This window comes from uncultured Sphaerochaeta sp., assembly GCF_963676625.2.
GTDB lineage: Bacteria > Spirochaetota > Spirochaetia > Sphaerochaetales > Sphaerochaetaceae > Sphaerochaeta.
This window is the reverse complement of the sequence record NZ_CAXXYB010000008.1, coordinates 634175-688397: the sequence shown is the minus strand read 5'-3', so window position 1 is coordinate 688397 and position 54223 is coordinate 634175. Positions and strand designations below refer to the sequence as shown.

The following is a 54223-nucleotide window of genomic DNA, read 5'->3' as shown; positions in this document are numbered from 1 at the left end:
GATATCTGGAAGAACACCAATGGCGAAGGCAGGCATCTGGCCATGTATTGACGCTGAGACGCGAAGGTGCGGGGAGCAAACAGGTTTAGATACCCTGGTAGTCCGCACAGTAAACGATGTACACCAGGTGGCGGGGGGTTGACCCTCGGTACCGAAGCTAACGCATTAAGTGTACCGCCTGGGGAGTATGCTCGCAAGGGTGAAACTCAAAGGAATTGACGGGGGCCCGCACAAGCGGTGGAGCATGTGGTTTAATTCGATGGTACGCGAGAAACCTTACCAGGGCTTGACATATACCGGAATATGCCTGAAAGGGCATAGCTGCTTGCAGCCGGTATACAGGTGCTGCATGGCTGTCGTCAGCTCGTGCTGTGAAGTGTTGGGTTAAGTCCCGCAACGAGCGCAACCCCTGCTGCCTGTTACCACCACGTAAAGGTGGGGACTCAGGCGGAACTGCCGGTGACAAACCGGAGGAAGGTGGGGACGACGTCAAGTCATCATGGCCCTTATGCCCTGGGCCACACACGTGCTACAATGGCCGGTACAGAGCGCAGCGAGGCCGTGAGGCGGAGCGAATCGCTTAAAGCCGGTCCCAGTACGGATTGGAGTCTGCAACTCGACTCCATGAAGTTGGAATCGCTAGTAATCGCGCATCAGCATGGCGCGGTGAATACGTTCCCGGGCCTTGTACACACCGCCCGTCACACCATCCGAGTCGGGGGTACCCGAAGTCGCCAGCCCAACCCGCAAGGGGGGGCGGTTCCGAAGGTACGCCTGGTGAGGGGGGTGAAGTCGTAACAAGGTAGCCGTACCGGAAGGTGCGGCTGGATCACCTCCTTTCTGACAAGAAAGGCAGGCCCGAGGCTCTCACAGCCCCGGACCGCAATCCAAGGCCGTTGGCCAGCAGGTGAGAGTCCTGCGAACAAGACGCCCCCCAGGGGCGCCGCCGTCGAAGATCTTCTCTTCCTTCCCCCGCCCTTTTTTATTCGGGGGCATAGCTCAGCTGGCTAGAGCATCGGCTTTGCAAGCCGAGGGTCAGGGGTTCGAATCCCCTTGCCTCCAGAGCATTGGTGATTATTGACAGGACAAGCGTAGGGATTGGAAGAATGATATGGTCAAGTGAAATTAGGGTCCACGGAGGATGCCTAGGAGCTGCCAGGCGAGGAAGGACGCGATAAGCTGCGAAAAGCCGCGGGGAGGGGCCAATACCCTTTGATCCGCGGGTATCCGAATGGGGTAACCCGAATGTCCTGATGACATTCGCGGGCACGTGAACAAAATAGCGTGTCCGCGGTATACGCTGGGGAGTGAACCATCTAAGTACCAGCGGGAGTAGAAATCAAACGAGATTCCCCCAGTAGCGGCGAGCGAACGGGGAGGAGCCCAAACCGCGTGCCTTCGGGTGCGCGGGGTTGTAGGGGCGTGGCGGGGGCTTGCCCCGTGCAGTCAAAAACCGGAAGGGTAGCGGAACGGTCCTGGGAAGGCCGGCCAGAGCGGGTGAAAGCCCCGTACGCGAAACCCTTTCGGCTGCATGGCCACGCAACCTGAGTACGGCGGGACACGAGAAATCCTGCCGGAATCTGGGGGGACCACCCTCCAAGGCTAAATACTCGGCAGCTACCGATAGCGCATAGTACCGTGAGGGAAAGGTGAAAAGGACCCCGGGAGGGGAGTGAAAGAGAACCTGAAACCGTGGACCTACAAGCGGTCAAAGCCCGAAGGGGTGATGGCGTGCCTTTTGTAGAATGAGCCTGCGAGTTACCGTATGCGGCAAGGTTAAGGGATAGAAGTCCCGGAGCCGCAGGGAAACCGAGTCTGAACAGGGCGTTCAGTCGCGTGCGGTAGACCCGAAGCCAAGTGATCTAGCCATGGCCAGGCTGAAGCAGGAGTGAAATCCTGTGGAGGGCCGAACCTAAATCCGCTGAAAAGGGTTGGGATGAGCTGTGGCTCGGAGCGAAAGACTAAACAAACTTGGAAATAGCTGGTACTCTCCGAAATAGCTTTAGGGCTAGCGTTGCACGGACTGTCGCGGAGGTAGAGCACTGGATAGGTGAGGGCCCGTCACTGGGTACCGAGCTTAACCAAACTCCGAATACCGCGATACAATATGCAGCAGTCAGACGGTGACTGATAAGGGCCATCGTCAAGAGGGAAACAGCCCAGACCGCCGGCTAAGGTCCCAAAGGCGTGCCAAGTGGGAAAGGAAGTATGATTGCACAGACAGCCAGGAGGTTGGCTCAGAAGCAGCAACCCCTTCAAAGAGTGCGTAATAGCTCACTGGTCGAGTAGTCATGCGCCGATAATTTAACGGGGCTAAGCACGCCACCGAAGCCGCGGGACAGCACTTGATGCTGTCGGTAGGAGAGCATTCCGTGTACGGAAGAAGCGGGGGCGGAAGCCCCCGTGGACGGGACGGAAGTGAGAATGCAGGCATGAGTAACGAAAAGACGGGTGAGATCCCCGTCCGCCGAAAGCCTAAGGTTTCCAGGGTAAAGGTAATCTACCCAAGGGTTAGTCGGCCCCTAAGGCGAGGGCGAGAGCCGTAGTCGATGGGAAGCTGGTCAACATCCCAGCACCTCCCAGAGTTCCGATTGGGACGACGCATAGGGCGAAACGCAGCAGGGCGACGGTAGTCCCTGCCGGAGCGGCGAGCCGATGAGGCACCCAGGCAAATCCGGGTGCCGAGGCGAGCCGTGAGCGAGACCTGTCTAGGCAGGTCGAAGTGCGCGTAGTCGTCGTGCCGAGAAACAGTCTCTAAGGATAGGCTCTGGGGGCCCGTACTATAAACCGACACAGGTGGGCGAGCTGAGAATGCGCAGGCGCACGGAAGAATTCGCGTTAAGGAACTCGGCAAAATGCATACGTAACTTCGGGATAAGTATGGCCCCCGCAAGGGGGTTGCAGTGAAACGGCCCATGCGACTGTTTACCAAAAACACAGGTCCATGCGAACCAGCAATGGGAAGTATATGGACTGACACCTGCCCGGTGCTGGAAGGTCAAGAGGAGTTGTCAGAGCAATCGAAGCAGCGAATCCAAGCCCCAGTAAACGGCGGCCGTAACTATAACGGTCCTAAGGTAGCGAAATTCCTTGTCGGGTAAGTTCCGACCCGCACGAATGGTGTAACGATATGGGCGCTGTCTCAACGCGAAATCCGGTGAAATTGAAGTCCAGGTGAAGATGCCTGGTACCCGTGGTTAGACGGAAAGACCCCGTGAACCTTTACTTCAACTTGGCATGGAGACTTGGACAGGGATGTGTAGGATAGGTGGGAGGCCGCGAGGCATGGCCGTCAGGCTGTGCGGAGCCGCTGGTGAAATACCACCCTTCCCTTTCCAATTTTCTAACCCGACCCGTTATCCGGGCCGGGGACAGTGCCAGGCGGGAAGTTTGACTGGGGCGGTCGCCTCCCAAAGAGTAACGGAGGCGCGCGACGGTCACCTTAGGATGGTTGGGAATCATCTGGCAAGTGTAAAGGCACAAGGTGGCTTGACTGCGAGGCAAACAAGCCGAGCAGGTACGAAAGTAGGTCTTAGTGATCTGGCGGTAGCGCGTGGAAGCGCCGTCACTTAACGGATAAAAGGTACTCCGGGGATAACAGGCTGATCTTGCCCAAGAGTTCATATCGACGGCAAGGTTTGGCACCTCGATGTCGGCTCATCGCATCCTGGGGCTGGAGCAGGTCCCAAGGGTTTGGCTGTTCGCCAATTAAAGCGGTACGCGAGCTGGGTTCAGAACGTCGTGAGACAGTTCGGTCCCTATCTGCCATGGGCGTTGGATGTCTGAGGGGTTCTGCTTTTAGTACGAGAGGACCGAAGTGGACGAACCTCTGGTGTACCAGTTGTCGTGCCAACGGCATCCGCTGGGTAGCCACGTTCGGAAGGGATAACCGCTGAAAGCATCTAAGCGGGAAGCCCTCCCCAAGATGAGACATCCCCCCCGCACTCGATGCGGGCTGAAGGAAACAGGGAGATGACCTGTTCGATAGGCCGGAGGTGTAAGCGCAGCAATGCGTTCAGCCGACCGGTACTAATCATCCGTGAGGCTTGACCATATCATCGTTCCAGTCCCGAGGCCCAGAGCCAAGGCCGGTCGTCCGAACACAACGAGTTGTTCGGGCTCCCAGGTGTTGGCTGGCCCGGTGGCCATAGCAGAGTGGATATACCCGTTCCCATCCCGAACACGGAAGTCAAGCACTCTCACGCCGATGGTACTACGGTTCGTCCGTGGGAGAGTAGGTAGCCGCCGGGCCTTTTCTTTGCCCTTTCCGTCCCCAACAGGGGATGTGATTGATATAGATCTTTTTTCAGTTTCTTTCGTGGAAGCCAAGTCTGGTCATCCGAACCTATGGTTCGGGTTACAAAGTGTTGGCTGGCCCGGTGACCATAGCAGAGTGGATATACCCGTTCCCATCCCGAACACGGAAGTCAAGCACTCTCACGCCGATGGTACTACGGTTCGTCCGTGGGAGAGTAGGTAGTCGCCGGGCCTTTTCTTTGCCCTTTTATCTCTTTTCGGAGATAGGTTCTATATAGTACAGGAGCGCACCATTGGTGCGCTTTTGTCGTCTTTAGGCAATCTTATTCCTTACCAATATCCTTTGATACCAAGGGGAATCATAGGCTTTCCTGGCTTTTCGCCATTCTGCACTTGTCCAAGCTATTCCTTTTTACTATGATGAATGCAATTAACTTTTGAAAGGAATTTCTATGCAGATAGTATTGAAAGAACTAAAAAGATCCTATGGAACTCTGCATGCGGTCGATGGCATTAGCCTCACCATTCCTTCCAATACGGTTTTTGGAATCATTGGACGAAGCGGAGCAGGGAAATCAACCTTGGTCAGGCTTATCAGCCTGCTTGAATATCCCGATGCAGGTGAAGTCTATTATGATGAAGTACGTGTAGATAATCTTCCCAAGCCAGAGTTGATCCAAAGAAGACGCCGAATAGGCATGATTTTCCAAAATTTCAATCTCTTTTCATCACGTAATGCTGCCGAGAATATTGCCTATCCTATGGAAATTACTGGGATGGACAGTGAGGCTATCCATAATCGGGTGCAAGAACTGCTGGCTTTGGTATCCTTGGAAGGGAAGGAACATGCCCCTATCAGCACGCTTAGTGGTGGTCAGAAACAGAGAGTGGCTATAGCACGGGCACTTGCTTGCAAGCCAGATATCCTGTTTTGTGATGAGGCTACCAGTGCCCTTGATCCCCAGACCACACATTCCATTCTTGCCTTGATCAAGGAAATACAAAAAAAGATGGCATTGACTGTAGTAATGATAACCCATCAAATGGAAGTAGTCAGGGATGCTTGTGACCAGGTTGCCGTCATAACGGATGGAAAAGTGGTGGAACAAGGAAAAGTCACCGATATCTTTGCCCATCCTGCAAGTGAAGTAACAAAAGATTTCCTTACCCATCTCATTGGTGTCGACGAGTCAGAAAAAGAAAATGAGAAAATGGTCCAATGGTCCAAGAAAAAAGGTGCTTATACCCTACGCTTTCGTGGGGATTCCACCGATCAGCCAATACTCAGCAAGATTTCCCGTGATCTGGGCGTAGAGTTCAATATCCGTGCAGGTGGAGTCCAAAAAGTCGGGAATGAGGAAATTGGTACTATGATAGTCGATATAAGTGGTGATGCAGAGACCCAGCAGAAAGCCCTGGATGCCTTACGGTCAGAGAATGTCATCGTAGAGGAGGATCAATTATGAGCAAACTATGGATTCTCGTAAGTCAATCGACATTGCAGACCCTCAGCATGGTTTTCTTTTCGACGGTTTTTTCCTTGTTGCTTGGACTTCCTCTTGGGATACTCCTTTCCATAACCTCAAGTGAAGAGCAGGGAGGGATCATTCCACATCCTGTCTTGAATAATGTCTTGGGCAGAATCGTCAATGTACTGAGATCTTTTCCTTTTATCATTCTCATGATTTTGCTTTTTCCGCTCTCACGTTTATTGATAGGAACCAGTATCGGTACAGCCGCTACTATCGTTCCGTTGTCCATTGCAGCAGCGCCATTTGTAGCTCGAGTGATCGAGTCTGCATTAAAGGAGGTGGATCCGGGGGTCGTTCAGGCCGCCCGTGCTATGGGATCCACAAATTGGCAAATAGTCTGGAAAGTACTGCTTCCTGAAGCCATGCCCTCCTTGGTCAGCGGAGTTACCTTGACCATTATCAACCTTATTGGTTATTCGGCCATGGCCGGGGCCATCGGTGGTGGTGGCTTGGGTGATTTGGCCATCAGGTATGGATATCAGCGTTTCAGGGGTGATGTGATGTTTGTTGCTGTCGTTATTATCCTGGTTCTCGTAGAGATCATCCAGGTAATAGGCAACAAGATCAGCGCCAGACTTTTGGCAAAACGTTAAATTTTTCTCTGTTTCCCTTCCTGTCAGACTCTTGTCCCAGGAAAAGGGGCTTTATATAATCAATTTCAATAGGTGGAGATGTATATGAAAAAAATATCGGCTATTTTACTAGTCCTTCTGTTAAGTATTTCCGTTTCCTTTGCTGCAGGGGCAAAAGAGCAGACCGCATCAAAGATCCTTACCGTCGGGGCAACTCCTGAGCCTCATGCGGCCTTTCTCAATTTGGTGGTGGATGATCTTGCCGCCCAGGGAATTACCCTTAAGATAAAGGAATTCACCGATTATGTTACACCGAATGAGGCTTTGGAATCCGGTGAGCTCGATGCCAACTTTTTCCAGCACATTCCGTATCTTGAATCCTTCAACAAGGAACGTGGTTATCACCTGGCAAGTGCCGGCGGCATCCATGTAGAACCATTTGCCTTGTATTCCAAAAAGTACAAGAGCGTTGCAGAACTTCCTGACGGAGCTACAATTGCCATTCCCAATGATCCTACGAATGAAGGTCGTGCACTCTTGTTGCTGCAAAGCGCAGGTTTGCTAACTCTTGAAGCTTCTGCGGGTCTTGAGGCAACTCCTCTCGATATTGCCAAGAATCCGAAAGGCTTGAAGTTCCATGAAATAGAACCGGCTTCACTTCCCAGGGTACTTCAGGATGTCGATGGTGCCATCATCAATGGTAACTATGCAATCCCGGCAGGATTGATCGCCACTCGTGATGGTTTGTTCGTCGAGGGTGCCGATAGCCCCTATGTAAATGTAGTGGCTGTCAAGGAAGGTAACCAGAATGATCCAAGAGTGGTTGCCCTGGTAAAGGCTCTCAGGGGCCAGAAGGTCAAGGATTATGTTGCTTCGCATTATAAGAATGGTGAAGTTGTCTTGGTAGATAAATAGAACTTTTCCTTGGATCCATATTACCTCTCCGAAAAGTATTTCGGGGAGGTTTATTTTTTTTGAATCAATATACAAAACATAGGCAAAATATGCATAAAATTACAGAAAAACTTGACAAATATTGTATATTTATGTAATATCTATCTACTCAAGAACAATGGAGGAACGTATGGAATCACAGATAAGTCTCAAGGGACGCAGTTTTCTGACCCTCAAGGACTATTCAGGCGATGAGATCTTGTATTTGCTTGACCTTGCAAAGGAATTGAAGGCCAAGAAGAAAAAACTCGACCATTCTCAAAAAGTCGATGGGCAGTTGCTCGAAGGAAAGAACATTGTCCTCATTTTTGACAAAACCTCAACCCGTACCCGTTGTTCTTTTGAAGTTGCCGCTTTTGATGAAGGTGCCCATGTGACCTTTTTGACCAATAGCCAGATGGGTAAGAAAGAATCAATCGAAGATACCGCAAAGGTATTGGGTCGAATGTACGATGGTATTGAATACCGTGGTTTTTCCATGCAACTGGTAAAGGATATTGCATCCTTCAGTGGGGTTCCCGTGTGGAATGGTTTGACTGATGATGATCATCCTACCCAGGTACTTGCTGATTTCCTTACTGCCATGGAACATACCAGAAAGCCTCTGCAAGAGATGAAAATGGCTTATATCGGTGATGGCCGGAAACAACGTTTCCAATGCCCTCATGATCGGGGCTGCCAGGTTGGCATGGATTATTGCATCGGAGCTCCTTTGGAACTCTTTCCCAGTGAGGCCTTGATGGCAGAACTCAAACCCATTGCAAAAGAAAGTGGCAGTGTACTGTCAGTTACGACTGACCCCTATGAGGCCGTCAAGGGTGCCGATATCATTTATACCGATATCTGGGTGTCGATGGGAGAGGAAGATCAGACTGCCAAGCGGATTGCCTTGCTCATAGGACTATCAGGTAACCATGGATCTTTTGAAAGCTTCCGGCAATGAAAAGGTACTGTTTGAGCATTGTCTTCCTTCCTTCCACGATTTGAATACCACAGTGGCAAAGCAAATCAACGAACAATATGGTTTGAAGGAACTTGAGGTCACTGACGAAGTGTTCCGCAGCACTCATTCCGTCGTGTTTGACGAAGCAGAAAACAGGATGCATACGATCAAAGCCATAATGGTTGCGACCATGAGCGATAGCTTGTAGGGTATAAGCCTGTTGATTTTAAGACTCCACCGACGACTTGCTGAAGGCCGTCGGTTTTTTATTCTCGTGGAAGGGACTTGCAGATTGGTTTTACCCTTTTGGGTAAGTTTCGACCGCAAATAACAGTGACCAGCATCTGCATGGATCAAAATGACCCAGTTGTACAGTGATATGGTAAAGGTCAGGCCTCTTTGACCCAAAAAGGACAAACCCATATAAAAATATAGATTTTCAGCGAATGAGGAAATTGTTATTATTCTAATCAATATAATGAATTACATGGTATATAAAACACTCTGAATAAAATTGGCACGCATAATGCATATATATCTACGTAAGCCGAAAGGCCGAGAACCCTATATTACAATGAACACATGGAGGTGTTACTATGAAATATCTTGTAAAGAACGACAACAATTATCCAATGGTTTCAGGTTTCAATTCCTTGTTTGACAACTTTTTGGTGATTGGGGCATTACCAGCTCCAGAGTTCCACCGGTAGACAATTACTGAGAAAGGATGATTCCTATATCCTTGAAGCTGAGCTTCCTGGGTACAAGCAGGAGGATGTGAACGTGCATGTGGAAAAGCATGTCCTTCGTATCAGTTCCTCCAAGCAAACTTGCAAGGAAGAGAAGGAAGGTCGAAAGTCCCTGGTAAAGGAACGCTGTTTCCAAAGCTTCGAGCGCTCGTTCTCGCTTCCAGAGGATGTCAATGAGAAGGTATCGAAGGTGAATTTGCCGATGGTATCTTGAAGGTTACCCTTCCAAAGCAGGAAGTGGAGCAACCTAAGAAAATTGAAAGTGAAAATCAAAAACAACTAACGAAGAGGCAATGCCTCTCTTGTACAGCAACGGGCCTTGCATAGGATGCAGGGCCCTTGTCAGTTTCTTACCATTGATTCAATAATTCAGTGAAGAACTGCACCGCCTTGGAAATGTTTTCTGTACTCATTCGTTCATTTGGTCCATGCATCCTGGCTATTTCGGTTTTATCCATCTGCGCAGGCGTGAAACGGTAGACATTGGAAGAGAGCTCCTGGTATTTTCCTCGCATCGGTGGCTCCAGCATCAAGTAGGACGTTACGATCGCCTCGGGAAAGATTTTCTTGATTGTTTCTTTCACTGTCTCAAAAGCTTCTCCAGAGATAGGTGATTCTTTTGAAGGTTCGTCATAACGGGTAACCTTGATTGCGATATCCTTATCCTTGATTGTCTTCTTGATCCATTCAACCATATTTTTCTCATTGTCCGTAGAGAGCAGTCTTGAATTTACCGTGGCAGTGGTTTCCAAGGCTATTACATTGTTCTTGTCACTTGCCTTGATTACGGTGGGGAACGCTGGTTGTTCTCATTACCGCATTGAGGGTAGGGGCTTTTGAAAATATCCGGGTGAGTAGTGGCTTGGTAAGCCAAAGATTCAAAAGAGGAAAGAGAAAAGAAAGGTGATTCCTTCCCGATGTTCTCGAGCATCTTTTTGACAGGTTGGGTAAAGACTGCCTTATGTCGTTTTGCTTCTATCCTGCTGATTGCCTTGGATATCTTTCCAAGGGATGTTGGGAAGGTTGGTGTCGAGGAATGCCGGCTTCCTTCCTGCAAGAAAGTTCAGTATCCCATATATCCTTTCTCTGCTACTCCCACTACTGCAATGGGACGGGTGACTCCACTGATGTATCGCTCGGCTACAGCCCCTCCCTCATCCAGTACAAGGGAGAAGTGCAATCCCATTTTCCCAAATGGCTGTCGATCAGATTAGCTCCCCTGGTTCCTCCATTTACCTCTTCATCGCATCCAAAAGCTGCATACCAGGTTCTTTTTGGTTTTAGGCCTGATTGCAGCATTTCCTCAAAGGCCTGAAGGATTGCGATAAGTTGCAATTTACAATCAAAACTCCCTCTTCCCCATATAAAGTCTTGAAAGATCGCCGCTAAAGGGATCTCTTTCCCATTCCGAGGGAAGGGGCCGAAACGGACATCCTGATGAGCTGTCAAAAGCGCAGGTTCTCTTTTGTATCGGTCCCTTCAAACCGTAGATTAAATTATGAGGGGACTCAGAAGGAATCTGAAGGGATTCTGAGCAAAGGGGAAAGGCTTCCTGCAAATACGTTGAGAATAGTTCGAATTCCTTCCACTCCACCAGGTTCGTATCGTTGTTGCTGATTGTCTTGAAGGTAATGGCCTTTTGCAGTTTTTCAATGGCCTTTTCGTTTTTTGGGAATCTGTAGGGGAGGCTTTTTGGATATGTTGCTTTCCCGAAGGAAAAGGGTCCTGATAAGTGCAATGGTAATCAATGCAAGAAAAATAGCCAAAAGTATAAGCAAAACCATAATGAATTCCTCTTTGCAAATGTAGTGTTTTTTACAGTATAATGATATATTGTAGCGTAACAATAGTATTTCAATGCTTAGGGAGGGTGATTCTATAGCATGCCCAAGAAAATTGATCATGAGGAACGGAAGGAAAAGATACTGCAGACTGCCTTGAAGGTGTTCGCGCGTGAAGGGTATCGAGATTCCAACCTCTCCCTTATTGCACAGGAATGCGGAATTTCGCGTCCAACAATCTATCAGTATTTCATGGATAAGGAAGAAATCTATTATTATGCTGTGAAATTGGTTACCGGACGAATGTTTTCCAAATTTGCCTTATATGCCTGGGATACTACGGAAAACTATATAGATCGTATCAACTTGATTTGCACTGATATCATGGATTCGGCTTCTGCCCATGAAGGAGAATTGACCTCTTTGGTCGATGTCATGCTCCAAATGAAAAAGGAAGGCCGTGATTTCAACGCAATCGTGCTTAGGCGTACGGCGAAACTGACTATCTTGTTCAAACGATTATTACGTGCAGGAATAAAAGATGGCGATATTCTTCCTTGCGAGATCAACAAGGTCGCTGATCATATTTTGCTTTTGCTGGAATCCTGCTGCTTTCAGGTCGCTTTCCTGGATACCTTTGACATGGCTCTTTCCAAGGAACTGATCAGTAACTATCTTGAATTCTTCAAGACCAACCCAAATGGGAATTCAGTCATTCCCCGTCTATAGCCGGTTGGTTTTTATTTTTGTATATTAACTAGGTACAAGAGAGGGCCCCTTGCAGGGCTCCGTTGCCCTATGTCGTATAACGAGGAGGGAACTAAATGAATCTAGATAAAATGACACTTAAACTGCGTCAGGCAATTCAGGACGCGGACATGATCTCCAATGAAAATGGCAATGCTGAAATTACAACAGAACATGTATTGCTTGCCTTGCTTTCCCAAAAGGAAGGATTGCTTTCACCTTTGTTTGACAAACTGGGAATTCCTTCGAAACAAGTTCAGGCAAAGATACAGGAACTGATTTCCCGTTTGCCCAAGGTCTATGGAACCAATGGGCAGCGTTCACTTTCAGGGCAACCTTGGCAACGAATTTTATGCCGCAGATAAAATTGCTGTGGATTTCAAGGATGAGTATCTCAGTGCCGAGCATTTTTTGCTTGCTGTCCTAGAAGATGGGTTCTGCTGCGGGCAAGGCCCTGACAAGTCTGGGAATAACCAAGGATGGTGTTTTGCAGGCACTGCAATCGATAAGGGGAAATCAAACCATAAACAGCGAAGACCCTGAGAGCAGGTATCAATCACTGGAAAAGTTTTGCAAGGATATCACTGCCCTTGCCAGGCAAGGAAAGCTTGACCCTGTCATTGGCAGGGATGATGAAATTCGGAGAATCATGCAGGTTCTTTCACGAAAAACCAAGAATAATCCCTGTCCTTATAGGTGAACCCGGAGTAGGAAAGACTGCAATAGTGGAAGGGCTTGCCCTACGTATTGCCAGTGGTGATGTCCCTGAGTCTCTCAAGAACAAAAGAATCTTATCCTTGGATGTAGGATCCTTGGTCGCTGGGGCAAAGTTTCAGGGGGTGAATTTGAGGAACGTCTCAAGGCCGTAATCAAGGAAGTGACAAAAGCGGAAGGCCAAGTCATTCTATTTATTGATGAATTGCATACAATTGTCGGAGCAGGCGCAAGCGAAGGTTCCACCGATGCCTCAAATCTGATCAAACCAGCCTTGGCCAGGGGAGAGTTGCATGCGATCGGGGCAACGACATTGGATGAATACCGTAAATACATAGAGCCTGACAAGGCTTTGGAAAGAAGGTTCCAACCTGTATTTACCAAGGAGCCTACGGTAGAGGATACTATTGCGATTCTTCGTGGGTTGAAGGAACGATATGAAGTTCACCATGGAGTCAGGATCAAGGATGAAGCCTTGGTTGCCGCAGCAACCCTAAGCAACCGTTATATTACGAACCGATTCCTTCCTGACAAGGCTATTGACTTGGTCGATGAAGCCGCAAGCCAGCTGAAAATGGAAATAGAGAGTCAGCCGGTTGAACTTGACCAGATTGAGCGGAAGATACTCCAATTGAATATTGAACAACAGGCTCTGGCAAGGGAGACCGACCAGGCAAGTATTTCTCGTCTCCAGAAGATCAAACAGGAATTGGGTGACTTGGGAACCAAACGTGATTCCATGCATTTGCAATGGGATAATGAACGGGAGGCCATTGCCAAACCTCAGGGAAAACAAAGCCCTGCTTGAAAAGCTCAAGGGAGAGGAACAACGCGCAGAACGGGATGGGGATCTAGCCCAAGCTGCCCGGATCAAGCATGGATCAATCCCTGATTTTAATGCGGGATATCCAAAAGCAGAGTGAAAAATTGGCAGAAGTCCAGACTGATGGAAGGCAACTTGTTACGTGAAGAGGTCTCTGAGGATGATATTTCGAGAATAGTCAGTGAATGGACAGGAGTGCCTGTTGCAAAGATGAAAGGAAGTGAGGTGCAGAAATACCTGCATCTGGAGGAAATTCTCTCTCGCCAGGTAGTGGGGCAAGATCATGCCATCAAGGCAGTTGCCAATGCCATCCGCAGAAATAAAGCTGGAATCGGTGATGAACATCGTCCTTTGGGTACCTTCCTCTTTGCAGGGCCGACCGGAGTCGGCAAGACCTTGCTTGCCAAGGTACTTGCAGAATTTCTTTTCGATGACGAGAAGGCTTTGACGAGAATTGATATGAGCGAATATATGGAGAAATTCTCGGTCAGCCGGCTCATTGGAGCGCCTTCCCGGATATGTCGGGTATGACCAAGGGGGACAATTGACGGAGGTCGTGCGCAGACGTCCTTACTCGGTAGTTTTGTTCGATGAAATCGAAAAGGCCCATCCTGATGTTTTCAATATACTTCTGCAACTCCTGGATGAGGGAAGGCTTACCGATGGACAGGGGAGGGTCGTGGATTTCTCCAATACCGTGATCATCCTGACCAGCAATCTTGGAAGTCAGCAACTATTGCAGGCAAAAAGCCATGAGGAAGGCTCTGCAGCTGTATTGTCGATCATTCACGACTCTTTCAAACCTGAATTCATCAATCGACTTGATGAAATCATTGTGTTTGAGAGTTTGGGCAATGAACAGATTCGAAAGATAATTGGATTGCAACTTGACCAATTGGCTTTGCGCTTGTCCAAGAAAGGTTATACGCTGACTTGGGACGAACAGGTGGTTGACGATATCTTCCAGCATGGCTTCGACTCGGATTTTGGTGCACGACCAATCAAACGTTCCATTCAGCGATTGGTGGAGAATCCGCTTTCCATCCAATTGTTGGCCGGGGATTTCCAAGAATCCGATACCATTCGCTTATCGGTTCAATCCGGGAATTTGGTCCGCTTCGCGAGGCTAGTTGCCGCTTTGATGATTTCTTGAAAGTTTGTTATATGGCCTGTAACGTGTCGATGTCGCAAACATATGCCTCGTCGTCTACGCTACAGGTTTTTAATAGGTAGGAGGAAAGCAATTCCTTCATGGTAAACATAGGCGTTTGCTGAAGGATGATATGTTTGAATTTTGGCTTCAACAATACAGGATGCCCGGGTTTTCCCTTAAAGCTGGGGCGTAGGGCCTCAGCCTTTCCAAATCTTTTGATAAGCCACTGGTAATGGTTTTTTTCAATCAAGGGCATATCGGCAAGGGATATGAGGAAAGGTTCACCTTCCTTGAGTACATTTGCCCCGCAGAGGGTCGACGACCCTTGTCCCTGGCTGAAGTCAGGGTTGAAGGCAAGATGCAAGGTATCCCCTTGAAAAGGAGCCAACAAGGCTTCCACCTGTTCATGCTTGAATCCTGTGACGACAATGGTTTCCAATCCCGCATCCAGGGAGGCTCTCACCGCATGTTGTATGATTGTCTCTCCTCTCCAGGAAGGAATAGCTTTTCACCGTTGCTTCTCGATGCAAGCCCTGCTGCAAGCAGTATGTTTTGCATGGGTTTTCCTTGTTTCATTGCGTTTAAGGTATTATACTCCTATCCATTATGTTTGCCACTTATTTCAATTGTCTTGCAGTTATATTGGGATCTCTTTTGGGGTTGTTGCTCAGGGATCGGATCAAACCTGCTTATCAAGAGGTTGTTTTTGCCTCGGCTGGCTTGGTTACCTTGGTCATAGGGGTCTCTATGGCCCTGAAGACGGGTTCGTATTTGATACTGCTTTTTTCCGTTGTCTTGGGAGGGTTTGTCGGGTATGCACTCCATATCGAGGAAGGTCTTCTTGCCTTGGGGGCTTTTGCCCAGAAACGATTGGGGAAAAAAGATGGGAACAATGAGCAGAAGGCCTCGAACTTTGCCTTGGGATTCCTGAATGCCTCCATTCTGTTTTGTTCAGGGGCAATGTCCGTGGTGGGATCAATCCAGGCAGGAACGACAGGTGACTACCAGCTCATTATGGTGAAGTCGGTGATGGACGGGTGTATGGCAATTATTCTCAGTGCTGCCTATGGTCCCGGGGTTATCGCAAGTGCTTTATTCGTTTTGGTATATCAAGGATTTTTTACGCTTACAGGGAGTTTCATTTCACCTATTCTTGGAGAAGGTGGAATAAACGAACTCTCGGCAGTAGGAGGCATATTGCTTCTCATGATTGGGTTTGGTTTGTTGGACATCAAGAAATTCAAGACAGGCAATTTTTGCCGGCAATGATACTGGCTCCTGTTTTTTCCTTGATTTCTCCTTTTCTTGATTCTTTTTTCAAAAGCCTCGGCCTTTGGTAGAGGCTTCAGGATTGCTTGGTCTTTGCCTTGCTGGTCTTTAGATAATCCACAATTGTCTGGACTAGTTCGAGTTGTTCTGTATCCAAGGCCTTTATATTTTGGAGAACTGATTTCATAAGTGGGGATATCCCTTCAGCTACTTCGTCGTCCTCCTCTTCTTCCTGAGAATCCCAATCAAGACCGTACTCCAACATTTTAAGACTGACTCCGGTTAGCTCTGAAATTTTCATAGCAGTGATCATCGGAGGGCGCCTATCATTGTGAATCCAGCTGGATAGTGTACTTCTGTTTACTTCAAGGCTTCTTGCCAATTCGACAACGGAAGGAGATTCCAGAAGGGCCATGACTCTATCCCAAAACTTTTTCATGCTAAAAATATATCAGTTTTTACTGCTGGATGATAGAAATGCGTCAATTCGGGCATAGAAATAATCATTAATTAATAACTGTTGTTCTTGAAAAGGTTTGGGGAGTCTATCCGTGACGAAATATTCGCATTTTTTAAGCATGATGATGATAGTCTGTCATTTTCGGATGGATTCGGCATAACAAAGCCTCTCCTTTAAGAAGAGGCCTTGTTCTTGAGGGGCTGTATCAGTTTCTCTTTGCAGCATCCTCAAGTGCACTTTCACTATCCAAATCCTTCTCGACCGGACAGGGTTTGATATGCCAGATATCCGTAGCATACTCATTGATTGTCCTATCACTGGAGAATTTTCCACTTGAGGCAATATTGAGGATTGCCTTTTGGTTCCATTCGCTTGAATTCCCTTTATAGAGATTCCTTGCCTTTTCATGGGTATCTGCATACATCCTGAGATCGGCAAAATGGAAATACTTATCTCCGTTTTCAAAAAGGCTCTTTTGAAGAGGGTCGAAAATTCCGGGTTCGTTGACGTTGAAATAGCCACTGAGGAATAAATCAACGACTTTTTTAATTTCGGGGTCCTTGCTGACCCAAGAGTAGGGATCATACGTACCCTTGAGTTTTGAAATCTCTTCCTCGGTGTGCCCGAATATATACAGATTCTCGGCCCCTGCTTCTTGTGCGATCTCAATGTTTGCACCATCCATGGTACCGATAGTCAGTGCTCCATTGCACATGAATTTCATGTTTCCTGTTCCTGAAGCCTCGGTTCCTGCCGTGGAGATTTGCTCGGAAAGGTTGGTAGCGGGAATAATTCTCTCTGCCATGGTAACCCGGTAGTTTGGCATAAACTGAACAGTAAGAAGCTTGTTTACCTGAGCGTCCGCATTGACGACCTTGGCCAGGTTATTGATGAACTTAATGATAAGCTTTGCGTTGACATAACCCGGAGCGGCTTTGCCGCCAAACAAGAAAGTCATCGGAGGCATGTCTTTCGTGGCAGTCCCTCCCGCCTTGATATCATTATAGATCAGAATGATATTCAGTGCATTGAGCAATTGACGCTTATATTCATGGATGCGCTTTACCTGGACATCGAACATGGTATCGGGGTCGATGATCAACCCACTATCCTTTTTTAGGAAAGCGGCGGCATCGACCTTGCATTGCCTCTTGATTTTTGCAAAATCTTTCAGAAAGGCTGCATCCTTGGCAAAGGGAGCCAAACGGGAGATCTGGCTATAATCGGTAATCCAACCATCTCCTATTGCTTCAGTTATCTTTGAGGCAAGTGCGGGGTTTGCATCAAGCAACCATCGCCGTTGGGTTATTCCGTTTGTCTTGTTATTGAACTGACCGGGGAAGATCAAATTGAATTGGGGAAACATCTCCGTCTTGAGAAGCTCGGAATGAAGTTGGGCAACTCCGTTGGTACTATGACTTCCGATTATTGCAAGATTTGCCATCCTGACCTGTTTGGGATTCGATTCCTCTATGATGCTGACTTTCGCAAGCATATCGGGGCGGAGCGGGGAAATAGGACACGGCGGATTGTAAAAATCTGTGGTTTATCTCAAATATGATTTGTGTATGGCGGGGCAAGATTTTTTGCAGCATGGGCAGATTCCATTTTTCGAGAGCTTCAGGCATCAAGGTATGGTTGGTATAGCCCATCATCTGGTGCGTAATGCTCCAGGCTTCATCCCAATCAAGGTATTCCTGATCAAGCAAAATTCTCATCATCTCGGGAATGGCCAGAGAAGGATGGGTATCATTCAACTGGATAGCTGCAAATTTTGGGAATTGTGACCAATCAAGGTTCTGACGTTTGAATCGCCTGACAATATCTGCCAAGGAACATGCCACAAAGAAATATTGTTGCTTGAGCCTGAGTTCCTTGCCCATATATAAGGTATCGTTAGGGTAGAGGACTTGGCTGAGATTTTCCGCTGAGATCTTGGACCTCACGGCCTCTGTGTAATCGCCGTCATTGAATTCATGGAAGTTAAACTCTTCCGGGCTTTTTGCAGACCAGAGTCTGAGAGTGTTTACTGTTTTGCAACCATAGCCGATTATCGGAGTGTCGTAGGCAACTCCGGTGACAAGTTCTGAGCCGATCCATTTGAAATTGTCCCGGTCGTGTTCCTTGATGACTTGCACTTCACCACCGAATTGGACGGGATAGACTACGTCTGGGCGATGGATTTCCCAGGGATTGCCGTCTCTCAGCCAATTGTCTGGCTGTTCTGCCTGCCAACCATTCTTGATTTGTTGTCTGAAGATTCCGTAGTTATATCGGATGCCATAACCGTAGGCAGGAATTTCCAAGGTGGCCATGGAATCCAGAAAACAGGCAGCCAAACGCCCAAGTCCACCATTTCCCAAGCCTGCATCGGGTTCCACGTCGGCAAGTTCCTCGAGTGTGTAACCTAGTCCAGAAAGGGCTTCCCTGACTTCCTTCTCGATTCCCAGGTTGATTATATTGTTGGTTGTTGCACGACCCATAAGGAATTCCAAGGAAAGATAATATACTCTCTTTACACCATTTGCCCGCTGTGTCTTACGACTTTTATCCCATTGGTGAATGATCCTGTCCCTGATAGTCATGGCCAAGGCCGTGTATCTTCCTTCCTGTGTGGTATGATATACATCGGCATCTTCGCTATATTTCAGATGTTCTGCAAAATCCTGGGCTATACTTTCTGAAGTGTGTCCGAACCTGGTTTTTAACTCATCCTTCATAAGAAACTCCTTGCGAAAGGTTGTTGTAACAATTGAAACTATATATGATAGCCAATATATGGGCAATAAGCTGAAGGAATCCTGGGAAAGTCGTCAATGTATATTGACAAAAAGGACTGGCTCTGGTAAGTTAGCTTCTGCATGTTACAGGGAACTTGCCTAGGCTAGGACTGTCCATGCACTACTGCCCTTGTAGCTCAGTTGGTAGAGCACCACCATGGTAAGGTGGGGGTCAACGGTTCAAATCCGTTCGAGGGCTCTTTTTTTTTCTAAGTCGCTTAGGGAATGAAGATACGGCGTACCTCGCCGGGGAGCATGTTATGGGTGAAGCAAAAAAGAAAGGTCCAGTAGAGAAAATTGCTCTGCAGTGCACCGAGTGTAAGCAAAAGAACTATACAACCGAGAAAAATCGGCGCAACACGCAAGGAAAGCTTGAATTGATGAAGTATTGTCCGTTCGAACACAAGCATACGTTGCATCGCGAAACGAAGATTAAATAAGTCCGTAAGGGCTGTTTTTATCGAGAAGCAAATAGGCCAGTAGCTCCAATGGTAGAGCGCTGGTCTCCAAAACCGGATGTTGAGGGTTCGAGTCCTTCCTGGCCTGTCTGCTTCTTGATTTTTTCCAAAGGAGACTTTACATGAAGAAGTTAATCAAGTACATCAAAGAATCGCGTTTGGAACTGAAAAAAGTAATTTGGCCTTCACGCGAATCTGTTATCTCTTCCACTAAGGTCGTATTGGTTTCAACTGCTCTTGTAGCCGTTTTCCTTTGGTTGGTTGACTTCATCCTTCTTAAAGGTATATTATTGATTTTCTAGGACGGTGTCATGGCAAAGGGCTGGTACGTAGTACACACATATTCCGGTTACGAACAGAAGATTGAGCGCATCATTAATAAAATGCGAGAGACAGATACAGATTTTAATATGATTTGTACCGATGTCAAAGTTCCGTTCGAAACGGTAGTTGAAGTCAAGGATGGAGTCAAACGCGATGTAAAGCGGAAGATTCTCCCTGGCTATATTCTTGTCGAGCTCGACCTGCCGGAAAACAGTTGGAAAACTTGGTGTTCCCAGATTAAGAGAATTCAAGGAGTCACAGGTTTTGTGACTCCTACCGATGGCATTATGCCGCAAGCCCTTTCATCTGCAGAGGTTAAGGGAATTTTCCAGAAAACTGGTGATCTTCCCGCCGAAAAGGTCTTTAAGCCGAAGCAGACTTTCTCCATTGGTGAGCAAGTTCGCATTATCGAAGGGCCTTTTGATTCTTTTACCGGTGTCATTGAAGAAGTCAATCTCGAGAAAGCTCGCATGAGAGTGAGTGTAGGGATTTTTGGCAGATCAACACCCGTTGAGGTTGAGTTTCTTCAAGTGGAGAAGATTATCTAGCGTTGTCTTTGACGAAGCACGCTGGATTTTGTTTTAGGTTTTTTACATTCGTCGATTTTGTACGTGCATTACTCCCTCAGAAATGGGGTGGGAGCCTGATCGTATGACAGGCGTTATTACCAGCGCGAACCCGGATTATCGGCCAACTCAGGCAGGGTCCTCGCGTTTAAGGAGAGAAACATGGCAAAGAAAAAGGTAACTGCAGTAATTAAGTTGCAGTGTCCTGCACAGAAGGCTACGCCGGCACCACCTATTGGTCCCGCACTTGGCCCTCATGGTGTCAGTGCCCCAAAGTTTGTTCAAGAGTTCAACGAGAAAACCAAAAGTTATGAACCTGGACTGATTCTTCCCGTCATCATTACCGTTTATGCAGACAAGAGCTTCACGTTTATACTGAAGACTCCTCCTGCCTCGGTCCTCATCAAAAAGGCCCTGGGGCTAAAGACTGCAAGCGGCACACCGAACAAAGTCAAGGCTGGCAAGATTACTCAGGCCCAGCTTACCGAAATTGCAACGATTAAATTGGAGGACCTCAATGCAAATGACATTGAGGCAGCTAAGAAGATCATTGCAGGCACAGCCCGCAGTATGGGTGTAGAGGTGGAGCAATAAGATGAAACACGGAAAAAATTATCGAGAAAGTATTAAGAAAGTTGACCGTGAGAAGTTTTATTCCTTTGATGAAGCTTCTGCCCTGGTGAAGGATATGGCATTTGCAAAGTTCGACGAAACTGTTGAGCTTTCTGTAAAGTTGTCCCTCAAGAAAAGCCAGAGTGTTCGTGATACTGTAGTTCTTCCAAATCAGTTTTCCGCTCAGAAGCGTGTCTTGGTTTTCGCCAAAGGTGAAAAAGCCCAGGAAGCTCTTGATGCCGGTGCCGCCTTCGTTGGTGACAATGACTTGATTGAGAAGATTCGCGGTGGTTGGCTGGATTTTGATGTAGCAGTCGCTACTCCTGATATGATGAAGGATGTTGGTCGCTTGGGTCCTATTCTCGGTCGTAAAGGCTTGATGCCGAACCCGAAAACCCAGACGGTTACCTTTGATTTGAAGGGAGCCCTTGCTGAATTGACCAAAGGTCGTGTTGAATTCCGTTCTGACAAGACAAATGTCATTCACCTTCCTATAGGTAAAGTTTCCATGGATTATGCCAAGGTTGCTGAGAATGCCGTAGCTGTTGTCAAGGAAATCGTCCGTAAAAAGCCTGCAGACGCAAAAGCTGACTTTATCGTAAGCGTAGCACTTTCCTCAACGATGGGCCCTGGTGTCCAGGTTTCAGTGAAAGATATGCTGGCTTCGGTATAATAGGAGAAGCAAACCATGGAATATAAGACTCGTATTACACCTGCAAAGGAAGAAGCAGTCAAGGCTCTCAAGGATGAGTTTTCTCAATACTCAGGGTATATCTTTACTGATTACCGTGGCATGACTGTGGAACAGATTACGACATTGCGCAGGACTCTCCTGAAAAAGAATGCTGCCTATCGTGTCGTAAAGAATCGTTTTGCTAAGATTGCTCTTGAGCAACTTGATAATAAGGCTGATGATCAACTCATCGGACCTACTGCAATTGCATTGGTTCGCGGAGATGTGGCCAATTTGGTTGCCAAGGACTTGTTCCAGGCCTCCAAGGATGGTTCGCCTATCCAGATCAAGGGTGCCATGCTTGACGGAAAGTTCTTGAATCCCTCACAGGTTGAGGCTTTCAGCAAGCTTCCTACCAAGCTGGAATTGATTGCTTCCTTGATGGGTACCATGAAGGCTCCTGTCCAGAAGCTCGCAGCTACCTTGCTTGCGTACGTCGAAAAGAATGGTGAACCAGTTGCAGAAGCAGCTGCTCCCGCAGAAGAAAACTAAACACAGTTCTAGTCTTCACTCGTAACCTGCTATGACTGTGCTGAAGATATCATTATATAAGGAGAAGATAATATGGCTACTAAAGAAGAAATTTTGGAATCTATCGCTCAAATGTCCGTCATGGAAGTCGCTGACTTGATTAAAATGATGGAGGAAAAGTTTGGTGTCACGGCTGCTGCCGCTGCTGTTGCCGCAGGTCCTGCTGCCGAAGCTGCCGTTGCTGTTGAAGAACCTACTGAATTCAACGTTATCCTCAAGGCTTGTGATCCTACTAAAAAGATTGCTGCCATTAAGGAAGTCCGTGCAATTACTGGTCTTGGTTTGAAAGAAGCCAAGGATTTGGTAGAAGCTGGTGACAAGGTTGTTAAGGAAGGCGTAAGCAAGGCTGATGCTGCATCCCTCAAGGAAAAGCTCGAAGCTGCAAGTTGCACCGTAGAGATCAAGCCTGTTGAATAGGCTATTGAAAGGGGATCGGCCCTTTTTGGGTCTGTCCCCGATCCTTGTTTTTTGCAAGCGGGCGTAAGCCCGAATGACTGAGCCACCGGATAGACACCGGTGGCCTATTGTGTCTTTCGTTTCCTCCCGTCTAAGGAGGATTCTGTCTGTTTCTCAAATGACTCTGGAGGGTACACGATGGTTGCCAAAGGCAAATCCATAACACGCACGTACATCGGTTCTGATTTCCAAGAAGTCTGTGAACTGCCCAACCTCATCGGGATCCAGCTTGATTCCTATGAGAGATTCCTACAGCTTGAACGTTTCGGGAGAGGTCTCGGACCTGATCCTTCGTTTGGCTTGGAAGAAGTGTTCCAGTCGACGTTTCCGATCGATAGTCCAAACGGTGAGATGCGTCTTGCCTATAAAGGCTATACGATAGACTTTGATAACATCAAATTCTCAGAAACCGAATGTAAGAAAAAGGGCCGCTCCTACAGTGTGCCAATCAAGGTTACCATAAGTCTCGAATTCTCCAATGGTGAGATGAGGGAAAAGGAAATCTTCTTTGGGGATATTCCCCTGATGACCGACCGTGGAACCTTTATCATCAATGGCGCAGAACGCGTTGTTGTTAGCCAGATACACCGTTCCCCCGGTGTTATCTTCTCCAACGAGAAGGGTGTTTATTCCTCAAGAATCATCCCTTATCGTGGATCATGGCTTGAATTTGAAATTGATGATAAAAAACATCTTATTTTTACGAAAATAGACCGAAAGAAGCGAATACTGGGAACATTGTTCCTTCGTGCCATCGGTCTTGATACGCGTGAGAAAATAGTAGAGCAATTCTACAAGGGTGAGACTATCGAACTCGCTGACGACAGCGATTTGAAGTCCAGCTTGGAAAATAGATATATCTACAAGGATGTCTATGCAATGATTGAAGGGGAGAACAAGAAAGTTCTTCGTGCCGGCGATAAACTCCATGCCCACGAAATTGATGAACTGCTTGGTCTGAAGATAACTTCCCTTGAACTCATTAATCTCAAAGGCGAGTCCTCCTTGCATAGCGATATCATTCTCAACTGTTTTGAAATCGAAGATGCAAAATATACTCGTGAGGGTTTTGATGAACCAACCAAGGAAGATGTGCTTAGCCCTATCTTCAGTGTTCTCATGCCTGGTGAAATGATTGCCATCGAACGTGCCGAGAAAGACTTGCCTGATATGTTCTTTTCCAGCCGTCGTTATGACCTCGGTTCGGTTGGCCGTTACAAGTTCAATAAAAAGTTTGGTTCCGGTACGGAAGAGGAAGAAGAGAATGCTTCTACCGATTTGACCGTCCTTACTTCTGGCGATATCGTCAATACAATGGGCTTCCTGATCAAAGTGTTCATTCGTGAAGAGAACGTCGATGATATCGATCACCTGGGAAACAGGCGAGTTCGTTCTGTCGGCGAGCTTTTGCAGAATGCACTCAAGAGCGCTTTTGCTAGAATGGAACGCATTGCCAAGGAAAGAATGAATCTTGAAACCGGTAGCGTAAAGCCACAGGATTTGATTTCGATCAAACCTATTGTTGCTGCCGTGAAAGAGTTCTTTGGAAGTAGCCAGCTCTCCCAGTTCATGGATCAGGTCAATCCTTTGGCGGAACTTACCCATAAAAGGCGTTTGAATGCACTCGGACCTGGTGGTCTTTCCCGTGACCGTGCCGGATTTGAAGTCCGTGATGTTCACTATACGCATTATGGCCGTATCTGCCCGATCGAGACTCCTGAAGGACCGAATATCGGCTTGATTGTATCCTTGGCAAACTATACAAGGGTCAATCAACATGGATTCCTGGAGACTCCCTACAGAAAGGTTGTCAATGGCGTAGTATCCACGCAGTATCGGTTCCTTGATGCCAACGATGAAGAGAAATACTATATTGCCCAGGCTTCTGCCAAACTTGATGCAGATGGTCACTTCCGTGACCAAGAGGTCCCTGTAAGGCGCAGTGGTGACTATTCCACCAAACCTCCGACGGATATAAAGTATATGGACGTTTCTCCGAAACAGGTAATAAGTGTTGCCGCTTCCTTGATTCCTTTCCTTGAACATGACGATGCCAACCGTGCCTTGATGGGTTCGAACATGCAACGTCAGGCAGTTCCCTTGGTTTTCCCGGAAACCCCTCGTGTAGGAACAGGAATGGAAGAAAAGACTGCCTACGACAGTGGTGTCCTTATCAAGGCAAAACGTGCCGGTACAATTGATTATGTTGCCGCCGACAGAGTGATCATCAAGCCAGATGTCTGTGAGATTGAAGGCGAGGTTGATTACTATGAAGTCCAGAAATTCCAACGGACTAACCAGGATACCTGTTTCAACCAGAAACCTTTGGTCTCCTATGGTGAACATGTGGAAGAAGGACAAGTCTTGGTTGATGGTCCTGCAACCCAGGAAGGTCAGCTTGCTCTTGGCAGAAACATTCTGGTTGGATTTGTACCCTGGAATGGATATAACTACGAAGATGCCGTCTTGATCAGTGAGCGTGTGGTACGGGATGATATCTTTACCTCCATCCATATCAAGGAATTTTCTACTGATATCCGTGAGACCAAGCTTGGTCCTGAGAAACTCACCCGCGATATTCCCAATACCAGCGAGAAAATGCTAGAGCAGCTTGATGAAGATGGCATTGTCAGAATCGGTACGATGGTTCGTCCTGGATCGATTCTTGTTGGAAAAGTAACACCCAAGAGTGAGAGCGATACGACTCCTGAATTCAAGTTATTGAACTCGATTTTCGGTGAAAAAGCCAAGGAAGTACGTGATACCTCCCTGAAGGTTCCTCATGGAACTGAAGGTACGGTCATTGATATCCAGAGGCTGAAACGAAGCAATAACGATGAATTGCCCCCAGGTGTAGAAGAGACTGTCAAGGTTCTTATCGCTACCAAGCGTAAGTTGCGTCAGGGTGATAAGATGGCAGGACGTCATGGAAACAAAGGTGTTGTCAGCCGGATTCTTCCTGAGGAAGATATGCCATACATGGAAGATGGCACTCCTCTTGATGTTTGCTTGAATCCTTTGGGCGTTCCTTCCCGAATGAATATTGGTCAGTTGATGGAAACCCAGCTTGGTTGGGCGGCTGTCAAACTTGACGAATGGTACTCGAGCCCTGTTTTCCAGAGTGCATCGATGGATCAGATTGAAGCAAAGATGGTTGAGGCAGGACTTCCCTGGAATTCCAAAACCACATTGTACAGCGGTCAGACAGGTGTTCCTTTTGTCAATCCTGTATTCTGCGGGTATATCTACTATCTTAAGCTTCACCATCTTGTCGATGATAAGATGCATGCTCGTTCCACCGGTCCTTATTCCCTGGTAACCCAACAGCCTCTTGGCGGTAAGGCCCAGTTCGGAGGACAGAGACTCGGAGAAATGGAAGTATGGGCCCTCGAGGCATATGGGGCTGCCAATACCTTGCAGGAATTGCTTACCATCAAGAGTGATGACATGAATGGCCGTGTAAAGATTTATGAGAGCATAGTCAAGGGAGAACCGGCATCTACCGCAGGAATGCCTGAAGCATTCAACGTGTTGGTGCAGGAAATCCGTGGTCTGGCTTTGGATATGGCTGTGTACGATTCCAAGGGCAAGCAGGTTCCTTTGACGGAACGAGATGAAGAGTTGATTGCAAAGCAGTCGAAAGGCTCCCTCAATTAACCAGGAGAAGTACGGATGAAGGAAATTCAGGATTTCGATAGCATTATGATAAAGCTGGCTTCGCCGGAGCAGATCAAGGATTGGTCGTACGGTGAAGTGAAGAAGCCCGAGACGATAAACTACCGCACACTCCGGCCCGAGAGGGATGGTTTGTTTTGCGAGAAGATTTTCGGAACTACCAAGGAATGGGAATGCTATTGCGGAAAGTTTAAATCTATCCGCTATAAGGGTGTAATTTGTGATCGTTGTGGTGTAGAAGTAACAAACACCAAGGTTCGACGTGAACGAATGGGCCATATCACCTTGGCCGCCCCTGTTTCCCATATTTGGTATTACCGTTCAGTTCCCTCCAGGATGAGCATGTTGCTGGATATTTCCCGCAATTCATTGCAAAGCATCCTGTATTATGAGAAATACGTAGTTATCAATGCAGGCGATACCAATCTCAAGATCAAACAACTTCTCAGTGAAGAGGAGTATTGGTTGGCACGTGACCAGTATGGCGATTCATTTGAGGCAGGAATGGGTGCCGAGGCGGTTCGCAAACTTTTGATGAACCTTGACCTTGAGGAACTCTCCCGTGAGCTTCGTGAGCAGATGCGCCAAAAGGAAGACAAGGCAGACAAGCGTTTGCTCAAGAGAATCGAGGTTTGTGAAAACTTCCGTGACAGTGGCAACCGCCCTGAATGGATGATCCTGACCGTGATTCCTGTCATCCCACCTGATTTGCGACCTATGGTTCAGCTTGATGGTGGCCGTTTTGCGACCAGTGACCTCAATGATCTTTATCGTAGGGTTATCAACAGAAACAACCGTCTTGATCGTTTGGTCAAGCTCAATGCCCCTGATATCATCATCCGTAATGAAAAGAGGATGTTGCAGGAAGCTGTTGATGCGTTGTTTGATAATTCCAAGAGAAAGAGAGTTGTCAAGGGAGCCTCAAACAGACCTTTGAAGAGTCTTTCCGATATGCTTAAGGGCAAGCAAGGTCGTTTCAGACAGAATCTGCTTGGTAAGCGTGTTGACTATTCAGGACGTTCAGTAATTGTTGTAGGTCCTGAATTGCGAATGCACCAGTGTGGTCTTCCCTCGAAGATGGCTCTGGAATTGTACAAGCCCTTTATCATGAAGAAGCTCGTACAAGATGGTGTCGTTTACAATATCAAGAAGGCAAAGAGCCTTGTTGAGGAAGAAACTGATGCCGTATGGTCCATTCTTGATGATGTTGTCAAGGAACATCCTGTTTTGCTGAACCGTGCACCTACGTTGCACCGTCTTGGCATTCAGGCCTTTGATCCTGTCCTCGTCGATGGAAAGGCCATTAAGTTGCATCCCCTTGTATGTCATGCCTACAATGCTGACTTTGACGGTGACCAGATGGCTGTCCATGTTCCCTTGACCCATGCTGCCCAGCTTGAGTGCTGGACCTTGATGCTCTCGGTAACCAACCTCTTGGACCCTGCAAACGGCAAGCCGATTGTATATCCTTCACAGGACATGGTTCTTGGAATCAACTATTTGACCAGGGAAATGAAAGGTGCCAAGGGTACCGGTCGTTTCTACGACAATATCGGAGAGTTGGAAATGGCTATTGAAGCCGATGCTCTCTCCTATAATGCCTTGATTCGCTATAGGTTCCCTGATGGAACCAAAGTCGAGACTACTCCTGGGCGTGTAATCTTCAATGCAGTTCTCCCTGAGGGTATTCCTTTCCAGAATGCCTGTCTTGGTGACAAGGAATTGAAGAAACTCATCGGGGAAACCCTCAAGACCAGGGAAAATTCCTTGGCTGTCGAGATGCTCGATTCCATCAAGGATATTGGTTATAAGTATGCTACGATTTTCGGAGCTACCATTGGCTTGTCCGACATGATTGTTCCCGATGCAAAGAAGGGCATGGTCGAAAAGGCCAATGTAGAACAGCAGAAGATCCTTGACCAGTATCGCCAGGGCCATATTACCCAGGAAGAACGATACAACCGAGTCATTGAGGTATGGACGCAGACCAACGATGAGCTCACCGATGAATTGATGAGCGAGTTGCAGAAGAGCCAGAATGGTTTCAACCCCTTGTTCTTGATGGCTGATTCCGGTGCCCGTGGATCGAAGACCCAGATCAGACAGCTTGGTGGTATGCGTGGTTTGATGGCCAAGCCCTCCGGCGATGTCATTGAGTTCCCCATCAAGTCGAACTTCAAGGAAGGTCTTTCCATCATTGAGTTCTTCATTTCCACTAACGGTGCCCGTAAAGGACTTTCCGATACTGCCTTGAAGACTGCAGAGGCCGGTTACTTGACTCGTCGTTTGGTCGATATCAGTCAGGATGTTGTTGTCAATGAGGAAGATTGCCATACCATCAATGGTATTTGGCGTTCTGCAATCAAGGATGGCGATGAAATCGTTGAATCCTTGGCTGATAGAATCGTTGGACGATGCCCTGTTGAAGATGTATTGCATCCCTTCACCCATGAAGTGTTGGTCAAGGCAAATGTTGAGATTACCGAACCTGTTGCCAAGTTGATTGAGGATTCAGGTCTCGAAAAAGTATTGTTGAGGACTGTTCTCACTTGTGAGGCAAAGCATGGTGTCTGCCAGAAATGTTATGGCCGTAACCTTGCAACCAACAGTACCGTCGTCATTGGTGAAGCTGTCGGCATCATTGCCGCTCAGTCAATCGGACAGCCTGGTACCCAGCTTACGATGCGTACGTTCCACGTTGGTGGTACTGCTTCCACGAGTTCCGAGGAAAGTAAGCTGACTTTCAACTATCCAGTTGTTCTCGGCACAATTTCCGGTACCCGGGTAGTTCGCGTTTCCGATGGTCTGGATGTATTTACCCGTAAGGGCCATATTGAATATTTCCGTGTCAATGCCGAGATAACCAAGGACTCCTATGATGAGTTGTTGGTGGAAGACGGTTCTGTCGTAGGAAAGGGAACACCCATCTATAAAAAGGATGGAGCGCCAGTGCTTTCACTGGAGAATGGTTCTGTAAAGTTCCTTGGCGGCCGGATTTTCGTGGTTGGTCACTCAACTACCCAAGTAATCAAGACCGGTTCTGAACTTTTGGCAAAGAGTGGTCAGTATATAGAGGCTCAGACAGCAATAGTTTCGTTTGACCCGTTCAGTGAGCCGGTAATCGCGGAAGAAGGCGGTTATACCAGTTTCGTTGATATCAAGTTAGGCACTACATTGCTTGAAGAGGTGAACGAGGAAACTGGTAACATTGAGAAGAAAATTACCGAGCACAGCCTTGAATCCTTGCAACCTCGTATTGAGATTACTTCGCAGGAGCATGGAAAGGGTGAAACCTTGGCCGTATACCTCCTGCCTGGTGGTTCTTACTTGCAGATTGATGATAATGTAAAGGTAGACAAGGGAAATATTCTTGCAAAACTCCTGAAAGAAGGTGTAAAGACAAAGGATATTACCGGTGGTCTTCCCCGTGTCGGTGAATTGTTCGAGGCCAGAAGGCCCAGGAACAATACCATCCTTGCCCAGGTTTCCGGTGTTGTCAGCTTTGGTCCGATTGTGAAGGGTAAGCGCTCAGTTATTGTACGTGATGCCTATGAACATGAGTACAAGCACATGGTTCCGATGGGTAAGAACCTGTTGGTCCGTGATGGCGATCCTGTTGAGGCCGCTGAGCCCTTGTGTGATGGCTCGATCGATCCGCATGACATTCTGGATATCCTCGGGGAGAACTCCTTGCAGTCCTTCTTGGTAGATGAGGTACAGGAAGTTTACCGAATGCAGGGCGTTGATATCAATGATAAGCATCTTGGTGTTATCGTCAGGCAAATGTTGCGTAAGGTTGAAGTCGTCCATGTCGGTGATACCAATCTTATTCATGGACAGCAGGTTGATAAATTCCGTTTCTTTGAGGAGAATGAACGTGTCATGAATGAAGGTGGAGAACCTGCCGTGGCCCGTCCGTTGTTGCTCGGTATTACCCGTGCTTCGCTAAGTATTGACTCTTTCATCTCGGCTGCTTCCTTCCAGGAGACCACCAAGGTATTGACAAATGCAGCGATAGCTGGTAGTAAAGATGAGTTACGTGGTTTGAAAGAAAACGTAATTATCGGTCATTTGATTCCTGCCGGAACCGGAATGAAGAAATACAGGGATGTAAAACTCAAGGATGAAGAGCTTCTTGTGCTGCAGCAGAAGGTTGATGCAGTGAAAGAATCGAGGCGTCAGGAGATGATTGATGACGATGACTTCGACGTAGAAGATATCGGTGATATGAAATCCGTAGGTGATGCGGTGGATGTGGATGATTCGTTCGATGATTAATGGTTTTTGCGCCTGTTGGCGCAACCATTTCCCATTGGCTTTCATTATATAACACGCCATTGCGTCCATGCTGGGTACGGATTTTAAATAGATGTGCTGTCCGTTGGACGGCACAGGTCCCTGCTTTGTGAGAAGTGGTGGATCAGACAATAAAAAGGGAGTGTGTCGATAAGATGCCTACTATTAATCAGCTGATCAGAAAGGGAAGGAAGACTGTCGCGAACAAGACAAAATCCCCAGCCCTTGGCGGTTGTCCCCAGAAGCGCGGTGTTTGCACTAGGGTCATGACCGTTACTCCAAAGAAGCCTAACTCTGCCCTGAGAAAAGTCGCACGTGTGCGTCTTTCCAATGGAATCGAAGTAACAGCTTACATCCCCGGAATCGGACATAACCTCCAGGAACACTCTGTAGTGTTGCTGCGTGGTGGAAGGGTCAAGGACCTTCCTGGTGTTCGTTATCACATCGTCCGTGGTGCAAAAGATACCTTGGGCGTTGTCGATCGTAAGAGAAGCCGTTCCAAATACGGTGCTAAAAAGCCAAAAGCTTGATAAGGGAGTAAGAAATGTCAAGAAGAACTACTGCTCCCGTCAGGGAAGTATTACCGGACCCGATGTACTCAAGTACCGTGGTCGAAAAATTCATCTGCAGGATGATGGTCGACGGAAAGAAATCCGTCAGTACCAGAATCATTTATCAGGCTATGGCTACTATGGGCGAGAAGACCGGCGAGAAGCCTCTTGATGTATTCCTCAAGGCTCTTGAGAATGTCAAGCCAATGGTTGAGGTAAAGAGTCGTCGTGTTGGTGGTGCTACCTACCAGGTTCCTGTCGAGATTCGCGACAATCGCCGTGAAGCCTTGGCAATGCGCTGGATCATTACTGCTGCCCGTAACCGTAATGGTCATAGCATGAGTGAAAAATTGGGTGCTGAATTTCTTGATGCATATGCCAACACTGGTGCTGCTTTCAAGAAAAAGGAAGATACCCACAGAATGGCAGAGGCCAATAAGGCTTTCAGTCATTACCGTTGGTAAATTTTGTTTATGCATAAATGGCCGGTTATCTGATAAAGATGACCGGTTTTTTCTTTATCTTAATAGAATTATCATCATTCGCTTGACATGAATTCCTATTTTCGCATATATTGCAGAAGGTGTCGCAATAGGTATGCCTATGCGAGGCTATGTAGAGCCAAACCGATTATTGCTGATGCAATGATAAGGTGGTTTCAGGCAGTAGAAAGTTTTTTTAAAACTTGTACTAAGTCGACAAGATGGTATATGCTGTGCTTGCCGACCTCTGGAATCTCTTTTAACATTTGTATCCTCAAAAATTAGTTTGTCTCATTGGAAATGGTAAAGGCTTTGGGGCCTTTATGAGCACATATTAATTTTTTGATTGTGACGATAATAAAGTCACAAGGAGGAAATGATGGCAAAAGAAAAATTTCAGAGGACGAAGCCACACGTTAACGTAGGCACCATCGGCCACGTTGACCATGGTAAGACTACACTTACTGCTGCAATTACCATGCACTGTGCAAAGTTGTTCGGCGACAAAGCTCTTGCTTATGACGCGATCGATAATGCTCCAGAAGAAAAAGCCCGTGGTATCACGATTAACACCAGGCACGTCGAATACCAGTCAACCAATAGGCACTATGCACACGTAGACTGCCCGGGACATGCTGACTACATCAAGAACATGATCACTGGTGCTGCACAGATGGACGGAGCAATTATTGTTGTTGCTGCTACCGACGGTGCAATGGCTCAGACCAAAGAGCACTTGTTGCTCGCTCGCCAGGTTGGTGTTCCTTGTGTTATCGTATTTATCAACAAGTGTGACCAGGTAGATGATCCTGAACTCATCGACCTCGTTGAAGAAGAGATGCGTGACCTCTTGACCGAATATGGTTTTGATGGCGCAAATGCTCCTATCATCCGTGGTTCCGCTTACAATGCAATGACCAATCCTGACGATCCCGAAAGCACAAAGTGCATCGACGAGCTGCTCGACGCAATGGATAACTATATTCCACTTCCAGAGCGCGCTGTCGATTTGCCTTTCTTGATGCCAATCGAAGACATTTTCTCCATCTCCGGTCGTGGTACCGTTGTTACTGGACGTATCGAACGCGGTATTGTCAAGATCAACGATCCAGTATCGATTATCGGAATCAAGGATACCAGAGAATCTGTTTGTACCGGTATCGAAATGTTTAACAAGCTTCTTGACGAAGGTCAGGCTGGTGATAACATTGGTGCTCTTCTTCGTGGTGTTGACAAGAAGGATGTTGTTCGTGGCCAGGTCTTGGCAAAGCCAAAGTCCATCAATCCTCACCAGAAGTTCATTGGTACCGTATATGTACTGAGCAAGGATGAAGGTGGTCGTCACTCACCATTCTTCAGTGGCTATCGCCCACAATTCTATTTCCGTACAACTGATATCACCGGAACAGTAACCTTGCCAGAAGGCAAGCAAATGATTCTGCCTGGTGACCACACTACCATTATCGTAGAGTTGATCCACCCTGTTGCCATGGACAAAGGTCTCCGCTTCGCAATTCGTGAAGGTGGAAGAACCGTTGCTTCTGGTCAGGTTACGGAAATCAGCGAGTAAGTTTGTTGACGAATGTCTTGCCATCATCAATTTTGACGGTGGCAAGGCCAGATTTTTGGAGGAATAATGGCTAAAGAAAGAATCCGAGTTAGGTTGAGAGGCTTTGATATTGAGCTTGTTGAACAAAGCTCAAAAGCAATCGTAGATACTGTTGTTAGGGCTGGTGCTACTGTTTCTGGTCCGGTACCTCTCCCGACCCGTATCAATAAGTACACTGTCCTGAGATCGCCCTTTGTCAATAAGAAGTCCCGAGAACAATTCGAGATGAGAACCCACAAAAGGTTGATTGACATTTTGGATCCTACATCGAAAGTAATGGATGCCCTCATGAAGCTTGAGCTCCCTGCCGGTGTGGATGTAGAGATTAAACAGTAAGAGAGTTGAGGTAAGAGATGTTAGGGCTTATCGGCAAAAAAGTTGGAATGACACAGGTGTTTGATGCGCAAGGCAGGCTCACACCCGTGACGGTTATAAGAATTGAGGGCAATGTTGTTGTCGCAGACCGAACTGAAGAGAAGAATGGCTATAAGGCCGCAGTTCTCGGTTCCGTAGACAAGAAAAAAAGCACTGTCACCAAGCCGTATGCTGGTCAATTCACAGGTGTCTGTGAACCAAAGCAGCATATAATAGAGTTCCGTGACTATGAAAAAGAAGTCACGGTAGGCGAAGTGTTGGGCGTGGATATATTTAAGGATATCACATTTGTTGATGTCACAGGAACTTCTAAAGGTAAAGGTTTCGCCGGTGGTATGAAGCGTCACAACTTCTCTGGTGGACGTGCAACCCACGGTTCGAAGTTTCACCGTGACATCGGCGGTACTGCTATGTCATCTACTCCTGCCCGCACATTCAAGGGTCACCACATGGCTGGCCGAATGGGTACTGAGAAAACGACTATACAGAACCTGAAAGTCGTCAGGGTCGATGAAGAGATGCAGGTCCTTATGGTAAGGGGAGCAATCCCTGGTCCCTCCCAGAGTGTCGTCATCGTCAAGAAAGCGATAAAGAAGTAGGGGCTAGAGATATGGAAACCAAAGTCTTTTCTACCGATGGCAGTGAAGTTAGAACGATACAGTTGAATGACCAAGTCTTTAATAGAGAAGTCAACGACGCAACGATCTACTATGCTGTAAACAATGAGCTTGCAAACCGACGTGTCGGTACTGCATGCACGAAGGGTCGCGCTGAAGTCAACTACAGCAATACCAAACCTTATAAACAAAAAGGTACAGGTAATGCTCGTGCCGGTGACAAGAAGTCCCCGGTATGGGTTGGTGGTGGTACCATTTTCGGGCCTAAGCCGCGTGATTATAGTTATGTCCTTCCCAAGAAGGTGAAGCGTCTTGCAATGAAGAGCCTTCTTTCCCTGGGTGTCCAGGAGGAACGTCTGATCGTTGTTGAGGATTTCACTCCGGAATCCGGCAAAACCAAGGATCTCTCATCCATTATCAAGAACTTTATAACGGACGAGACAAGGACGCTTCTTATTCTTAAGGATGACGATGTAATGATGCGCCGTGCTGCGAAGAACATTCCGTACCTGCACGTCCTTTCCTACAATAGGCTTTCTGCAAAAGAACTCCTGTATGGAAGAAAGGTCTTGGTTCTGGAAACCGCCGCGAAAAATCTTAATGATTTCTACGGCGACAAATAAGGGGACCAGAAATGAGAGCAGACCAAGTTATCATTGAACCCGTCTTGAGTGAGAAATCCAATATCGCTCGGGAAGGTGAAGTAAAGAAATACACGTTTAAGGTTCACAGGGATTGTAATAAGTTCCAGATCATGGCAGCCATCAAAGAGTTGTTCCAGGTCGAACCGACGAAGTGTAATGTAATGATCGTAAAAGGCAAGCCTAAATATTCACGGGGAAAGGGTGGTAACATCCTTGGAAATACCGGTGATTGGAAGAAGGCTGTCGTAACCCTGGCCAAGGGTGATACCATCCAGGCCATCGAAGGCGTATAAGGAGAAGTTGGAAAATGGCTCTTAAATCTTACAAGCCAAATACTCCCGGCCTTCGCCAGAAGACTACTTTGGTCTTCAGCGAGCTGACTGTCAGCAAGCCAGAGAAGTCACTTACAACCGGCATGAGCAAAAATGCTGGACGTGATACCTTTGGGCGCATCAGCGTTCGCCGTAGAGGCGGTGGCCACAAACGTGCTTATCGAACTATCGATTTCAAGCGCGACAAATATGGTATTCCCGGTGTCGTCAAGACTATCGAATACGATCCGAACCGCAGTGCAAACATCGCTTTGGTATTTTATGCCGATGGTGAAAAGCGCTACATGATTGCACCAAAAGGTATGACAGTCGGTACTTCGGTTATTTCCGGACCAACTGCTCCCCTTTCTAGTGGAAATGCCCTTCCTTTGAAGAACGTTCCCCTTGGGCTTATGGTCCATAATGTTGAGCTTACTCTTGGAAGAGGCGGACAGCTTGTTCGTTCTGCAGGTTTAGGTGCAACGGTAGTGGCCAAGGAAGGTGATTATGTCACCCTTCGTCTCCCTTCCGGTGAAATGCGCATGGTGTTCGGCGAGTGCTATGCTACCCTCGGGCAGCTTGGTAATGAAGATCACATGAATGTTAGCCTTGGTAAGGCAGGTGCAAGTCGTCACTTGGGTAGAAGGCCAAAGGTTCGTGGTGTCGCAATGAACCCGATCGATCACCCGCATGGTGGTGGTGAAGGTAAGACTGCAGCTGGACGGAATCCGGTAACTCCATGGGGTAAGCCGACTAAGGGTGGAAAGACCCGTTCCAAGAAGAAGCCTTCCGGTGCATTCATCCTTAAGAAGCGGAAGTAGGAGTAGAAAGTGGCAAGATCAATCAAAAAAGGTCCTTTTATTGAGAAGAAGCTTTATAAAAGGATTCAGGAGTCTCTTAAGACTAATCAGAAGCAGATGATCAAGACTTATTCCCGCTGTTCTACGATCATCCCTGAAATGGTAGGATTCACAATTTCCGTTTATAACGGAAAGACCTGGATTCCAGTGTATGTGACTGAGAACTTGGTTGGGCATAAACTCGGTGAGTTTTCCCCCACCCGTATTTTCCGCGGTCATGCACTTTCCGACAAGAAGGTTGGTTAATCGAGATGGGTAGAGTAATGGAAGAAAAAAAAGGTTATTCAGCAACAGCGAAGTATCTGATGGTTGCTCCTTCAAAGGTTCGTCCTGTAGCTAACCTGGTAAGAAACAAGTCATATGCCCAAGCCGTTGCAATCCTTGAGGCGATGCCCCAGAAGGGGTCTCGTTTAATCCTCAAGGTTCTGCAATCTGCCTGTGCAAATGCACTTGACCAGAACAAGAAGCTCGATGAAGAAAATCTTGTTGTCAAGGAATTGCAGGTTAACGAGGGCCCGAGACTCAAGAGAGTTTGGCCGAGATCCCATGGGAGACGTGATATTCTCCTCAGGAGGATGTCACACATTACCGTCGTTGTTGACGAAAAAGCAAGCGTGAGGGAATAAATGGGCCAGAAAGTAAATCCGATTGGACTCCGCCTTGGAATCAACAAGACTTGGAAGTCCAAATGGTATGTGGATCCGAGGGAGTATGCGGACACACTGCACGAAGATTTGAAGCTGCGAAAAGCTTTACTTGGTTGTCCAGAAGTCCAAGGCGCCGAGATTTCAGATGTTGAATTCATCCGTAAACCTCAGCGTATTACTATCGTGATCACCACCAGTCGCCCCGGTATTATTATCGGTAGCAAGGGTGCCAATGTTGAAAAGCTAGGGGCAAGACTCCAGAAACTTTCCGACAAGAAAGTACAGATCAAGATCAAAGAGATCAAGAAACCAGAGGCTGATGCCCAGCTGATTGCTTCTAACGTTGCCAAACAACTTGTTGCCCGTGGTTCATTCCGCAGAGCAATGAAAATGGCAGTTAGCAAGGCAATGCAGAGTGGAGCCCAAGGTGTAAAGATCAGATGCTCGGGCCGTATCGGTGGTGCTGAAATTGCACGCTCCGAATGGATGAAGGAAGGTCGTGTTCCTCTTCATACTCTCCGTAGCGATATTGATTATGGATTTGTAACAGCGCACACTTCCTTTGGTGCCATTGGTGTCAAAGTATGGGTGTTCAATGGTGAAATCTACGAACATGCAATCAAAGAAGACGCTGGTGGGCTCGTAAGAAAGTCTGCAAAGACCGATGGCGTCGAGGCAAGGAGTTAGTAGGCCATGCTTAGTCCAAAAAGAGTAAAATACAGAAAGAAACAGCGTGGTACCACTGATGGTGTTGCCCACCGTGGTATTACTATTGCATTTGGGGAATTTGCCTTGCTGGCACTTGAACCCAAGTGGATTACAAACCGCCAGATTGAGGCCGCTCGTGTTGCTATGACCCGTCACATTAAGCGTGGTGGTAAGGTATGGATCAGGATTTTCCCTGATATGCCGTATACCAAGAAGCCAGCTGAAACTAGACAAGGTAATGGTAAGGGTGCTCCTGAAGGTTGGGTTGCAGTTGTCAAGACTGGAGCTGTCATGTTTGAGATGGGCGGAGTCACTGAAGAATTGGCTCGTGAAGCCCTTGCGCTTGCAGCGTCAAAGCTTCCGATCAAGACGAAGTTTGTCGTCAGAAGGGATGTGGAGTAAATTATGAAAAATTCATATAAAGATTTGACCCTTGACGAATTGGTTGAGAAGAAAGAGCAGCTCCATAAGGAGTTTCTGGATCTTCGGATGGGAAGAGTTCTTGGGCATGTTGAGAATCCGTTGGCTGTTCGTACAACCAGAAGGAATATCGCTCGCGTGAACACCATCATCCACGAATATGCCCTCGGAATTCGGAAAGCAGCTAACTAAGGGAGTGCGATTAGATGGAAACGAATAAAAAGAGTTTTACTGGACAGGTGGTCAGTGATAAGATGGACAAGACCATTGTCGTCACCATCTCCTCAAGAAGGTTGCACCCCCTGTACAAGAAGTATGTGACTACCACCAAGAAGGTGAAGGCACATGATGAGAAAAACGAGGCCAATATCGGTGACACTGTTCGTGTTGTTGAATGCCGCCACATCAGCAAAGACAAGTGCTGGCGTCTCGTTCAGATTGTCGAGCGTGCTCGGTAAACCAGGAGAGACGTTATGGTACAGATGCAAAGTTATTTGAATGTAGCGGACAATAGTGGAGCCAAAAAGGTCCAGTGTATTAAAGTTCTTGGTGGAAGCCATCGTTATGTTGCCAGTGTTGGTGATATTATCGTGGTAGCCGTAAAGAACGTACTGCCTAATGGCGCCATTAAGAAGGGCGATGTCATGAAAGCCGTCATTGTTCGTACGAGGAAGGAATACCGCAGACCTGACGGTACCTATATCAGGTTCGACGATAACGCGTGCGTTATCATTGATGCCAACAATAACCCGCGCGGTAAGCGTATCTTCGGACCAGTTGCCAGAGAACTCAGAAATGGCTACATGAAGATCGTTTCACTCGCGCCGGAAGTGTTGTAGGAGTGTGCACATGAAGCTTAAGAAGAACGACACCGTGAAGATTCTTGCTGGAAAAGACAAAGGTAAGACCGGCAGGATCGTAAAGGTAGACCTAGAGAAAGAAAGGGTCGTCGTCCAGGGTGCCAACATGGTCAAAAAGACCATGAAGAAGAAAAATCCGCAGGATAAGGGCGGCATCATGGAAATCGAGGCTCCGATCCATGTATCCAATGTTGCATATGTAACCAGTGATGGTTCAGCAACCAGGATCGGGTACAAGTTTGATGAGAGCGGAAAGAAAGTCCGTTTTGCAAAAAAAACCGGGGAAGTGATCTAATGGAAAAGTTCATACCAAATTTCAAGACCAAATATCTTGAGACTGTAGCTCCCGCTCTTTTTGCCGAACGTGGTTACACCTCAAAGATGCAGGTTCCTACAGTTGAGAAGATTGTAGTCAGCGTAGGTGTCGGTGAAGCTATTTCTAACAAGAAACTTCTCGATGCTGCTGTCAAGGAACTTGAACAAATTACAGGTCAGCATGTGTTGAAGACCAAGGCTCGAAAATCCATCGCCAACTTCAAGGTTCGCGAAGGGCAAGAAATCGGTGCTATGGTAACTCTGCGTGGCGACAACATGTGGTTCTTCCTGGAGAGACTGATTAGTATAGCTCTTCCTCGTGTCAAGGATTTCAGAGGCGTTAAGGCTAATGCTTTTGATGGACATGGAAACTACTCCCTTGGTATTACCGAGCAGATTATTTTCCCTGAAATTGACTTCGACAAGATTGAGCGTGTCAGCGGTTTGAATGTCGCCATTGTGACGACTGCGAAGACCGATGAAGAAGGCTTTGCCCTGCTAGAAAAGCTTGGCATGCCCTTCACTAAATAAGGGTGGGAGACATATGGCAAAAAAATCATTGATCGTAAAGGCCAATCGGGAGCCCAAGTTCAGTTCCAGAAAAGTCAACCGTTGCAGAATATGTGGCAGACCCCGTGGCTATATGCGCCAGTTCGATATGTGCAGGATCTGCTTCCGCAAATTGGCAAGTGAAGGCCAGATTCCTGGTGTTACCAAATCCAGTTGGTAGGAGAGAAAAATGGCTGTAAGTGATCCAGTTGCTGATATGCTGACCAAGATTAGGAATGCTAGTCAAGCGAAGCATGAAAAAGTAGATATTTCCACTTCAAAGATGAAACTTCAGATTGTGAAGATTCTCAAAAATGAAGGGTACGTCAAGAACTTCAAGAAAGTAACCAAGGATGGAATTTCTTTCATTCGTGTTTTCCTGAAGTATGATGAGAAGCAGAGTCCAGTACTCCATGGGATTGTACGCGTTTCAACCCCTGGCCGTCGTGTGTATACCGGTTATCGGGATATGCCACGTGTATATAATGGACATGGTGTCGTGGTAGTCTCCACTTCTACCGGTGTAATAACTGGTAAGAAGGCTACAGAAAATAAGATCGGTGGTGAACTGATCTGCACGATTTGGTAAGGTGGTAAAGAATGTCCAGAATTGGAAAATTGCCAATCGCAGTACCCACAGGGGTTAAAGTTTCTGTTGCCGATGGTATTGTCAATGTTGAAGGCCCAAAAGGCAAACTCAACTGTGCTTATCGTCCTGAAGTCATTATTGAACTCAAGGACAATGTAGTGGAAGTGACAAACAGGGACGAATCCAAGGCAAGCAATAGTTTTCATGGGTTGTATCGCCAGTTGGTCAGCAATATGGTCATCGGAGTTTCCAAAGGTTATTCCAAGACCCTTCTGATTAACGGTGTCGGTTATCGTGCCGAGCTCAAGGGAAATTTGCTGACTTTTAACCTGGGATATTCCGTATTGGTCGAATTTGTTCTTCCTAAGGGGATTACTGCTACTTGTGAGAACCCAAACAAGGTTACCATCAGTGGCATCGACAAGCAGCTTGTTGGCCAGACTTGTGCTGAAATCCGATCTCTTCGCGGTCCAGAACCGTATAAGGGCAAGGGCATAAAGTATGAGAATGAAATCATCCGTCGTAAAGCCGGCAAGTCCGCTGCTGCAAAGAAATGATGAGTAGGGAAAAGAGATGAACAGAGTAATCGATAAGAGAAGAAAGCTTATACGTCGTAAGCATCATATTCGTAAGAGTCTCTCCGGTACTGGAAGCAGGCCGAGAATGACTGTTTTCCGAAGCAACTCCCACATGTATATTCAAGTCATTGATGATGTTGCAGGTACAACCTTGGTTGCTGCCAGCAGCCTTGAAGCAGAACTGAAAGGCTTGAAAAATACTGTTGAAGATGCGGCTAAGCTTGGTGAAGTCGTCGGCAAGAGAATGCTCGAGAAGAATATTGACACATGTGTATTCGATCGTAATGGCTATCTCTTCCACGGAATAGTCAAGAGCATCGCAGATGGCGCCCGCAAAGCCGGCGTTAGGTTCTAGGGGGAAACTGTGGAAAGATCTAGAGAAAGGGATAAAGACAAGAACGATGGATACATCGAAAAGCTGATCAAGCTGAATCGTGTTGCTAAGGTAGTCAAGGGCGGTAGGAGATTCTCCTTCTCGGCTTTGGTTGTTGTAGGCGACCAGAAAGGCAAGGTTGGTTATGGTTTTGGAAAAGCCAACGATGTCACCGAAGCTATTCGCAAGGCCGTTGATCGTGCTAAGGTGAATATGATTGTAGTTCCTGTGAAGAAGACTTCCATTCCTCACGAAATTATTGGAAATTACAAGAGCGCAAGTGTCCTCCTTCGCCCTGCAGTACCTGGAACTGGCGTTATTGCCGGTGGTGCTGTTCGTGCTATCTGTGACGCCTGCGGTATAAATGACATCCTGAGCAAGTCCCTCGGTTCCAAGAATTCGATTAACACCGTAAAGGCCGCTTTTGATGCACTCGAGCATCTTTTTGATGCAAAGAGTATGGCAAAGAACAGGGGTAAATCCCTGAGCGAGATGTGGGGTTAATCCGATGGCTGACGCAAAAAAGATCAAAATTACCTTGGTCCGTAGTGTTGCTGGATCCAGGCCTATGCAGCGTAAAACTGTAAAGGCTCTTGGACTTGGCAAGATTGATAGCTCGGTTGTGCAAGACAATAATCCCTCAACGCTTGGGATGGTTCGTGTTGTATCACACCTTGTGAAAGTCGAGGAGATGTAAGATGGGACAGATTCACGCACCGTTTGGTGCCAATACAAAAAAGACTATCGTTGGCCGCGGTGCTTCCTCAAAAGGCCGTACCTGCGGTAGGGGCCATGATGGACAGAACCAGCGTTCCGGTGGTGGTGTTCGTCTTGGTTTTGAAGGTGGCCAGATGCCTCTGTATCGCCGTGTAGCACGCAGGGGTTTTTCTAATGCTAAGTTCAAGCAGGATTATCAGATTGTATCCTTCGATGTTCTGTCCGCCAACTTTGAAGACGGTGATGTGATTACCCTTGACGTTCTTAAGGACGCTGGGTTGGTAAAGGGTTTCGGTGTTCAGGTAAAAATCCTGAGTAACGGTGAGCTTACCAAAAAAGTAATCATTGACGGGTTGCAGGTTTCCGCAAGCGCGATCGAAAAGATCAAAGCTGCGGGTGGCGAAATCAGATAACAAAGAAGGGCTTTATGGCAAACTCCTTAGTTGAGATGTATAGAATGAAGGATCTTCGGAAGAAGATTTTCATAACCTTGGGCCTGCTGATTGTCAGCAGGGTTGGGGCCGTGATTCCTATTCCAGGTGTAGATCCCCAAGTTCTAAAACTGTATTTTCTTTCCCAGAGCAACAGTTCCAGTGTTGGTTTAACCGAATACTTGAACTTTTTCTCTGGTGGTGCTTTTGCGAACTTCTCTCTCTTCATGCTTGGCGTTATGCCGTACATCAGTACTCAGATTATTCTTCAGTTGCTGATGTTAGTAGTACCAGCTCTGAAGAAACTGGCAGAAGATCCGTCTGGACAGAAGAAGATTCAGCAGTACACCAGATATGGTACGATTGTCGTTTGTCTGATTCAGTCATATGTGGTCACGATTTACGCGAATTCTATTCCCGGCGTTTTGACCATGGGGATCGTACCCTTTACACTTATTGCAATGCTTACGGTTACTGCCGGTGCCATGCTATTGGTCTGGCTCGGAAATAAAATCACTCAGTTTGGTGTCGGAAACGGTATTAGCCTTTTGATTTTTGCCGGTATTGTTGCAAGAATTCCCGAAGCGATGGTGACTTTATTCAAGAGTGTCTCAGCAGGTACCTTGAATCCTATCGTCGTTTTGGTTGTTTTTATTATGTTCATTGTAGTCGTCGCTCTCGTTGTATATGAAGAACAAGGTGTTCGTAAAGTTCCCGTGAACTATGCTAAACGCGTTGTAGGCCGAAAGATGTATGGTGCCCAGAGTACTTACATTCCAATAAAGCTCAACCCGTCTAATGTAATCCCGGTTATCTTCGCTTCCGCTTTGCTTTCATTTCCTTTGCAGATTGCGACTACTTTGGGACCACAGGTAAAGTGGCTAGCCACTTTTGCCAATTGGCTTAGTCCTCAGGGTGCCCCCTATCTGATCATCTACGCCCTGTTGATTATAGCGTTTGCTTTTTTCTATACACAGGTGACTATGAATCCGGTCGAGATGGCCAAACAGATTCGAGAGAACGGTGGATCCGTACCAGGCGTACGATCCGAAAAACTTGAAGAGTATCTTACAAAGGTACTTAACAGAGTTGTTCTTCCCGGTGCAATCTTCTTGGCTTTCATTGCTTTGATTCCCACACTGGTACAGAAATTATTTAGCTTTCCTTCATCCGTGGCAATGCTGTTTGGCGGTACGTCGTTGATTATCCTCGTCGGCGTAGACCTTGATACCATGAGGCAGATTGAAGGCGTTATGAAAATGCACCACTATGATGGGTTCAATGTGGGAAGCAAAAAGTCGAAACATATTTAGGCTTTAGGAGCTAGAAACATGAAAGTAAGAGCAAGTGTCAAACCGATTTGTGACAAATGCAAAGTAGTCAGACGGAATGGGGTTGTCCGTATCATTTGTGAGAATCCCAAGCACAAGCAGAGACAGAGGTGACAGGGTTCGGCGGAAGCCTTCCTACTCTATAAGTGAAATTCAGGAGGCCATGAATGGCGAGAATTGCAGGTGTAGATTTGCCGAACAAGGCAGTAAAGATTGCCTTAACGTATATTTACGGAATCGGCAGGGTTTCGGCCGCTGACATTTGTGCAAAGACACAGATCAGCCCCGATATAAGTATCAACACCCTTTCAAACGACGACCTTGCGGTACTTCGTAAGGTTATCGAGGAAGAGTACAAAGTAGAAGGACGTCTTCGCACAGAAGTCGCCCTGAATATCAAGCGCCTTATGGACATTGGCTGTTATCGCGGTCTTCGTCATCGTAAGGGTCTTCCAGTACGTGGGCAGAGGACCAAGACCAACGCTCGTACTCGCAAGGGTAAGAAGAAAACCGTTGCGTCTAAGAAGAAATAAGGAGCAGGTAATAAATGGCTAATACAAAGCGCAAAGTGAAGAAGACGGTATATGAAGGGAATGTCTATATTCAGGCAACCTTCAACAATACCATTGTCACCGTTACCGATCTTAACGGTAATGCTGTTTCCTGGGCCAGCGCAGGCGGACTCGGGTTTCGTGGTGCCAAGAAGTCCACTCCTTATGCAGCACAGACCACGGCAGAGAAAGCAGCTAAAGCAGCTATGGACTCTGGCCTTCAGGAAGTCAATGTATTCGTGAAGGGTCCCGGTGTTGGACGTGAAAGTGCAATTCGTACTTTGGGCGTGCTTGGGTTGAAAGTCCGGTCTATCCGTGACGTTACACCCATTCCGCACAATGGATGCAGACCTCGTAAAAGCAGACGAGTCTGATTAGGAGCTAGAATTATATGGCAAGATATACAGGACCGAAATGCAGATACTGCAGAGCCGAAAGGACTAAATTGTTCCTTAAGGGCGAAAGATGTCATTCCGGCAAATGTCCGATGAATGATCCCAAGGCCACAGGCCTTCCTGGAAAGGACCCAAGGGCCCGTTCCAAGAAACCGACCAACTATGGCATTCAGCTTCGTGAGAAGCAGAAGCTGAAGAGGACGTATTGCATGCTCGAGAAGCAGTTCAAGCTGACTTTCGACGAAGCATCAAGAATCCCCGGAAAGACTGGTGAAAACTTGATTATGTTGCTTGAATGCAGACTTGACAATGTTGTCTATCGTTTGCACTTCGCCAGTAGCAGAAGTGAAGCTGGTCAGTTGGTCAACCATGGGCATATCCAGGTTAATGGTAAAAGAGTAACGATTCCTTCTTACCGCCTCAAGCCCGGCGACATTGTCTCCGTTGGCCCTCGTGGACAGAAGATGCTTACTATTAAAGAAAACCTGAAGGAATATTCCAAATCCGGTGTTTGCCAATGGCTTGCGTTGGATGTGGATGCGATGAAGGGTACCTTCGTAGCTGTTCCTCGGAGAAGTGAAGTCACCGAGCTCGAAAAGATTAACGAACAGTTGGTCGTCGAGTTGTATTCCAGATAAGGAGTAACCATGGCACGCAAAAACCTTCTGAAGGGCTTCAAGAAGCCCAAGGGAATTACCTTTGAACATAGCACAATTGAATCCAATTTTGGGAAATTTATAGCTTATCCGTTTGAGAGAGGCTTTGGTACCACTATTGGCAACACGCTCAGAAGGGTACTTCTCTCATCTATCCAGGGGTATGCCGTCACTGCCGTGAAGTTCACCAGCTTCAATGAAGATGGTGTTCCGCATATGATTTCCAGTGAATTTGAGCAGCTCCCGGGTGTCCGTGAGGATATTGCCGATATTATTGCTGCTTTAAAGAAACTGCAGATCAAGATGCCCGAGGACTCAGAAGGGACTAATCTCCTTATTGAGTGTAAGGGCCCCGGCATTATTACCGGTGCAAACTTCGAGCGTGACCAGGTTGAGATCACCAACAAAGATTTGGTTCTGTTTACGATGATGGATGATGCCAACATTGAAATGGAAGTCCAGATTGACCTTGGAAGGGGCTATGTCCCGTCTGAAATCAACGAGAAATATATCGAGGAAATAGGGACGATCCCTATTGATGCGACTTTCTCACCGGTTACCCGCGTTAAGTATTCGATAGAACCTACCCGTGTTGGATATCGTAGTGATTATGATAAACTGACATTGGAGATTTATACCGATGGGACAATTGCTCCACAGAATGCCTTGGCAGAGGCTGCGAAGATTGCGAAGGAATACTTCCAGATCTTCATAAACTTTGACGAGACATTGATCAGTAACAATGACGAAGTTGACGAAGAAGAAGAACGGGTTCGCAAGATTCTCGGTACTTCTGTTGAGGAATTGGAGCTGACCGTGAGGTCAAGCAACTGTCTCAAGAATGCCAACATCAGAACGATTGGTGACTTGACCAAAAAGACTGAGGAAGAGATTGCAAAGACGAGGAACTTCGGTAAGAAGAGCCTCTCTGAGATTAAAGACAAACTCAAAGAATGGAATCTCAGCCTCGGGATGACGGACTACAGTGTTTTGAAAACTGCAGTTAAAGTCCCAGGGAACAAGGAAGAAGAGAATGAAGCATAGGATTGGATTCAATGCGCTAAGTAGAAATTCCGCCCAGCGGACAGCTTTAAAGCGCAACATGGTGACCTCCCTGTTCAGATACGAGAGGATTGAGACCACCAAGGCAAAGGCTCTTGAAGTTCGAAGAATGGCCGAAAAAATGATTACCCGCGCTAAGGTCGATAATGTACATAATCGTCGTACTATTGGCAAGGATATCACTGATGAGGCTATTTTGGCGAAACTATTCACAGAGATCGCTCCTTTGTTTGTTGAGCGGAAGGGCGGTTATACCCGTATCCTGAAGACCGGCAACCGTCTCGGCGATGCTGCTGAAATGGTCATCCTTGAACTGGTTGAAAAAACCGTTAAGGCTGATAAAAAAGCTGAAAAGAAAGCTGAGAAAAAAGCCGATGAAAAACCTGCAAAGGTGAAGGCTGCAAAGCCTGTAGCCGCCGCAGAAGAGAAGAGTGCAGAAGAGGTTAAATAAGCCCCTTATTCGTACCTTCAAAATTGTTAGACCCTTAGGGGTGAAGCCGCTGTTGTCATGACAGCGGTTTTTTATATTGTCATAAGCTTCCAGAAAGCAGAAGATAGTCAAAATAGTTTGTCAGATTGTTTATACTTCTATACTTATGGTAAAGATTTATGATTAAGTTAGCCTTGACAAGTAGCAAAACCGTTCGTATGATTGATACATTACAATAGGGGGTGGTATATGAATGTTATACTAATCATCCTCCTTAGTTGTTTAATTGGTATCGTCTTAGGTTGGTTATGCCGTTGGCTGTATGCGAAATTTAAGCTTACCTCGGTTGAACAGAGAGCTGTTAGACTGAACAAGGAAGCAATAAAGGAAGCTGAAGCAAAGAGCAGAGAGCTTTTGCTTGAGACTCGGGATCAGTTGTTGAAAGAGCAACAACAGCAAGAACGCGAGGCTAGGGAAAGACGGAGTGAATTGCAGCGTTCTGAGAGGAGACTTCTTCAAAAAGAAGAGAATCTTGAACATAAGCAAACTGAATTAGATGCTATCAGAAAGCAACTGGGAGATAGAGACGCAAGTCTTTTAAGGAAAGAACAGGAAATTTCCGTCAAGGAAGGTAGCCTGATAAGCGAACTTGAGCGTATTGCTGCAATGACTGCCGAGGAAGCAAAGGCAAATATCATTGAGGCTATGCAAAATGACGCAAAAAGAGATGGGCAGCTCTTGATCAACAAGATTGAACAGGAAGCTCAGCTCACTGCCGATAAAAAGGCGCGTGATATTGTCGTTGGTTCCATCCAGCGATTGGCTACTGAAGTTACCAGTGATGTTACTATCAGCTCGGTAAGCCTCCCCAGTGATGAGATGAAAGGTCGTATCATTGGAAGAGAAGGACGGAATATCCGGACCTTGGAGACTTTGACTGGGGTTGATGTAATTATCGATGATACTCCAGAGGCCGTTGTCATTTCATGTTTTGATCCAGTTCGCAAGGAAATTGCCAGGGTATCGCTTGAACGACTTGTTCAGGATGGAAGAATTCATCCTGCCCGAATCGAGGAAGTTGTAAACAAGGTAACCAAAGAAATTGGAAGAATCATTGCTGACGAAGGCGAAAAGGTCGTATTTGATCTTGGTGTCCATAATATGGGCCAGGAGACAATCCGTGCTTTGGGACGGCTCTATTTCCGTACCAGTTATGGCCAGAATGTTCTGAATCACTCGAAGGAAGTTGCTATCTTATCTGGTATGATTGCCAGTGAAGTAGGTGCCAACAGTGAGTTGGCGATGCGTTCCGGACTTTTGCACGACATTGGAAAAGGAATTGAGACTGAAAGTGATGCAAACCATGCTGAACTTGGTGCTGAGATGGCCAAGCGACTTGGTGAGGACCCTCGGGTCGTCAATGCAATTCTGGCTCACCACAATGATGTAGAACCAACAACCTTGGAAGCTGTCATTGTTCAGATTGCCGATGCTATCAGTGCTGCACGTCCTGGTGCAAGACGTGAAACTTTGGATAATTATATCAAACGTCTTGAATCCCTTGAGCAGATTGCCGAGAGTTTTGCCGGTGTAGACAAAGCCTATGCAATCCAAGCTGGTCGGGAATTGAGGATACTGGTAAACAATGATACGGTTTCCGATGATGGTGCCAAAGATATTGCCAAGGGAATTGCCAGCCGAATAGAGGCTGAATTGCGATATCCCGGCAGGATCAAGGTGACGATTATTCGTGAAATGCGTGTAGTAGAATACGCTAGGTAGGTTTTGTAGTGTCTGATTCAAAAACACTGACTGTCCTGTTGCTTGGGGATGTTTGCGGACAACCTGGGTGCAGGGCGCTTTTTATGGGACTTGGTTCGTTGGTCAAGGATTTTCGCGCAGATTTGGTCGTAGTCAATGGTGAAAATGCTGCCAATGGTTTTGGTCTTTCTGCCCGACTTATGGAACAGTTCTTTACCCTAGGTGTTCATGTCATTACGAGTGGCAACCATATATGGCAACAGGAAGACCTGTTGCCATATCTAGATAGTGAATCTCGATTGCTTAGACCGGCAAATTATCCACCTCAGGCTCCTGGTCATGGATCGACTGTCGTTGATTGTAAAGGTCATAAAGTTGCGGTACTTAACTTGCAAGGAAGACAGCAATTGATATCGATTGATTGTCCCTTCAGGATTGGAATGGACCAGGTCCAGAAATTGAAAAAGCAGACCCCAATGATTCTTGTCGATTTTCATGCCGAGAATACTGAGGAGAAGGAAGCCCTGGCCTTGTATCTTGATGGAAAGATTTCTGCCCTTGTAGGTACCCATACCCATGTTCAGACTGCGGACGAGAAGATACTTCCCCATAAAACTGCGTATATTACTGATCTTGGTCTTTGTGGACCGAGTGAGAGCGTAATTGGTTCGGATCCGGGCATTTCCATAGCCAAACAGATGACGCAGATGCCACTTCGAAGTGAAATCGCTGACCATCCTCCTGTTTTGCAGGGTGTATGTGTGACGATTGAGACAGAAACCGGAAATGCTGTTTCCATTAAACGGTTTACCCGTAGTTTTGCTCTTTGATGAAAAAAAAACGGCTTCCCTTGCTACAGCTTCTGGCCAGACAATATGGCCAATACTCAAAGGATCAATTGACGGCATTCATAGCTTGTCGGAATGTCTATGCCAATGGAATCCTTGCAACTGATCCTAAACAAATGCTTGAAATAGAGAGTGAGCTATCCTTTACCTTCGATACCTATGTCTCCAGGGGAGGTTTCAAGCTTGAGCATGCCCTCGAGGCTTTTGGAATTTCTGTCAAAGGCTTGGTGATGCTCGATGCAGGGGCTTCGACCGGAGGCTTTACCGATTGCCTGTTGCAACGGGGAGCTTCCTTGGTTCATAGCGTCGATGTTGGATATAATCAACTTGATTGGAGACTCAGGACAGATGATAGGGTCTTAGTTTATGAAAAGCAAAATATCATGTTCCTCGACAGTCTCAATCCTCCTTGTTCAGGGGCCGTTTGCGACCTTTCTTTTAGATCAATAGGAGGAGCTGCCAGCCATATTCTTCAACTCTGCCGTGACAAATGGCTTGTCTCGTTGATAAAGCCCCAGTTTGAACTTCCCAAGGGCCAGCAGGGATTTACTGGGGTTGTTGAGGATACCGATTTGCTCAAGACGGTAATGGCTACTGTATATTCACTTCTTGAGGATGAACAGGTTGGGATTCATGGCTTGGAAAAGAGCCCTATAACCGGACATAAGGGAAATACCGAATTTCTTGCATTGCTCAAGCCTTCCAAAGGTATGGATATGGAGACTTTCAAGGCTAGACTTGATGTCCTTCTTGCATAGTCACTTCCTTGCCTTCAACCAATAACACGATATTCTCGACTTTACTGAAATCCGTGGCTGTCAATTCCAGTTGTTTGTACGCCTTGGCAAAATCGGGGCTATTAAGAAATTCTTTTGAGAGGTCAATAAAAAGGATTCCATCGGAAAGAGTGAGCCCAATAAGAGTAGTCTTTGGTGCAATATAGGTAATGGCTCCTTTTGCAAGGGCGTTATAATCAGGACCTGCAAGCAGGCTTTCGATGCAATCGTGATACACCGATCCTCCCAGCTTTTTTTGTTTTTGCTTGTACAGGGAAAATTCTCCTGAATAAGAGACAAAGCACGCATCGACGGTTCTGAAAGCAGAACTGCTTACAAAAACGGAACTCTGTGCTTTCAAATCCAATACTCCGCTTGCTTCAATCGATTTGAGTATGGAAGGGCTGGTTATTGCAACCAGAAGAATGCTGAAGACCAACCAGCTAACCCAACCGATCAGTAATTTATTTTTATTGTTTTTTGGTGATGGAGCGGTTTTATCTTGTTCTTTTTCCCTGTTCATAGCATCTATTCTAGTGTGAACAGGGTTTTGTTTCCAGCTTTACATGGGAGGATAAACTCCGTATAGTACATTACATATGAGGATATTCAATGGAATTGCGGCCTCGGAAGGACTTGCCAAAGGTAAAGCTTTGCTACATATCCATTCCCAGTTGGTTGCGGAGAAACATCACATCTCTCAAGAGGCCCTTCCAAGCGAACTTGAAGCCTTTGAAATTGCTGTAAGGAAGGCAAAAGAGAACTTGGAACAGCACAGAGGCCCTGATGTTGCCTCTCTGCCTTCAGAAATACTTGAAACCCATATGATGATGCTTTCCGACCCTGAATATCTCTCCCAGATTGAATCTGAAATCTCAAGCAAGCTTGTTTGTGCCCAGTGGGCTGTTGATACTGTCACGAATTCCATGGTATCGCTTCTGGAGGCCTCTGAGGATGCAATACTGCGCGACAGGGTGATCGACTTCAAGGATGTGGGACTTCACTTGGTCAAAGCTCTGAGCGGTAACCATGGACAGGATATCTCAACTCTGGAAGAGGATGTCATTCTTGTTGCCGACAACATCATGCCTTCCGAGTTGTTTGCGATGGACAAGACCCATGTGTTGGGAATAGCCTTGGATGGAGGAGGAAGGGCAAGCCATGTTGCCATCCTCGTTCGAGCTTTTGGCATTCCTGCAGTATTGGCTCTTGGAAATGCCGCGGCGAAAGTGAATGACGGCGATGAAGTGATTGTTGATGGAAACTATGGGGAGTTTTATGTCAGGCCGGAATTGATTGCCGCGCAGAACTTGAATGAACGGTTTGCCTTGTGGCAGCAACATGAGGCTGAATTATTGCAAATGGTCGACCTTCCAACTGAAATGAACGATGGCCACAAACTTTCCCTGAAAGCCAATATACAGACTGACGGGGAAGTTGAGAATGCGATACGGTATGGTGCGGGGGGAATTGGTCTCTTTCGTTCCGAATTCTTGTTTATGGATAGCAATGACAGTGCCTCCGAGGAACAGCAATTCAATGCCTATCGGAAAGTGGTGGAATCGATGTCCCCAAAACCGGTTACCATCCGTACCATTGATATCGGTGGGGATAAGATCGTAAAGGGTATGGGCATAGATGAGAAGAACCCCATCCTTGGGTGGAGAGCCGTACGTTTTTGTCTTTCCCGTAAGGATATCTTTACCATACAGTTGAGAGCTTTGCTCCGCTCCAGTATGTATGGGAAATTACAGATAATGTTTCCGATGATAAGCGGGGGCGAAGAACTGGACGCTGTATTGCATTTGTTTGAACATGTGAAAGAGGAATGCAGGACAGAACATATTCCCTTTGACCCCGATATCAAGGTCGGGACAATGATTGAGGTTCCCTCTGCAGCGATGTGTGCCGACATCCTGGCAAAAAAAGTAGATTTCTTCTCGATTGGCACAAATGACCTTATCCAGTATACAATTGCTGTTGATAGAGGTAATGAGAAGATTGCATATCTTTATCAGCCAATGCATCCGGGAGTACTTCGCTCCATCAAGATGATCATTGACAAGGCTCACAAGGAAAATATTCCCGTAAGCCTTTGCGGTGAAATGGCTGCCGATCCGCTCTATTCCGTGCTGTTGGCCGGTTTAGGGTTGGATGAATTCAGTATGGGCCCCCAAAGCATCCTGCAGGTTCGCAAGATTCTTCGTAATGTTTCTTATAAAGAAGCTCAAGAACTTGCCGAGACCGTGATGCAAATGGATTCATATCTTACAATTACCACCTATATAAGGGAGTGGATGCATGACCGATTCGATCATTTCACCACCATTTGAGACGGAAAACGAACAGGTTGACAAAGTTGTCGCCAAGATTCCCGTCATCGTAATAATCGGTAGGCCCAATGTGGGCAAATCGACTCTTTTCAATCGACTGATAGGCAAACGCAGGGCGATCACAGATCCGACCCCAGGGGTTACCCGTGATCCCATTCCCGAACGCTGGCTATTGGGAAACCATCCGGTTATCCTGGTGGATTCCGGTGGCATAAAAGTTGAAAGGGAAGGGCTTGACGACCTGGTATCCGAAAAAAGCTACGGATTGCTCGGTAAAAGTGATGTAATCCTGTTCATGATGGATTGCATGGAAGTCACGGCTGAAGATAGGGAAATCATCGAGCGCCTCAGGCCTTATTCTGATAAGGTTGTCCTTGTCGTGAACAAGATTGATGATACTCACCGAGATGATTTGATCTGGGAGTATTATGGATACGGATTCCAGCGGGTCATCGGCATATCGGCCGCTCATGGACTTGGAATCGAGGAACTTGAGGAAACTCTTTTGGGAATGCTGGAACTGGAAAGCTTGCTTGATGCTCCTGAAGAGGTCTCCACACTTAAGCTTGCCATCCTGGGAAAACCGAATACTGGGAAAAGTACGCTTGCAAACCTTCTTGTCGGTGATGACATCTCTATTGTCAGTGATATTGCCGGTACTACCCGTGACGTGGTCAGGGGTGCCTTCAATTACAAGGGCACGGATTTCACTGTTCTTGATACTGCTGGGATCAGGCGTAAGAGCAAGGTTGAGGAAGATGTCGAGTATTATTCGGTCAACCGCGCCATCAAGACCATCGAGGATGCCGATGTCGTGTTGCTGATGATTGATAGCATCGAGGGATTATCAGACCAGGACAAGAAAATTGCGTCATTGATAGTTCGCCGAGGAAAAGGCGTGGTATTGGTGCTCAATAAGATTGATTTGCTTGCAGGTGTCGGAAACCAACTTGAAGCGATCAAGGACCGTGTACGCTTCCTGTTCCCTGTGCTGGCCTTTGCCCCTATGTGTTCCATAAGTGCAAAGAATGGGCAGGATATCGGCAAGTTGCTCGATATGGTCTGGACAGTCTGGAAGCAATTGAACAAGCGCGTCGACACTTCGACTCTGAATGAAGCTCTCAAGGGATGGGGTGAAGCTTATCAACCTCCTCGAGGAGCCGTAGGCCACTATAAAGTATATTATGGGACGCAGATAAGCGCGATGCCTGTCAAATTCTTGTTTTTTGTAAACCATGACAAGGATTTCCCCCAGGCCTATATCCAGTATCTGAAGAATTGTATTCGCAGGGATCTTGGATTTACCCTCATACCGATCGAAATTGACCTACGGGAACGAAGAAGAAATCCTTCCCTCAATGATAGACCGGCGAAAGTAGCTTCTCCCGATGGGCCGATCAAGACAGCTGTTTCCCGAAAGGCTACCGGCGGAAAGGCCACTGCCAAGGTAAAGAGCACGAAGCCCGGAAACAAGGCTGCTTTTGGAAAATCGCGTGAACGTTCCGCAAAAAAAGAGCGAAACAATACCCAAAAGAAGCGAGGTTGAGATGGGATTTCTGCAGGACCAAGGGATAAAGGCCATCTGGCTTGATATAGATGGTACCCTTTATCCAAAGCGAATGCTCAACTGGCGCATGATCAAGACAGCTTTTCCTTCGCTTCGGCTGGGTTTGCTGTTCAATTCTGTTCGCCAGGAATATAGGGCCAGTCAGGACTTGGTTGCGACTGATCCCCCCGATAGGGAAGGCTTGCTTGCTCGACAGGCAAGCCTTATCCTTGAAAAAATTGGCAATCCTGTTACTCCTGACAACTTGCAAAGAATCAGAAGAAAAGTTGATAGACAGTTTTATGCACAATGGGAGAAATCGTTTCTTTCGATAAAACCCTGCCCGGGGTTGCAGGGAGCCTTGGAAAAAGCCAAGGCCCAGGGGATGGCCATCGGGGTGTTCAGTGATTTTCCGGTTGCCAGGAAATTGAAAACTCTTGGGATAGAGACCTTTGTCGACATAGCAATAAGTTCCGAGGATAGCGGGTATTTGAAACCAAGTAAGAAGGCCTT

At 47.0% G+C, this 54223-nt stretch carries 61 protein-coding genes, 3 tRNA genes, 4 rRNA genes and 2 pseudogenes (1 of these 70 only partly in view); 61 read left to right on the top strand and 9 right to left on the bottom strand.

Going from position 1 to position 54223, the window contains the following annotated elements; translation table 11 throughout:
* The 10 genes and pseudogenes from ACHZBG_RS13930 to ACHZBG_RS13885 all read left to right on the top strand — a co-directional run.
* Positions 1 to 840 (top strand): 16S ribosomal RNA (locus tag ACHZBG_RS13930); the annotation flags it as partial.
* A gap of 148 nt (positions 841 to 988) precedes the next feature.
* A tRNA-Ala gene (locus ACHZBG_RS13925) sits at positions 989 to 1062 on the top strand.
* 51 nt (positions 1063 to 1113) lie between these two features.
* A 23S ribosomal RNA gene (locus ACHZBG_RS13920) occupies positions 1114 to 4054 on the top strand.
* A gap of 83 nt (positions 4055 to 4137) precedes the next feature.
* Positions 4138 to 4251: ribosomal RNA gene (gene rrf / locus ACHZBG_RS13915) — 5S ribosomal RNA — on the top strand.
* 124 nt (positions 4252 to 4375) lie between these two features.
* A 5S ribosomal RNA gene (gene rrf / locus ACHZBG_RS13910) occupies positions 4376 to 4489 on the top strand.
* Between the two features lie 220 nt (positions 4490 to 4709).
* A complete protein-coding gene (locus ACHZBG_RS13905; protein ID WP_320130065.1) occupies positions 4710 to 5723 on the top strand; it encodes an ATP-binding cassette domain-containing protein in 1014 nt (337 codons plus the stop codon).
* Entirely contained in the window at positions 5720 to 6382 is a 663-nt protein-coding gene (locus ACHZBG_RS13900; RefSeq protein WP_320130064.1) for a methionine ABC transporter permease, read from the top strand. Before ACHZBG_RS13905 ends, ACHZBG_RS13900 begins: the two co-directional genes overlap by 4 nt.
* 84 nt (positions 6383 to 6466) lie before the next feature.
* Positions 6467 to 7276, top strand: a complete 810-nt coding sequence (locus ACHZBG_RS13895; RefSeq protein WP_320130063.1) for a MetQ/NlpA family ABC transporter substrate-binding protein — start codon at positions 6467 to 6469, stop codon at positions 7274 to 7276.
* A gap of 157 nt (positions 7277 to 7433) precedes the next feature.
* Positions 7434 to 8466, top strand: a pseudogene (gene argF / locus ACHZBG_RS13890) (ornithine carbamoyltransferase).
* A gap of 569 nt (positions 8467 to 9035) precedes the next feature.
* On the top strand, positions 9036 to 9221 hold the full coding sequence (locus ACHZBG_RS13885) for an Hsp20/alpha crystallin family protein (protein ID WP_320130062.1): 186 nt from the start codon (positions 9036 to 9038) through the stop codon (positions 9219 to 9221).
* A gap of 136 nt (positions 9222 to 9357) precedes the next feature.
* On the opposite strand, the gene ACHZBG_RS13880 is transcribed toward ACHZBG_RS13885, so the two are convergent.
* Genes ACHZBG_RS13880 through ACHZBG_RS13865 form a run of 4 tightly spaced genes read right to left on the bottom strand, consistent with a single transcriptional unit; the run spans position 9358 to position 10456 of the window.
* The gene (locus tag ACHZBG_RS13880) at positions 9358 to 9759 is read right to left on the bottom strand and encodes a hypothetical protein (RefSeq protein WP_320130061.1); all 402 of its coding nucleotides are present in this window, start codon (positions 9757 to 9759) and stop codon (positions 9358 to 9360) included.
* 32 nt (positions 9760 to 9791) lie between these two features.
* Complete coding sequence (locus ACHZBG_RS13875) at positions 9792 to 10064, bottom strand: hypothetical protein (protein WP_320130060.1); 273 nt, start codon at positions 10062 to 10064, stop codon at positions 9792 to 9794.
* A gap of 6 nt (positions 10065 to 10070) precedes the next feature.
* Entirely contained in the window at positions 10071 to 10193 is a 123-nt protein-coding gene (locus ACHZBG_RS13870; protein ID WP_320130059.1) for a hypothetical protein, read from the bottom strand.
* Positions 10148 to 10456, bottom strand: coding sequence for a M20/M25/M40 family metallo-hydrolase (locus tag ACHZBG_RS13865; protein WP_394699401.1), 309 nt, complete (start codon positions 10454 to 10456; stop codon positions 10148 to 10150). Before ACHZBG_RS13865 ends, ACHZBG_RS13870 begins: the two co-directional genes overlap by 46 nt.
* 434 nt (positions 10457 to 10890) lie before the next feature.
* On the opposite strand from ACHZBG_RS13865, the gene ACHZBG_RS13860 reads away from it, so the two are divergent.
* Entirely contained in the window at positions 10891 to 11517 is a 627-nt protein-coding gene (locus ACHZBG_RS13860; protein ID WP_320130058.1) for a TetR/AcrR family transcriptional regulator, read from the top strand.
* Positions 11518 to 11612: 95 nt separating this feature from the next.
* Positions 11613 to 14225 (top strand): annotated as a pseudogene (gene clpB / locus ACHZBG_RS13855) (ATP-dependent chaperone ClpB).
* A 7-nt stretch (positions 14226 to 14232) separates the two neighbouring features.
* On the opposite strand, the gene ACHZBG_RS13850 reads toward clpB, so the two are convergent.
* Complete coding sequence (locus tag ACHZBG_RS13850) at positions 14233 to 14727, bottom strand: NTP transferase domain-containing protein (protein ID WP_320130069.1); 495 nt, start codon at positions 14725 to 14727, stop codon at positions 14233 to 14235.
* 104 nt (positions 14728 to 14831) lie between these two features.
* Between ACHZBG_RS13850 and ACHZBG_RS13845 the strand changes: the two genes are divergently transcribed.
* On the top strand, positions 14832 to 15494 hold the full coding sequence (locus tag ACHZBG_RS13845; protein WP_320130057.1) for a DUF554 domain-containing protein: 663 nt from the start codon (positions 14832 to 14834) through the stop codon (positions 15492 to 15494).
* A gap of 76 nt (positions 15495 to 15570) precedes the next feature.
* Here the strand turns inward: ACHZBG_RS13845 and ACHZBG_RS13840 are convergent, their stop codons facing one another.
* The 3 genes from ACHZBG_RS13840 to glgP (ACHZBG_RS13830) form a co-directional block, all read right to left on the bottom strand.
* Positions 15571 to 15933 carry a helix-turn-helix transcriptional regulator gene (locus ACHZBG_RS13840; protein WP_320130056.1) on the bottom strand — a complete coding sequence of 121 codons (363 nt, stop codon included), beginning with the start codon at positions 15931 to 15933 and terminating at the stop codon, positions 15571 to 15573.
* Between the two features lie 226 nt (positions 15934 to 16159).
* Positions 16160 to 17449, bottom strand: a complete 1290-nt coding sequence (gene glgP, locus ACHZBG_RS13835) for a glycogen/starch/alpha-glucan family phosphorylase (RefSeq protein ID WP_320130055.1) — start codon at positions 17447 to 17449, stop codon at positions 16160 to 16162.
* The gene (gene glgP / locus ACHZBG_RS13830; protein ID WP_320130054.1) at positions 17367 to 18674 is read right to left on the bottom strand and encodes a glycogen/starch/alpha-glucan family phosphorylase; all 1308 of its coding nucleotides are present in this window, start codon (positions 18672 to 18674) and stop codon (positions 17367 to 17369) included. The genes glgP (ACHZBG_RS13835) and glgP (ACHZBG_RS13830) overlap by 83 nt, the downstream gene beginning before the upstream one ends.
* Before the next feature lie 186 nt (positions 18675 to 18860).
* Here glgP (ACHZBG_RS13830) and ACHZBG_RS13825 point away from each other — a divergent pair.
* The 45 genes from ACHZBG_RS13825 to ACHZBG_RS13605 all read left to right on the top strand — a co-directional run bounded on the left by ACHZBG_RS13825 (position 18861) and on the right by ACHZBG_RS13605 (position 49813).
* Positions 18861 to 18933 (top strand) — tRNA-Thr (locus ACHZBG_RS13825).
* 61 nt (positions 18934 to 18994) lie between these two features.
* On the top strand, positions 18995 to 19174 hold the full coding sequence (rpmG, locus tag ACHZBG_RS13820; RefSeq protein WP_320130053.1) for a 50S ribosomal protein L33: 180 nt from the start codon (positions 18995 to 18997) through the stop codon (positions 19172 to 19174).
* Between the two features lie 33 nt (positions 19175 to 19207).
* Positions 19208 to 19280: transfer RNA gene (locus ACHZBG_RS13815), tRNA-Trp, on the top strand.
* A gap of 34 nt (positions 19281 to 19314) precedes the next feature.
* The gene (secE, locus tag ACHZBG_RS13810) at positions 19315 to 19494 is read left to right on the top strand and encodes a preprotein translocase subunit SecE (protein WP_320130052.1); all 180 of its coding nucleotides are present in this window, start codon (positions 19315 to 19317) and stop codon (positions 19492 to 19494) included.
* 9 nt (positions 19495 to 19503) lie between these two features.
* On the top strand, positions 19504 to 20064 hold the full coding sequence (gene nusG / locus ACHZBG_RS13805; protein ID WP_320130051.1) for a transcription termination/antitermination protein NusG: 561 nt from the start codon (positions 19504 to 19506) through the stop codon (positions 20062 to 20064).
* A 180-nt stretch (positions 20065 to 20244) separates the two neighbouring features.
* A complete protein-coding gene (rplK, locus tag ACHZBG_RS13800) occupies positions 20245 to 20676 on the top strand; it encodes a 50S ribosomal protein L11 (RefSeq protein WP_320130050.1) in 432 nt (143 codons plus the stop codon).
* A 1-nt stretch (position 20677) separates the two neighbouring features.
* The gene (gene rplA, locus ACHZBG_RS13795; protein ID WP_320130049.1) at positions 20678 to 21367 is read left to right on the top strand and encodes a 50S ribosomal protein L1; all 690 of its coding nucleotides are present in this window, start codon (positions 20678 to 20680) and stop codon (positions 21365 to 21367) included.
* Between the two features lie 15 nt (positions 21368 to 21382).
* Positions 21383 to 21919 carry a 50S ribosomal protein L10 gene (rplJ, locus tag ACHZBG_RS13790; protein WP_320130048.1) on the top strand — a complete coding sequence of 179 codons (537 nt, stop codon included), beginning with the start codon at positions 21383 to 21385 and terminating at the stop codon, positions 21917 to 21919.
* A gap of 72 nt (positions 21920 to 21991) precedes the next feature.
* Positions 21992 to 22375, top strand: coding sequence for a 50S ribosomal protein L7/L12 (rplL, locus tag ACHZBG_RS13785; RefSeq protein WP_320130047.1), 384 nt, complete (start codon positions 21992 to 21994; stop codon positions 22373 to 22375).
* Positions 22376 to 22552: 177 nt separating this feature from the next.
* A complete protein-coding gene (gene rpoB / locus ACHZBG_RS13780) occupies positions 22553 to 26071 on the top strand; it encodes a DNA-directed RNA polymerase subunit beta (protein WP_320130046.1) in 3519 nt (1172 codons plus the stop codon).
* Between the two features lie 15 nt (positions 26072 to 26086).
* Complete coding sequence (gene rpoC, locus ACHZBG_RS13775; protein WP_320130045.1) at positions 26087 to 30367, top strand: DNA-directed RNA polymerase subunit beta'; 4281 nt, start codon at positions 26087 to 26089, stop codon at positions 30365 to 30367.
* A 173-nt stretch (positions 30368 to 30540) separates the two neighbouring features.
* Positions 30541 to 30915 carry a 30S ribosomal protein S12 gene (gene rpsL, locus ACHZBG_RS13770; RefSeq protein ID WP_320130044.1) on the top strand — a complete coding sequence of 125 codons (375 nt, stop codon included), beginning with the start codon at positions 30541 to 30543 and terminating at the stop codon, positions 30913 to 30915.
* A 14-nt stretch (positions 30916 to 30929) separates the two neighbouring features.
* Positions 30930 to 31400 carry a 30S ribosomal protein S7 gene (gene rpsG / locus ACHZBG_RS13765; protein ID WP_320130043.1) on the top strand — a complete coding sequence of 157 codons (471 nt, stop codon included), beginning with the start codon at positions 30930 to 30932 and terminating at the stop codon, positions 31398 to 31400.
* 397 nt (positions 31401 to 31797) lie between these two features.
* Positions 31798 to 32988, top strand: coding sequence for an elongation factor Tu (gene tuf, locus ACHZBG_RS13760; protein WP_320130042.1), 1191 nt, complete (start codon positions 31798 to 31800; stop codon positions 32986 to 32988).
* 66 nt (positions 32989 to 33054) lie between these two features.
* On the top strand, positions 33055 to 33363 hold the full coding sequence (gene rpsJ / locus ACHZBG_RS13755) for a 30S ribosomal protein S10 (RefSeq protein ID WP_117329431.1): 309 nt from the start codon (positions 33055 to 33057) through the stop codon (positions 33361 to 33363).
* 17 nt (positions 33364 to 33380) lie between these two features.
* Positions 33381 to 34001 carry a 50S ribosomal protein L3 gene (gene rplC, locus ACHZBG_RS13750; protein ID WP_320130041.1) on the top strand — a complete coding sequence of 207 codons (621 nt, stop codon included), beginning with the start codon at positions 33381 to 33383 and terminating at the stop codon, positions 33999 to 34001.
* A gap of 11 nt (positions 34002 to 34012) precedes the next feature.
* Positions 34013 to 34642: a 50S ribosomal protein L4 gene (gene rplD / locus ACHZBG_RS13745; RefSeq protein ID WP_320130040.1), complete on the top strand. Its 630-nt coding sequence runs from the start codon at positions 34013 to 34015 to the stop codon at positions 34640 to 34642.
* Between the two features lie 11 nt (positions 34643 to 34653).
* Complete coding sequence (gene rplW, locus ACHZBG_RS13740; protein ID WP_320130039.1) at positions 34654 to 34956, top strand: 50S ribosomal protein L23; 303 nt, start codon at positions 34654 to 34656, stop codon at positions 34954 to 34956.
* Between the two features lie 14 nt (positions 34957 to 34970).
* Entirely contained in the window at positions 34971 to 35795 is an 825-nt protein-coding gene (gene rplB, locus ACHZBG_RS13735; protein WP_320130038.1) for a 50S ribosomal protein L2, read from the top strand.
* 9 nt (positions 35796 to 35804) lie between these two features.
* Positions 35805 to 36080, top strand: coding sequence for a 30S ribosomal protein S19 (gene rpsS, locus ACHZBG_RS13730; protein ID WP_320130037.1), 276 nt, complete (start codon positions 35805 to 35807; stop codon positions 36078 to 36080).
* Between the two features lie 17 nt (positions 36081 to 36097).
* Positions 36098 to 36460 (top strand): 50S ribosomal protein L22, encoded by a 363-nt coding sequence (gene rplV / locus ACHZBG_RS13725; RefSeq protein ID WP_320130036.1) that lies wholly within the window; start codon positions 36098 to 36100, stop codon positions 36458 to 36460.
* Entirely contained in the window at positions 36461 to 37168 is a 708-nt protein-coding gene (gene rpsC / locus ACHZBG_RS13720; protein ID WP_320130035.1) for a 30S ribosomal protein S3, read from the top strand.
* Between the two features lie 6 nt (positions 37169 to 37174).
* Positions 37175 to 37591 (top strand): 50S ribosomal protein L16, encoded by a 417-nt coding sequence (gene rplP, locus ACHZBG_RS13715; protein WP_320130034.1) that lies wholly within the window; start codon positions 37175 to 37177, stop codon positions 37589 to 37591.
* 3 nt (positions 37592 to 37594) lie between these two features.
* The gene (gene rpmC / locus ACHZBG_RS13710; protein WP_320130033.1) at positions 37595 to 37801 is read left to right on the top strand and encodes a 50S ribosomal protein L29; all 207 of its coding nucleotides are present in this window, start codon (positions 37595 to 37597) and stop codon (positions 37799 to 37801) included.
* 14 nt (positions 37802 to 37815) lie between these two features.
* Positions 37816 to 38067: a 30S ribosomal protein S17 gene (rpsQ, locus tag ACHZBG_RS13705; protein ID WP_320130032.1), complete on the top strand. Its 252-nt coding sequence runs from the start codon at positions 37816 to 37818 to the stop codon at positions 38065 to 38067.
* A 15-nt stretch (positions 38068 to 38082) separates the two neighbouring features.
* Positions 38083 to 38448, top strand: coding sequence for a 50S ribosomal protein L14 (gene rplN, locus ACHZBG_RS13700; protein WP_320130031.1), 366 nt, complete (start codon positions 38083 to 38085; stop codon positions 38446 to 38448).
* 10 nt (positions 38449 to 38458) lie between these two features.
* Positions 38459 to 38764 (top strand): 50S ribosomal protein L24, encoded by a 306-nt coding sequence (gene rplX, locus ACHZBG_RS13695; RefSeq protein ID WP_320130030.1) that lies wholly within the window; start codon positions 38459 to 38461, stop codon positions 38762 to 38764.
* Positions 38764 to 39315, top strand: coding sequence for a 50S ribosomal protein L5 (rplE, locus tag ACHZBG_RS13690; protein WP_320130029.1), 552 nt, complete (start codon positions 38764 to 38766; stop codon positions 39313 to 39315). The genes rplX and rplE overlap by 1 nt, the downstream gene beginning before the upstream one ends.
* Positions 39316 to 39328: 13 nt before the next feature.
* Positions 39329 to 39514, top strand: a complete 186-nt coding sequence (locus tag ACHZBG_RS13685; protein WP_320130028.1) for a type Z 30S ribosomal protein S14 — start codon at positions 39329 to 39331, stop codon at positions 39512 to 39514.
* A 9-nt stretch (positions 39515 to 39523) separates the two neighbouring features.
* Complete coding sequence (gene rpsH / locus ACHZBG_RS13680) at positions 39524 to 39922, top strand: 30S ribosomal protein S8 (RefSeq protein WP_320130027.1); 399 nt, start codon at positions 39524 to 39526, stop codon at positions 39920 to 39922.
* Between the two features lie 11 nt (positions 39923 to 39933).
* Positions 39934 to 40479: a 50S ribosomal protein L6 gene (gene rplF / locus ACHZBG_RS13675; protein WP_320130026.1), complete on the top strand. Its 546-nt coding sequence runs from the start codon at positions 39934 to 39936 to the stop codon at positions 40477 to 40479.
* A 16-nt stretch (positions 40480 to 40495) separates the two neighbouring features.
* Positions 40496 to 40855: a 50S ribosomal protein L18 gene (gene rplR, locus ACHZBG_RS13670; protein WP_320130025.1), complete on the top strand. Its 360-nt coding sequence runs from the start codon at positions 40496 to 40498 to the stop codon at positions 40853 to 40855.
* A 9-nt stretch (positions 40856 to 40864) separates the two neighbouring features.
* Complete coding sequence (gene rpsE / locus ACHZBG_RS13665; RefSeq protein ID WP_320130024.1) at positions 40865 to 41377, top strand: 30S ribosomal protein S5; 513 nt, start codon at positions 40865 to 40867, stop codon at positions 41375 to 41377.
* 4 nt (positions 41378 to 41381) lie between these two features.
* Entirely contained in the window at positions 41382 to 41570 is a 189-nt protein-coding gene (gene rpmD / locus ACHZBG_RS13660; RefSeq protein ID WP_320130023.1) for a 50S ribosomal protein L30, read from the top strand.
* 1 nt (position 41571) lies between these two features.
* On the top strand, positions 41572 to 42003 hold the full coding sequence (gene rplO, locus ACHZBG_RS13655) for a 50S ribosomal protein L15 (protein ID WP_320130022.1): 432 nt from the start codon (positions 41572 to 41574) through the stop codon (positions 42001 to 42003).
* Positions 42004 to 42017: 14 nt separating this feature from the next.
* Positions 42018 to 43334 (top strand): preprotein translocase subunit SecY, encoded by a 1317-nt coding sequence (gene secY, locus ACHZBG_RS13650; RefSeq protein ID WP_320130021.1) that lies wholly within the window; start codon positions 42018 to 42020, stop codon positions 43332 to 43334.
* 18 nt (positions 43335 to 43352) lie between these two features.
* Positions 43353 to 43466 carry a 50S ribosomal protein L36 gene (gene rpmJ, locus ACHZBG_RS13645; protein WP_198890382.1) on the top strand — a complete coding sequence of 38 codons (114 nt, stop codon included), beginning with the start codon at positions 43353 to 43355 and terminating at the stop codon, positions 43464 to 43466.
* Positions 43467 to 43519: 53 nt separating this feature from the next.
* A complete protein-coding gene (gene rpsM / locus ACHZBG_RS13640) occupies positions 43520 to 43885 on the top strand; it encodes a 30S ribosomal protein S13 (RefSeq protein WP_320130020.1) in 366 nt (121 codons plus the stop codon).
* A 14-nt stretch (positions 43886 to 43899) separates the two neighbouring features.
* Positions 43900 to 44277 carry a 30S ribosomal protein S11 gene (rpsK, locus tag ACHZBG_RS13635; RefSeq protein WP_320130019.1) on the top strand — a complete coding sequence of 126 codons (378 nt, stop codon included), beginning with the start codon at positions 43900 to 43902 and terminating at the stop codon, positions 44275 to 44277.
* Positions 44278 to 44294: 17 nt separating this feature from the next.
* Positions 44295 to 44936 (top strand): 30S ribosomal protein S4, encoded by a 642-nt coding sequence (gene rpsD, locus ACHZBG_RS13630; protein ID WP_320130018.1) that lies wholly within the window; start codon positions 44295 to 44297, stop codon positions 44934 to 44936.
* Between the two features lie 9 nt (positions 44937 to 44945).
* Positions 44946 to 45998, top strand: a complete 1053-nt coding sequence (locus ACHZBG_RS13625) for a DNA-directed RNA polymerase subunit alpha (RefSeq protein ID WP_320130017.1) — start codon at positions 44946 to 44948, stop codon at positions 45996 to 45998.
* The gene (rplQ, locus tag ACHZBG_RS13620; protein WP_320130016.1) at positions 45988 to 46467 is read left to right on the top strand and encodes a 50S ribosomal protein L17; all 480 of its coding nucleotides are present in this window, start codon (positions 45988 to 45990) and stop codon (positions 46465 to 46467) included. Before ACHZBG_RS13625 ends, rplQ begins: the two co-directional genes overlap by 11 nt.
* 228 nt (positions 46468 to 46695) lie before the next feature.
* Positions 46696 to 48228, top strand: a complete 1533-nt coding sequence (gene rny / locus ACHZBG_RS13615; RefSeq protein WP_320130015.1) for a ribonuclease Y — start codon at positions 46696 to 46698, stop codon at positions 48226 to 48228.
* Positions 48229 to 48236: 8 nt separating this feature from the next.
* Positions 48237 to 49037 carry a TIGR00282 family metallophosphoesterase gene (locus ACHZBG_RS13610; RefSeq protein WP_320130014.1) on the top strand — a complete coding sequence of 267 codons (801 nt, stop codon included), beginning with the start codon at positions 48237 to 48239 and terminating at the stop codon, positions 49035 to 49037.
* Positions 49037 to 49813, top strand: coding sequence for a TlyA family RNA methyltransferase (locus ACHZBG_RS13605; protein ID WP_320130013.1), 777 nt, complete (start codon positions 49037 to 49039; stop codon positions 49811 to 49813). The genes ACHZBG_RS13610 and ACHZBG_RS13605 overlap by 1 nt, the downstream gene beginning before the upstream one ends.
* On the opposite strand, the gene ACHZBG_RS13600 is transcribed toward ACHZBG_RS13605, so the two are convergent.
* Positions 49788 to 50354 carry a GerMN domain-containing protein gene (locus tag ACHZBG_RS13600; RefSeq protein ID WP_320130012.1) on the bottom strand — a complete coding sequence of 189 codons (567 nt, stop codon included), beginning with the start codon at positions 50352 to 50354 and terminating at the stop codon, positions 49788 to 49790. The genes ACHZBG_RS13605 and ACHZBG_RS13600 overlap by 26 nt on opposite strands.
* A 76-nt stretch (positions 50355 to 50430) precedes the next feature.
* Between ACHZBG_RS13600 and ptsP the strand changes: the two genes are divergently transcribed.
* The 3 genes in view from ptsP to ACHZBG_RS13585 are tightly spaced (each overlapping or abutting the next) and all read left to right on the top strand, a layout consistent with a single transcriptional unit that may run on beyond the window.
* The gene (ptsP, locus tag ACHZBG_RS13595; protein ID WP_320130011.1) at positions 50431 to 52164 is read left to right on the top strand and encodes a phosphoenolpyruvate--protein phosphotransferase; all 1734 of its coding nucleotides are present in this window, start codon (positions 50431 to 50433) and stop codon (positions 52162 to 52164) included.
* The gene (gene der, locus ACHZBG_RS13590; RefSeq protein ID WP_320130010.1) at positions 52133 to 53710 is read left to right on the top strand and encodes a ribosome biogenesis GTPase Der; all 1578 of its coding nucleotides are present in this window, start codon (positions 52133 to 52135) and stop codon (positions 53708 to 53710) included. The genes ptsP and der overlap by 32 nt, the downstream gene beginning before the upstream one ends.
* A protein-coding gene (locus tag ACHZBG_RS13585; RefSeq protein ID WP_320130009.1) for an HAD family hydrolase crosses the window boundary here: on the top strand, positions 53658 to 54223 show its 5' portion. 193 nt of this gene lie beyond the right edge of the window; only the first 566 of its 759 coding nucleotides appear in the window; it begins with the start codon at positions 53658 to 53660; the stop codon falls past the right edge of the window. Before der ends, ACHZBG_RS13585 begins: the two co-directional genes overlap by 53 nt.

Bases quoted from the DNA above. Each gene is read 5' to 3' on its own strand.
- rplN (WP_320130031.1), top strand. From the start codon at position 38,083: ATGGTACAGATGCAAAGTTATTTGAATGTAGCGGACAATAGTGGAGCC.
- ACHZBG_RS13895 (WP_320130063.1), top strand. From the start codon at position 6,467: ATGAAAAAAATATCGGCTATTTTACTAGTCCTTCTGTTAAGTATTTCC.
- rpmD (WP_320130023.1), top strand. From the start codon at position 41,382: ATGGCTGACGCAAAAAAGATCAAAATTACCTTGGTCCGTAGTGTTGCT.
- ACHZBG_RS13860 (WP_320130058.1), top strand. From the start codon at position 10,891: ATGCCCAAGAAAATTGATCATGAGGAACGGAAGGAAAAGATACTGCAG.
- rpsM (WP_320130020.1), top strand. From the start codon at position 43,520: ATGGCGAGAATTGCAGGTGTAGATTTGCCGAACAAGGCAGTAAAGATT.
- glgP (WP_320130055.1), bottom strand. From the start codon at position 17,449: ATGCTTGCGAAAGTCAGCATCATAGAGGAATCGAATCCCAAACAGGTC.
- rpmG (WP_320130053.1), top strand. From the start codon at position 18,995: ATGGGTGAAGCAAAAAAGAAAGGTCCAGTAGAGAAAATTGCTCTGCAG.
- rpsJ (WP_117329431.1), top strand. From the start codon at position 33,055: ATGGCTAAAGAAAGAATCCGAGTTAGGTTGAGAGGCTTTGATATTGAG.
- rpsG (WP_320130043.1), top strand. From the start codon at position 30,930: ATGTCAAGAAGAACTACTGCTCCCGTCAGGGAAGTATTACCGGACCCG.
- rpoB (WP_320130046.1), top strand. From the start codon at position 22,553: ATGGTTGCCAAAGGCAAATCCATAACACGCACGTACATCGGTTCTGAT.
- rpoC (WP_320130045.1), top strand. From the start codon at position 26,087: ATGAAGGAAATTCAGGATTTCGATAGCATTATGATAAAGCTGGCTTCG.
- ptsP (WP_320130011.1), top strand. From the start codon at position 50,431: ATGAGGATATTCAATGGAATTGCGGCCTCGGAAGGACTTGCCAAAGGT.
- rplP (WP_320130034.1), top strand. From the start codon at position 37,175: ATGCTTAGTCCAAAAAGAGTAAAATACAGAAAGAAACAGCGTGGTACC.
- ACHZBG_RS13905 (WP_320130065.1), top strand. From the start codon at position 4,710: ATGCAGATAGTATTGAAAGAACTAAAAAGATCCTATGGAACTCTGCAT.
- ACHZBG_RS13900 (WP_320130064.1), top strand. From the start codon at position 5,720: ATGAGCAAACTATGGATTCTCGTAAGTCAATCGACATTGCAGACCCTC.
- ACHZBG_RS13605 (WP_320130013.1), top strand. From the start codon at position 49,037: ATGAAAAAAAAACGGCTTCCCTTGCTACAGCTTCTGGCCAGACAATAT.
- rplV (WP_320130036.1), top strand. From the start codon at position 36,098: ATGGAAGAAAAAAAAGGTTATTCAGCAACAGCGAAGTATCTGATGGTT.
- rplE (WP_320130029.1), top strand. From the start codon at position 38,764: ATGGAAAAGTTCATACCAAATTTCAAGACCAAATATCTTGAGACTGTA.
- rplW (WP_320130039.1), top strand. From the start codon at position 34,654: ATGAGAGCAGACCAAGTTATCATTGAACCCGTCTTGAGTGAGAAATCC.
- ACHZBG_RS13600 (WP_320130012.1), bottom strand. From the start codon at position 50,354: ATGAACAGGGAAAAAGAACAAGATAAAACCGCTCCATCACCAAAAAAC.
- rpsQ (WP_320130032.1), top strand. From the start codon at position 37,816: ATGGAAACGAATAAAAAGAGTTTTACTGGACAGGTGGTCAGTGATAAG.
- glgP (WP_320130054.1), bottom strand. From the start codon at position 18,674: ATGAAGGATGAGTTAAAAACCAGGTTCGGACACACTTCAGAAAGTATA.
- rpmC (WP_320130033.1), top strand. From the start codon at position 37,595: ATGAAAAATTCATATAAAGATTTGACCCTTGACGAATTGGTTGAGAAG.
- rpsC (WP_320130035.1), top strand. From the start codon at position 36,461: ATGGGCCAGAAAGTAAATCCGATTGGACTCCGCCTTGGAATCAACAAG.
- ACHZBG_RS13845 (WP_320130057.1), top strand. From the start codon at position 14,832: ATGTTTGCCACTTATTTCAATTGTCTTGCAGTTATATTGGGATCTCTT.
- ACHZBG_RS13625 (WP_320130017.1), top strand. From the start codon at position 44,946: ATGGCACGCAAAAACCTTCTGAAGGGCTTCAAGAAGCCCAAGGGAATT.
- rplC (WP_320130041.1), top strand. From the start codon at position 33,381: ATGTTAGGGCTTATCGGCAAAAAAGTTGGAATGACACAGGTGTTTGAT.
- rpsH (WP_320130027.1), top strand. From the start codon at position 39,524: ATGGCTGTAAGTGATCCAGTTGCTGATATGCTGACCAAGATTAGGAAT.
- rplK (WP_320130050.1), top strand. From the start codon at position 20,245: ATGGCAAAGAAAAAGGTAACTGCAGTAATTAAGTTGCAGTGTCCTGCA.
- rplQ (WP_320130016.1), top strand. From the start codon at position 45,988: ATGAAGCATAGGATTGGATTCAATGCGCTAAGTAGAAATTCCGCCCAG.
- ACHZBG_RS13870 (WP_320130059.1), bottom strand. From the start codon at position 10,193: ATGGGATTGCACTTCTCCCTTGTACTGGATGAGGGAGGGGCTGTAGCC.
- ACHZBG_RS13685 (WP_320130028.1), top strand. From the start codon at position 39,329: ATGGCAAAAAAATCATTGATCGTAAAGGCCAATCGGGAGCCCAAGTTC.
- rpmJ (WP_198890382.1), top strand. From the start codon at position 43,353: ATGAAAGTAAGAGCAAGTGTCAAACCGATTTGTGACAAATGCAAAGTA.
- rpsK (WP_320130019.1), top strand. From the start codon at position 43,900: ATGGCTAATACAAAGCGCAAAGTGAAGAAGACGGTATATGAAGGGAAT.
- rpsD (WP_320130018.1), top strand. From the start codon at position 44,295: ATGGCAAGATATACAGGACCGAAATGCAGATACTGCAGAGCCGAAAGG.
- rplR (WP_320130025.1), top strand. From the start codon at position 40,496: ATGAACAGAGTAATCGATAAGAGAAGAAAGCTTATACGTCGTAAGCAT.
- rplD (WP_320130040.1), top strand. From the start codon at position 34,013: ATGGAAACCAAAGTCTTTTCTACCGATGGCAGTGAAGTTAGAACGATA.
- rplO (WP_320130022.1), top strand. From the start codon at position 41,572: ATGGGACAGATTCACGCACCGTTTGGTGCCAATACAAAAAAGACTATC.
- secY (WP_320130021.1), top strand. From the start codon at position 42,018: ATGGCAAACTCCTTAGTTGAGATGTATAGAATGAAGGATCTTCGGAAG.
- rplL (WP_320130047.1), top strand. From the start codon at position 21,992: ATGGCTACTAAAGAAGAAATTTTGGAATCTATCGCTCAAATGTCCGTC.
- rplJ (WP_320130048.1), top strand. From the start codon at position 21,383: ATGGAATATAAGACTCGTATTACACCTGCAAAGGAAGAAGCAGTCAAG.
- rpsL (WP_320130044.1), top strand. From the start codon at position 30,541: ATGCCTACTATTAATCAGCTGATCAGAAAGGGAAGGAAGACTGTCGCG.
- der (WP_320130010.1), top strand. From the start codon at position 52,133: ATGACCGATTCGATCATTTCACCACCATTTGAGACGGAAAACGAACAG.
- ACHZBG_RS13840 (WP_320130056.1), bottom strand. From the start codon at position 15,933: ATGAAAAAGTTTTGGGATAGAGTCATGGCCCTTCTGGAATCTCCTTCC.
- rplF (WP_320130026.1), top strand. From the start codon at position 39,934: ATGTCCAGAATTGGAAAATTGCCAATCGCAGTACCCACAGGGGTTAAA.
- rplA (WP_320130049.1), top strand. From the start codon at position 20,678: ATGAAACACGGAAAAAATTATCGAGAAAGTATTAAGAAAGTTGACCGT.
- tuf (WP_320130042.1), top strand. From the start codon at position 31,798: ATGGCAAAAGAAAAATTTCAGAGGACGAAGCCACACGTTAACGTAGGC.
- rplB (WP_320130038.1), top strand. From the start codon at position 34,971: ATGGCTCTTAAATCTTACAAGCCAAATACTCCCGGCCTTCGCCAGAAG.
- nusG (WP_320130051.1), top strand. From the start codon at position 19,504: ATGGCAAAGGGCTGGTACGTAGTACACACATATTCCGGTTACGAACAG.
- rplX (WP_320130030.1), top strand. From the start codon at position 38,459: ATGAAGCTTAAGAAGAACGACACCGTGAAGATTCTTGCTGGAAAAGAC.
- rny (WP_320130015.1), top strand. From the start codon at position 46,696: ATGAATGTTATACTAATCATCCTCCTTAGTTGTTTAATTGGTATCGTC.
- secE (WP_320130052.1), top strand. From the start codon at position 19,315: ATGAAGAAGTTAATCAAGTACATCAAAGAATCGCGTTTGGAACTGAAA.